A 47,766-nucleotide genomic window follows, 5' to 3' on the forward strand; every position below is an offset into this window, starting at 1 on the left:
GGACGACGACGGTGCCCGCGGTGTCGTACCCGGCCCGCCCGGCCCGCCCGGCGATCTGGTGGAACTCCCGGGCGTTGAGCAGCCGGGTGCGGGTGCCGTCGTACTTGGACAGCGCGGAGAACACGACGGTGCGGATCGGCACGTTGATGCCCACGCCGAGGGTGTCGGTGCCGCAGATGACCTTGAGCAGCCCGGCCTGCGCCAGCTGCTCCACCAGCCGCCGGTACTTGGGCAGCATCCCGGCGTGGTGGACGCCGATGCCGTGGCGGACCAGCCGCGACAGCGTCGTCCCGAACGAGGAGGTGAACCGGAAGCCGCCGATCATGTCGGCGATCGCGGCCTTCTCCTCCTTGCTGCACACGTTGACGCTCATCAGCGCCTGCGCCCGCTCCAGCGCGGAGGCCTGGGTGAAGTGGACGACGTAGACCGGCGCCTGCCGGGTGTCCAGCAGCTCCTGGATCGTCTCGTGCATGGGCGTCGTCGCGTAGTAGTGGTGCAACGGCACCGGGCGCTCGGCGCCGGCCACCAGCGCGGTGGGCCGGCTGGTGCGGCGGGTGAGGTCCTCGCGCAGCGCCGTGGTGTCGCCGAGGGTGGCGCTCATGAGGAGGAACTGCGCCCTCGGCAGCTCCAGCAGCGGCACCTGCCAGGCCCAGCCGCGGTCGGGGTCGCCGTAGAAGTGGAACTCGTCCATGACGACCAGGCCGACGTCGGCGTCCGCGCCCTCGCGCAGCGCGACGTTGGCCAGCACCTCGGCGGTGCAGGCGATGATCGGCGCGTCGCGGTTCACCGCGGCGTCGCCGGTGAGCATGCCGACGTTCTCCGCACCGAACACCCCGCACAGCGCGAAGAACTTCTCGCTGACCAGCGCCTTGATCGGCGCGGTGTACCAGCTGCGCCGCCCGGCGGCCAGGGCCGCGTACTGCGCGCCGGTGGCCACCAGCGACTTGCCGGAGCCGGTCGGCGTCGCCAGGACGACGTTGGCGCCGCTGACCAGCTCGATCAGCGCCTCCTCCTGCGCGGGGTAGAGCACGGTGCCGTTCCCCTCCGCCCACGCGGCGAAGGAGGTGAACAGCTCGTCGGGGTCGGCACCCCGCGCGCGGAGGGCGGCGAGGTCGCCCGGGTCGTCGAGGAGGGGAGGGGCGGTGGCGGTCATCGTGGGGGACAGCGTGCCCGACGCGGGTTCCCTTCCCGGGCAGGCGGTCCGGTTCCGGGGCGGACGACGGGGGTAGGCGGGGGCCGACCCACCCACGAACCTGGAGGACGACGACGTGTCTTCGCCCCGCCCCGAGTCCCAGCCCGCCCAGCAGCAGGACGTCCCCGGCACGCTGGGGGAGATGGACCCCAAGCCCGACCACGGGGAGGACAGCTACCGCGGCTCCGGCCGGCTGACCGGCAAGGCGGCGGTCATCACCGGCGGCGACAGCGGCATCGGCCGCGCGGTCGCCATCGCCTTCGCCCGCGAGGGCGCCGACGTCCTGATCTCCTACCTGAACGAGCACGAGGACGCCGAGGACACCAAGCGGTACGTCGAGGAGGCCGGCCGGAAGTGCGTGCTCGTGCCCGGCGACCTCGCCGACCGGGCGCACGCCAAGACGATCATCCCCAAGGCGGTCGAGGCGTTCGGGAAGATCGACGTCCTGGTCAACAACGCCGCGTTCCAGATGAGCCACCCGACGCTGGAGGAGATCTCCGACGACGAGTGGGACCACACCGTCGCGCTGAACCTGTCGGCGATGTTCACCCTGTGCAAGGACGCGATCCCGCACATGCAGCCGGGTGCGTCGATCATCAACTCCTCGTCGGTCAACTCCGACAACCCGAGCCCGCACCTCATCGCCTACGCGATGACCAAGGCCGGCATCGCCAACTTCACCGCGTCGCTGGCGCAGATGTACGCGGAGAAGGGGATCCGGGCCAACAGCGTGGCGCCCGGCCCCATCTGGACGCCGCTGATCCCGGCCACCATGGACGAGGACAAGGTGGAGAGCTTCGGCCAGCAGGTGCCGATGGGCCGCCCCGGCCAGCCCGCCGAGCTCGCGCCGGTCTACGTGCTGCTGGCCAGCGACGAGGCCTCCTACGTGTCCGGCGCCCGGGTGGCGGTCACCGGCGGCAAGCCGATCCTCTGAGCCCCGCAGGTCGGCCTTTGTGGCCACTTCGGCCACCGGGGAACGGGCCTTCGTGGCCACGAAGGCCGGTCAGCGGACGGCGGCGGCGATGGCGGCGACGTCCGCGGGGGTGACCCGGCAGCAGCCGCCGACCAGCCGCGCGCCGGCCCCCAGCCAGCCCGCCACCTCGCCGGTCGGGACGCCCGGTGACCCGGTCCAGCGCCGGGCGCCGGCATCCCAGCCCTCGCCGCTGTTGGGGTAGGCGACCCGGGGCCTGCCGGCGACGGCCGCAGCGGCCAGCGACGGGCCGACCGCGGCCGGCGCGGTGCAGTTGACCCCCACCGCGACCACCGCGTCGACGCCCGCGGCCAGCGCGAACACCGTCTCGGCCCGCTCACCGCGGCGGGTCCGGACGACGCCGGCGCCGTCGACCACCGTGGTGAGGGAGAGCCACACCGGGACGCCGAGCGCGTCGGCCTCGGCCACCAGCGCCTCGGCCTCCGCGGCCGCGGGCACCGTCTCGCAGGCCAGGACGTCGGCGCCGGCCTCGGCCAGCACCGTCATCCGCGGCCGGTGGAACGCGCGCAGCTGCGCGACGGTCGTCCGGTCGCAGTAGGCGCCGGTGTACTCCGACCCGTCGGCCAGCACCGCCCCGTACGGGCCCACCGACCCGGCGACCCACGCCCCGGGCGCGCCACGGCGGGCCAGCGCCACGGAGGAGGCGATGAGCCGGCGGGCCTCGGCGGCGTCCACCCCGGCCGCGGCGAACCCCTCGACCGAGGCCTGGTAGCTCGCCGTGGTCGCCACCTGCGCACCGGCCGCGGCGAAGGCGGCGTGCGCGGCCACCACCGCGTCGGGGTCGTCGCGCAGCAGCCGCGCCGACCACAGCGCCGAGGACAGGTCGGCGCCCTGCGCCTCCAGCCGGGTGGCCAGCCCGCCGTCGAGCACGACCGGACCGGTGGCCAGGGCCTCGGCCAGCGAGAGCTCAGGCATGGTCCTGATCCTCCCGCGGTACTGGGGGACCATGGTGTTCATCTGGAGCAGCGGCTGGGGTCCGCGACGGCGCCCGCGGGGCGGGTACCGCGGCATGGGCCCGGGCTACGGCCCCAGGTACGGCCCGGGCTACGGGCCCGGCTACCGGCGGGGCTACGGCCCGCCGGCCGGCTACGGGCGCGGGTACCGCGGCGGCAACGACTCCTGCCTGCGCGACCTGCTGTTCCTCAACACCGGCTGCTGCCTGGCCAACGCCATCGGCTGCGGCATCGACGGGCTGTTCCTGGTGCCCACCACCGTGCGGCACGTGCACACGGCCGGCACCGGACGGCGCGGCACCCGGATGCGGGACCGCCTGGTCGCCGCCGTCCGCGTCTACCAGCGCGAGGTGAGCCCGAGGCGGCCGCCGTCCTGCCGGTTCGAGCCGACCTGCTCGGCCTACGCCGTCGAGGCGCTGGAGCAGCACGGTGCCGGCCGCGGCACCTGGCTCACGGTGCGCCGGCTGCTGCGCTGCCGGCCCGGCGTGCCCGGGGGTGCCGACCCGGTCCCGGCCGCCTGACCTCACTCCTCCCGACCGACGCCGGGAGCGGCGGCGCGGGTGACCGCGAGGGCCACGACCACCGGCAGCACGCCGAAGACGGTCGCCGAGTAGACGCCTCCGCTCAGCGCGGGGAGCAGGCCCGTCGTCCCGTCGGTCAGCGACCAGCCCAGCCCCACCAGCGGGAGGGTCGCGACGGCGGTGGCCAGGACCGCGCGCGTCTGCACCGCCCGCCCGTGCCGGCGGGTCCCCAGGCCCACGACGAACGCCGGCACGGAGGTGAGCAGTCCGTCGAACACCGGGATGACCGGCCCGTCCCCGGTGTCGACGAGGGCGGCGAGGAACAGCGCGTGCCACACCAGCGCGCCCGCCGTCGCCACCACCAGCGCCAGCCACGCTCCCGCGGCCAGCGGCGAGCCGAACGCCCGGAGGTGCACCAGGCCGGCCGCGAGGGCCAGGCAGAGGACCGCGCCGCCGACCACCACGGCCAGCAGCGGCGCGGGGACGTCGGTGACCTGCCAGCCGGACGGCGTGCGGTCCGGCAGCGGCCAGCCCAGGGCGCCGACCGCGCAGGCGAGGAGGGTGAGCGCGGTCGCCACGCCGGCTAGCACCGTCGGTGACCGCGCCCCCGGTGCCGGGTCTGCTGCCGCCGCCACCGGCGCAGCGTGCCAGACCGGCGGACGGGTGGGTGCCCTCCGTCGCGCGCCCCGTCGGCCAGACTGGCCCCGTGCCCACCGTCGACGACGCCTCCGGTGACCTGCCCGTCACCGGGTCCCTCGTCGTGCCCGCAGCCGCGCTCGGCTGGCGCTTCTCCCGCTCCTCGGGCCCCGGCGGCCAGGGGGTCAACACAGCCGACTCCCGCGTGGAGCTGTCGGTGGCCCCGCTCGAGCTGCCCGGGCTGGGCGACGTCCAGCGGCAGCGGCTGGCCGCTCGGCTGGGCCCGCGCCTGGTGGACGGCGTCCTGACCGTGGTCGCCAGCGAGCACCGCCAGCAGCTGCGCAACCGGCAGGCCGCCCGCGAGCGGCTGGCCGCGGTGCTCCGCGCCGCGCTCGCCCCACCGGCACCGGCCCGGCGGCGTACCAAGCCCACGCGGGGCTCCCAGGAGCGGCGGATCGAGGCCAAGAAGCAGCGCGGCGCGCTCAAGAAGCAGCGCCGCTCCTGGGACTGACCGCCCGGGCCGGCCGGGCGCCGCGCGTCAGCTGAACCGCTGCTGCAGGTGCACGGTCACCTGCTCACCGGCGGCGTCCTTGCCGATGGCGCGGCAGATGGCCGCCCGCAGCGGCAGCCAGTGCGGCCCGCTGCCCGACGGCATCAGCGTCGCGGCGAACGGGTGGCCGTCGGTGGTGCCGGCGACCTTGACCGCCCGGCGCGTCCCCAGCAGCTCCGGTGACCCCGGCACGGTCAGGTAGGTCGGGAACGCCCCGTCCTTCTCGATCGGCGCGGTGAAGGTGACGTCGAGCGGCTGGGGCAAGGGTGCGGTCACGGTGCGGTGCTCCTCGGGTCGGGGTCGTCGTCGGTTGGACCGGCGAGCGGCCCCGGACTCATCGCCGGGGGAGCGTGGCGCGCCGCCGCTCCAGGAACGCCCGCTCGCGGGCGTTGCCGGCCAGCGCGATCGCCTCGGTGTAGGCCGCGGCCGCCTCCCGCGTGCGGCCCAGCCGCCGGAGCAGGTCGGCCCGGACGGCGGGCAGCAGGTGGTGCGGCAGCTGCAGCGCCTCCACCTCGGCCAGGGCCGCCGCCGGCCCCTCCACCTCGGCCACCGCCACCGCCCGGTTGAGCGTCACGACCGGCGAGGGCGCGATGGCCCGCAGCTGGTCGTACAGCGCCAGCACCTGCCGCCAGTCGGTGTCCGCGGCGGTGGGTGCGTCGCTGTGCACCGCCTGGATCGCCGCCTGCAGCTGGTAGGGGCCGGGTGAGTTGCGCCGCAGACAGCGCCGCACCAGCTCCTGGCCCTCGGCGACCATCGCGGCGTCCCAGAGCCCGCGGTCCTGCTCCGGGAGGGGGACGAGGTCGCCGTCCGGCGACACCCGGGCGGCGCGCCGGGACTCCACCAGCAGCACCAGGGCCAGCAACCCGAGCACCTCCGGCTCGTCGGGCACCAGCTCGGCCAGCTCGCGGGCCAGCCGGATCGCCTCGGCGGCGAGGTCGGGACGGGCCAGGCGGTCCCCGGAGGTCGCCGTGTGGCCCTCCGTGGCGATCAGGGCGACCACGGCCAGGACGCCGCGCAGCCGATCCGGGAGGTCGGCGTCGGTCGGCACCCGGTAGGGGATGCGGGCGGCCCGGATCTTGCGCTTGGCCCGCACCAGCCGCTGGGCCATGGTGGCCTCGGGCACCAGGAAGGCGTGTGCGATCTCCGCCGTGGTGAGCCCGCCGACCAGCCGCAGCGTGAGGGCCACCCGCGCGGCGGGGGCCAGGGCGGGGTGGCAGCAGGTGAACAGCATGCGCAGCCGGTCGTCGCGCACGGCGCCCTCCTCGGGCGGTGGGCCGGGGTCGTGCAGCAGCGCCGCGGCGCGGTGCCGGTCCTCCCGGGTCGACTCCCGGCGCAGCCGGTCGATCGCCCGGTTGCGGGCCGTGGTGACGATCCAGCCGGCGGGGCTGGGCGGCACCCCGTCGGCCGGCCAGCGCGCCACCGCGGTGGTGAAGGCGTCCTGCACCGCCTCCTCGGCGGCGTCGATGTCGCCGAGGAGGCGGGTGAGGACGGCGACCGCGCGGCCGTGGGACTCGCGGAAGACCCGCTCGACCTGCGCGGCGGTCGGCTCGGTCAGCAGCCCGGCCCGCCCTGCAGCGGCCGCACCTCGATCGGCAGGGTGATCGCCCGGGCGAGCTTGCGGCCCCACTCGAGCGCGGCGTCGAGGTCCGGCGCCTCGACGACGGTGAACCCGCCGACGTGCTCCTTGGCCTCCACGTAGGGGCCGTCGGTGAGCAGCACGTCGTCGCCCTCGGCCCGGAGCACCGTCGCGGTCTCCGGCGGGTGCAGGCCGCCGGCGAAGACCCACGCGCCCGCCTCCCGCATCTCGCGGTTGACCGCGTCGAGGTCGCGCATGATCGGCTCCAGGAACTCCGGAGGGGGCACCTCGCCGTCGGGCTGGTAGATCGTCAGCAGGTACTGCGCCATCGTCGTCCTCCTCGGGTCCGCGGCCGGCCCCTCGCCGCCCGCTCACCCCCAGTACGAACGGGGTGGCCGCCGATCGACACTCAGCCGGGCTGCCGGACCAGCAGCCACAGCGGCAGCTCGTCGTCCGCGGTGTGCATGGCGCGGTCCACCTCGAAGCCGGAGCCGCGCAGGAAGCGGGCGGCGGCCCAGGTGTACACGGCCGCGGCGGCGAGCACGCCCTCGGCGTCGCAGCGGTCGAGCACCGGACGCAGCAGCGCGGTGGCCATGCCGTGGCGGCGGCTGCTGGGGCGGGTGCCGAGGTGGGCCAGCCACCAGTGCGGCTGCGCCGGGCGGGCGGCGTCCACCAGCTCCCGGGTGCGGGCCACGCGCCCGGCGTGCGGCCCGGCCAGGTACGGCAGCTCGCGGGCCAGCGCGGCGGAGACGTCGGCCGGCAGGGGAGCCGTGCCCGGGGCGCCGGGCGGGGCCTCCCAGGTCGCGACCGCGGAGACGTCCTCGGTGACCCAGCCGGTGCCCGTGGCCACCGAGCGGTGCCCGGCGTCCAGTTCGTGCAGCCGGGTCAGCCGCTGCATGCGGCCGTCCTCCGGCAGCGCCCAGCGGGTCCAGCGCGAGTCGGCCAGCGCCACGGTCAGGGTGGCGGCGATCCGGGGGACGTCGCGCTGCTCGGCGGGCCGCACCGACGGGGCCCCGATCCGGACGGTCGGCTCACTCACCCGCCCATCCCACCACCCCGCGGTGCGCGCCCCGCCGGCCGGGCACGCAGCCGCGGCCGGCGGGGCCCGCGGTCACCCCAGGGCGCCCTTGACCGCCGTGGCGAGGTCGGCCAGCAGCGGCTGGAAGCCCTCGCTGCACGCCTCGCACAGCCAGAAGATGCCGTGGATCTGGCCGTCGTAGCGCTTCAGCGTGGCCGGGACGCCGGCCTCCTCCAGGAGCTTGGCGTAGCGGACGCCGTCGTCGCGCAGCGGATCGAACTCGGCGACCGCGATGAACGCCGGCGGCAGCCCGGAGTGGTCGTCGGCCAGGGCGGGCGAGGCGTAGGGCTCCTTGGCCTGGGCCTCGTCGAGGATGTAGTGCTCGCGGAACCAGCGCATGGAGCTCGCCGTCAGCAGGTAGCCCTCGGCGTTCTGCCGGTAGGACTCGGTCTCGAAGCTGTTGAGGTCGGTCGCCGGGTAGATCAGCGCCTGGAAGGCGATCTCGGGGCCGCCCCGGTCGCGCGCCATGAGGGCGACGGCCGCGGCCAGGTTCCCGCCGGCGCTGTCGCCGGCCACCACGATGCCGGCCGGCTCGGCGACGAGCTCGGCCTGGTGCTCGGCCACCCACTGGGTGACCGCGTAGCAGTCCTCGGGTGCCGCGGGGTAGGCCGACTCGGGCGCCAGCCGGTACTGCGCGGACACCACGACGCACCCGGCGGCGTCGGCCAGCGCCCGGCAGGGCGCGTCGGCGATCTCGATGTTGCCGATCACCCAGCCGCCGCCGTGGAAGTAGACCAGCACGCCGCGGGGGGAGCCGTTGGGCGTGTAGATGCGGATCGGCAGCGCGCCGGCCGGTCCGGGGACCGTGCGGTCGCGGACGGAGGCGACCTGCACCAGCGGGCCCTGCAGTGCCTTGAACGTGCCCGCGACCTCGCGGGCCTGGGACACCGAGAGCTCGGCGAAGTCCGGGGCGCCCTGCGCCTCCATCGCGGCGAGCAGTCCAGCGGTCTGTGAGTGCAGCGGCACGGTTCCTCCACGGTCTCGGACGGCGGCGCCCGGGCCGGCGGCGCCGGGTCCGTAACCTAGGTCACATCCGGGACCGGCCGGAAGGTGTCGTCGCACAACCGTCCGGGGCCGGTGGTGAGGCCGCCGGAACGCAGGCTTGACGTCGCTGCCGCGGTCGGGAAACCGGCGCCGACGACGCTCGGGGCCGTGACCGCCACCGCCCTCCCCGGAGTCCTCGCCGGGGCCGGCCCGCGCACCCGGACCACCGCCACCCACTGCCCGTACTGCTCGCTGCAGTGCGGCGTGACCATGACCGCCGGGGACCGGCCGGCCACCCTCCAGCCGGCCGACTTCCCGACCAACCGGGGCGGGCTGTGCTCCAAGGGCTGGTCGGCGACCGAGCTGCTCGACCACCCCGAGCGGCTCACCCGGCCCCTGGTGCGCGCCGTGCCCGGCGACCGCACCAGCCCCCTGGTCGAGGCTCCCTGGGACGAGGCCCTGGACCGGGTCGTGGCCGCCATCGGGCGCACCCAGGCGCGGTACGGCCCCGACGCGGTCGGCTGCTTCGGCGGTGGCGGGCTGACCAACGAGCAGGCCTACCAGTTCGGCAAGTTCGCGCGGGTCGCGCTGCGCACCTCCGCGATCGACTACAACGGCCGGTTCTGCATGTCGTCGGCGGCCGGTGCGGCCAACCGGGCGTTCGGCCTGGACCGCGGCATGCCCTTCCCGCTGTCCGACGTCGCCGCGGCCGACGTCGTCGTCCTGGTCGGCGCCAACCCGGCCGACACCATGCCGCCGGCGATGCAGTACCTCGAGGAGGGCCGCGCCCGCGGCGCGCAGCACGTCGTCGTCGACCCGCGGCGGACGGCGACCGCCCGCACCGCCGCCCTCCACCTGCAGCCGCTGCCCGGCACCGACCTGGCGCTGGCCAACGGCCTGCTGCACATCGCGATCGCCGAGGGCCTGGTCGACGAGGCGTACGTCGCCGCGCGCACCACGGGGTTCGAGGAGGTCCGGGACGGGGTCACGGCGTACTGGCCGGACCGCGTGGAACGGCTGACCGGTGTCCCGGTCGCCGACCAGCGGCGCACCGTCTCCGCCCTGGCCCGCGCGGGGAGGGCGATCGTGCTGACCGCCCGCGGCGCCGAGCAGCACCGCAGCGGCACCGACACCGCGCAGGCGTGGATCAACCTCGCCCTGGCCCTCGGCCTGCCCGGCCGGGAGGGCAGCGGCTGGGCCACGGTCACCGGCCAGGGCAACGGGCAGGGCGGCCGCGAGCACGGCCAGAAGGCCGACCAGCTGCCCGGTTACCGCAGCATCTCCGACCCCGCCGCACGCCGGCACGTGGCCGCCGTGTGGGGCGTCGACCCCGAGGACCTGCCCGGCCCCGGCCGCAGCGCGTTCGAGCTGCTCGACGCGCTCGGCACCGACGGCGGCGTCCGGACCCTGCTGGTGCTCGCCTCCAACGTCGCGGTCTCCGCGCCCGACGCCCGCCGGGTCGTGCGCCGGCTGGGCGACCTGGACTTCCTCGCGGTCAGCGACTTCTTCCTCTCCGAGACCGCCGAGCTCGCCGACGTCGTCCTGCCCAGCGCGATGTGGGCCGAGGAGGACGGCACGATGACCAACGTCGAGGGCCGGGTGATCCGCCGCCGTCGGGCGCTGGACCCGCCCGACGGGGTCCGCGACGACCTGCAGCTGCTGGCCGAGCTCGCCGCCCGGCTCGGGGTGGGGGAGCGGTTCTCCGCCGACCCGGAGACCGTCTTCGCCGAGCTCGGCCGGGCCAGCGCCGGGGGAGCGGCGGACTACTCGGGCATCAGCTACCGGCGCATCGACGAGGAGCAGGGCGTGTTCTGGCCCTGCCCGGCACCGGGGCACCCCGGCACGCCCCGGCTGTTCACCGAGCGGTTCGCCACCCCCGACGGCCGCGCCCGCTTCCTGCGGGTGGAGCACGTCGAGGCCCACGAGCGCCCCGACGCCGAGTACCCGTACGTGCTCACCACCGGCCGGGTGCTGGCCCAGTACCAGTCGGGCACCCAGACCCGGCGCTCCCGCAGCCTCCGGCTCCTCGCGCCCCTCCCGCGGGCCGAGCTGCACCCCGACCTCGCCCGCGGCCTCGGCATCGGCCCGGACGACGTCGTCGAGCTGGCCACCCGCCGCGGCCGGGCCCGGTTCTCCGCGCACCTGACCGAGGACATCCGGCCCGACGTCGTCTTCGCGCCCTTCCACTGGGGCGGCGCCTCGTCGGCCAACGCGCTCACCGACGCCGACGCCCTCGACCCCACCAGCCGGATGCCCGCCTTCAAGGTCTGCGCGGTCGCCGTCAGCCGGGTCGAGGGCCCCGGCGAGCGGCTGCCCGCCCCCGATGCCGCCACCCAGCCCGAGCCACGCCCCCACCAGCTGCCCCCGACCCCCCAGCCACGGACCCCGTCCCGGAGGAGGACCCCCCGCGTGAAGAGCACCCCACGCTTCCTGCAAGGCGTCTACCCGATCACCGGGGAGGGCCTGGACAAGCCCGGCCCGGTCGACCCCGCCCTGCGCTACACCGTGCCCAGCGGGGCCAGCGCCCAGGCGCTCTACTTCCGCGGCGGCAACTCCACCGAGCACCTGGTCTACGCGCTGCTCATGCGTGACGGCGTCCCGATGCGCTGGTTCCCCATCGGCGCCAAGGGCGACGTGCACGTGCCGCTGCGAGTGGTCGAGGACCTGCCCGGCGGCACGCTGGTCGAGGTGCACGCGGCCGCGCCGATGGGCGTCACCGGCGAGCTGGTCGTCGACCTCGGGCTGGTGGAGGTCTGATGACGGCGATCCTGGGGGGCCGGCCCGCCGGTCTGACCACGCTGCGGTTCGACGACCTCGACGAGCGGGCCCGGCTGGTCGTCGTCGGCAACGGCATGGCCGGCGCCCGGTTCGTCGAGGAGGTGCTCGAGCGCGGCGGCGGGGAGCAGTTCCGGATCACCGTCTTCGGCGACGAGCCGCACGGCAACTACAACCGGATCATGCTCTCGCCGGTGCTGGCCGGGGAGTCGCACGAGGACGACATCGTCCTCAACAGCCACGACTGGTACGCCGACAACGGCGTCACCCTGCGCGCCGGGGTCCGGGTGGAGCGGATCGACGTCGCCGCCAAGGCCGTGCACGGCTCCGACGGCTCGGTCACCCCCTACGACCACCTGGTGCTGGCCACCGGCAGCAGCTCGTTCATCCCGCCGATGGCCGGCGTCCGCACCGGCGACGGCGGTCTGCTGCCCGGGGTGTACGGCTTCCGCACCATCGACGAGACCCGCGCGATGCTCGCGGCGACCCGTTCCTGCACGCGGGCGGTCGTGATGGGTGGCGGTCTGCTCGGGCTGGAGGCCGCCCGGGCGCTGCAGGGGCACGGGCTGCACGTCGAGCTGGTGCACGCCGCACCGTGGCTGATGAACGCCCAGCTCGACGCGGAGGCCGGCGCGATCCTCAAGCGGAGCGTGGAGTCGCTCGGCATCACCGTGCACCTCGACGTGCTGGCCACCGAGGTGCTCGGGGACGGGCACGTCGAGGGCGTCGTGCTGGCCGACGGCCGCCGCCTGGACTGCGACCTGCTCGTGGTCGCCGCAGGGGTCCGCCCCAACACCGACCTCGCCGTCCGGTCGGGCCTGGAGGTCCAGCGGGCGGTCGTCGTCGACGACCAGCTGCGCACCGAGGAGCCCGACGTCTACGCCATCGGCGAGTGCGCCCAGCACCGCGGCGAGGTCTACGGCCTGGTCGCTCCCGCGTGGGAGCACGCGACGGTGCTGGCCGACGTCCTGACCGGCACCGACCCGGACGCCGAGTACCACGGTAGCCGGACGGCGACCAAGCTCAAGGTGGCCGGGGTCGACGTCGCCACGATGGGCATCAACACCCCGGAGCGGGACGACGACGAGTTCCTGGTCATCTCCGAGCCCAAGCGCGGCGTGCACCTGTCGGTGGTCATCCGCGACGACCGGCTGGTCGGCGCCACGCTGCTCGGCGACACCCGCAAGGTCGCGTTCCTCACCCAGGCCTTCGACCGGGGGGCGCCGCTGCCGGAGGAGCGGATCCGGCTGCTGGTCGACCTCTCCGACGGCGCCGCGGAGGTGGGCATCGCGGAGATGCCGGCCGACTCGCAGGTGTGCAACTGCAACGGGGTGTCCAAGGGCGACATCTGCGGCGCCGTGAGCGGGGGCTGCAGCAGCGTCGGCGAGGTCATGGACCGCACCCGCGCCGGCAAGGGCTGCGGCTCGTGCAAGTCCCTGGTGAAGCAGGTCGTCGAGTGGGCCGCCGACGGCGACCTGGCCGAGGACCCGGCGGCCTCCTACTACGTCCCCGGCATCCCGATGGCCAAGCCCGAGCTGATGGCCGCGATCCGCGAGCGGGACCTGCGCAGCGTCTCCGCCGTCTTCGCCGCGCTCGCCCCCGGCGGCAAGGAGGACGCGAAGTCGAAGATGGGCCTGACCTCGCTGCTCAAGATGCTCTGGGGCGCGGACTTCCTCCCGGAGAAGGACGGCGAGTTCATCAACGACCGCGTCCACGCCAACATCCAGCGCGACGGCACCTTCTCCGTCGTCCCGCAGATGAAGGGCGGGGTGACCACCCCGGCCCAGCTGCGCCGCATCGCCGACGTCGCCGAGAAGTACGAGGTGCCGATGGTCAAGGTGACCGGCGGGCAGCGGATCGACCTGCTCGGCGTGCGCAAGGAGGACCTGCCGGCGGTGTGGGCCGACCTCGGCATGCCGTCGGGGTACGCCTACGGCAAGAGCTTCCGCACCGTGAAGACCTGCGTGGGCAGCGACTTCTGCCGCTTCGGCCTGGGCGACTCCACCCAGCTGGGGATCGACCTGGAGACCCGCTTCCAGGGCATCGAGGGCCCGGCGAAGATGAAGCTCGCCGTCGTCGGGTGCCCGCGCAACTGCGCCGAGGCCTACGTGAAGGACCTCGGCGTCGTCGCGATCGGCAACGGCAGGTGGGAGGTCCACGTCGGCGGCGCCGCCGGGGCCACCGTGCGCAAGGGCGACCTGCTGGCCACGGTCGACTCCCCGGAGGCCGTGCTGACCCTCGCCGGCCGGTTCCTGCAGTACTACCGGGAGAACGCCAACTGGCTGGAGCGCACCTACGACTTCGTGCCGCGCATCGGCCTCGAGCGGCTCCGGGCGGTGCTGCTGGAGGACAGCGAGGGCATCGTCGCCGACCTCGACGCCGCCATGCAGCGCTCGGTCGACGCCTACCGCGACCCGTGGGGCCAGGACGGCGGGGAGCCCGCCACGCCCGGGCAGTTCCGCCCCGCCCTCCCGCTGGTCCCGCTGCCGAAGGTGCCGGTCCGATGAGCGCGCCGCACCTGGAGGTCGCCCGGCCCACCACGCCGGGCACCGACACCGGGAGCCCGGCCACCGAGGTGACCAGCCCCGGCCGGGCCGCGCCGTCCCGCGGGGCCGCGCACACCGTGGGGCGGGTGTCCGACGTCCCCCTGGGGGAGGGGCGGGCGTTCGTCGCCGGCGGCGTGCAGGTCGCCGTCTTCCGGCTGCGCGACGGCTCGCTGCACGCCACCCAGGCGGCCTGCCCGCACGCCGGCGGTCCGCTGGCCGACGGGCAGACCGACGTCGACGTGCTCGTCTGCCCGCTGCACCTGTACGCCTACCGGTGGTCCGACGGCGCCTCGACGTCGGGGACGGCGCCGCTGCGCGTGTACCCGGTGCGCGACGTCGACGGCGACCTGGTCGTCGAGGTCTGACGGAGGCACCGTGCCGGGCCCGGTCAGGGCGCCGGCACGGTCACCTCGGCGCGCACCGGCCCGCCGCACTCGTCGTCGCCGCCCACCCGCCGCCATCGCAGGCCCGCCTCGACCCCGCCCTCCGGCCCGCCGGGACCGAGCACGGTGACCACGACGGAGCCCGGCAGACCCATCGGGGACAGGCGCGCGGTCGCGCCCTCCAGCGGGGCGGTGAGCTCGCGCGCCGGGTCGTCACCGTCCACCGTGGGCAGCCCGCAGGGGGCGTCGCAGGCGACCTGCACCGAGCGACCGGTGCCGGGGGGCCAGTCCGGCGCCAGCGTCACCAGCAGGGTGCGCCCCCAGTCGATCGCCGGGCAGACCCGGCCGGCCCCCGGGTCGCACGCGCCGGCCAGCAGGACGGCGGCGACCGCGACCGCTCGCGGGATCACCGGCCGGGCTCCGAGGGCGACGGGCCCGGCGGTGCCAGGGCGACGGGCCGGCGGCGTCGCCGCGGACGTCCGCCGGGGAGCCGGAGCCGCGCCTCCTCGGCCAGCTGGCGCGCCGCGACCACCGACGCGGGCTCGGGCGCCATCAGCCGTCCAAGTCCGTGACGCCGAGCAGACGCACCCGCGCCACCGTCGCACCCGCGGCGTCGCGGGTCTCGACCTCCGCCACCCGCTCGGGCGCCTCGACCTGCCCGACGCCGTCGACCAGCGCGACCTCGCCGAGCTCGTCCCCGTCCGTGGCGACCAGGTGTGCGCTGACCGCCGCGGACGGCCCGACGACCACCACCGTGCCGGGCCCGGCCGGGAACGCGTTCGCCGACGGCAGGTCGCAGCGGAGGGCCAGCGTGGTCTCCGCCGGCGAGGTGCCGCTGGGCAGCAGCGCCGAGCCGCAGGTCGTCCCGCCCAGCGAGCCGTCGCCGAAGGCGATCCCGGCGACCGCCGAGACGTACACCGCGCCCGACGGCAGGGTGGCCGACAGCAGCGTCACCCGCCCGGTCCGCTCCTCGGCGGCCGGGACGTCCCCGGCCCACAGGACCTCGAAGCGGACCTCGCCGGCGCCCAGGCCGGTGCGGGCGAGGACCTGGTGCACCTCCATGTCCACGAGCTGGTCGACCGGCGAGGGCGCGGGGGGCTCGCGCAGCTGGCCGACGTCCACCTCCGGCGGGGTGGCGGCCGGGTCGGCGTACCCGTTGGGGCCCCGCACCTCCGACTGCCCGTCGCGGGTGACGCGGTAGCGCAGCGCCTGGTCGTGGGTCGCGTCGCGCCGTCCGACGTCGAGGACGGCGACGCCGTCGGCTGCCGGCACCGGCTCCCACGTGCGGGTCACCGCGCCGTCCGCGGCGACCTCCGGGCGCAGGGAGACCGAGATCGCGTCCCCCGGTGCGGCCACGACGACCAGCGCGCCGGTCGCGGTGTCCGACAGCGCCGATGCCGTCCCTGGGTCGACGCCGTAGGGCACGCCCGTGAGCGTCAGCTGCTCGGGGGTGGCGCCGGGCGGACCGACGAACCAGGCGATGGCCACGTCGCTGAGCCCGCCGAGGTCGGTCTGCAGCTCCGGGTCCCGGACCGCCGGGACGGCGGTGTCGGTGCCCGCCACCAGGGCCCACCGCCCGCCGGGCACGTCGCCGACGAAGACGACGTGCCGCTGCTCCGGGGCCGGGTCGGGGACGTCGCCGGTGACGGCCGGGCCCGTCCACGGCAGCTGCCGGACGGCCTCGACGAAGGCCGGGTCCCCGGCCAGCGAGCCCCGGGTCGGCGCCGAGTAGACCGCCGCGGCCGGGGGGGCCGCCGCCGGCGCGGGCTCCTCGACGCCCACCGCCGGCGTCGCGACCGAGCCACCGCCGGACCCGCGCAGCAGCCCCGGCACGACCACCACGACCGCCGCGACCAGCGCTGCCGCGGCGGCCATCGCGACGTGCTGCCGGCGCCGGGCCCGGTGCCGCCGGGCCACGACGTCGGCGAGGTCGGCGCGCGGCGGGGGCACGGTCGCCTCGGCCAGGCGGTGCAGCCCCTCACGCAGGTCGGTCTCCTCGCCGGTCACCGTTCCCCCTCGCGCGCCGGGGTCAGGGGCGCCAGGGCGGTGCGCAGCCGGGCCAGGCCGCGGGCGGTCTGGGTGTTCACCGTGCTGGGCGAGCAGCCCATCAGCTCGGCGGTCTGCTGCTCCGAGAGGTCCTCGAAGTAGCGCAGCACCACCGCCGTCCGCATGCGGACCGGCAGCGCGCGCAGCGCCGTGCCCAGCTCCTCGTCGCGGTCGGCCGCCGTGGGTGCGGGCCGGTCGGGCACCGCCTCGACGACCTGCTCGGTGGTCGACAGCCGGCGCCGCCAGCTGCTGTGGGCGTTCACCAGCACCCGGCGCACGTAGGCCGACGGGGTGCCGGCGCGGGCGACGCGGGGCCAGTGCCGGTAGGTGTTGAGCAGCGCCGTCTGCACGAGGTCCTCCGCATGTCCGCGGTCACCGGTCAGGAGGACGGCCAGCCGCAACAGGGCAGCCTGCTCCCGGGTCACGAACTCCGCGAACCCGCGGCCGTCCTCGTCGCGCACGCCCACCCCCTCCGACCGTCCTGCCCCTTCCACGCGCCGACGCCCGCCGCAGCCCCACACCCGCGGGTCACGGTCGCGTAACGGCTACTGCCGGGGCCGGGCGCGGACGTGCATGCGCTCGCCCTGCGGCCCGAACAGCGAGAGCACCTCGGCCGGCTCCGGGAACGGGTTGCCGAACGCGTGCGGCACGCGGGTGTCGAACTCGACCACCTCGCCGGCGGAGAGCACGAAGTCGCGCGCACCGAGGAGCAGCCGCAGTCGGCCGGACAGCACGTAGAGCCACTCGTACCCCTCGTGCGTCTTCTGCTCCATGGCCTGGGCCCCCGAGCGCGCGGGGAACGTCTGCTTGTAGGCCTGCAGCCCCCCGCTCTGGCGGGTCAGCGGCACCATCGTCACGCCCTCGTGCTCGAACGCACTCTGCTGCACGCGAGGGTCGCCCGTGGGCGGGGCGTCCACCAGGTCGTCGAGCGCCACCTGGTAGGCCCGGGCCAGGGGGAGCAGCAGTTCCAGCGTCGGCCGGCGCTGCCCGGACTCCAGCCGGGACAGCGTGCTCACCGACACCCCGGTCGTGGCGGACACCGCGGCCAGGGTCAGGTCGCGGGCGGTGCGCAGAGCGCGCAGCCGCGGACCGACCGACTCGAGGACGTCGTCGACCGCGGGCTCCTCCGAGTTTGCCATGTCAGCAACCATACTTGCCGGACCGGCGCGGAGGGGAGACCGTGGCGGCATGAGCGGATACGACGTGGTGGTGATCGGTGGTGGCGCCGCGGGGCTGAGCGGGGCCGTGGCCCTGGCGCGGTCGCGGCGCAGGGTCCTGGTGGTCGACGGGGGGCAGCCGCGGAACGCACCGGCGTCCGGGGTGCACAACTACCTCGGGCGGGAGGGCGCCCGCCCCGCCGACCTGGTCGCCGACGGGCGGGCCGAGCTGGCCGGCTACGGAGGGGAGGTCGTCGACGGCGTGGTCACCGCCGCGCGGCGGGAGGACGACGGGACGTTCCGCGTGGCCCTCGACGGCGGGCGCGAGGTGTCGGCACGTCGGCTGCTGGTCGCCACCGGCCTCGTCGACGAGTTGCCCGACCTGCCCGGGCTGGCGCAGCGGTGGGGACGCGACGTGCTGCACTGCCCGTACTGCCACGGCTGGGAGGTGCGCGACCAGGCGGTCGGCGTCCTCGCCACCGGCCCGAACGCGGTGCACCAGGCGTTGCTGTTCCGGCAGCTCAGCGAGGACGTCGTGTTCTTCCGGCACACCGGGCCCGGGCTCGCACCGGAGCAGGCCGAGCAGTTGGCCGCCCTGGACGTCCGCGTGGTCGACGGCGAGGTGACGGGGATCGAGGTGACCGACGACCGGCTCACCGGCGTCCGGCTGGTCACCGGGGAGGTGGTCCCGCGGTCGGCTCTGGTCGTCGCCCCGCGCTTCACCGCACGCGCCGGCGTCCTGGAGTCGCTGGGTGCCCCGGCGGTGGACCAGGAGATGGCCGGCTCGGTCATCGGCAGCGTCGTGCCGGCCGACCCGACCGGGGCGACCGCCGTGCCCGGCGTGTGGGTGGCGGGCAACGTCGCCGACCTCAGCGCGCAGGTGGTGGTCTCCGCCGCCGCCGGGCTGCGGGCCGGGGCCGTGATCAACGCCGATCTCGTGGCCGAGGACGCCCGGGCGGCCGTCGCGGCGCGCCGGGGCGTGGCCGCATGAGGGCGGTCGACCGCGGGTCCTACGACGAGCTGTACCGGTCGGCCCCGGCGGTGTGGAGCGGCCGCCCCAACCGGCAGCTCGTCGTCGAGGGGAGCGTCCTGCCGCCCGGCACGGCGCTGGACGCCGGGTGCGGTGAGGGCGCCGATGCCCTGTGGCTCGCGGAGCGGGGCTGGCGCGTCACCGCGGTGGACTTCTCCGCCGTCGCGCTGGACCGCGCCGCCGCGCACGCCCGCGCCCGCGGGCTCGACGGCCGCATCACGTGGGTGCACGCCGACCTGGACGGGTGGACCCCGCCGGAGGGCGGCTTCGACCTGGTCGCCGCGCACTACCTGCACTCGCGCGGAGCCGACCGCCCGGCGCTGTTCGCGCGGCTGGCCGGGGCGGTCGCGCCGGGGGGCACCCTGCTCGTCGTCGGCCACCTGCTCGGCGAGGAAGCCGGCGACCACCACGGCCACCACGGCCACGACCCCGACCTGCTGTACACCGCGGAGGACGTCGCGGCGGTCCTGGACCCCGCGCAGTGGCGGGACGTCGTCGCCGAGCGCCGGGACCGCGACCCGGCGGCGGCCGCGCGGACGGGCAACCCGGCGCCGGACACGGTGCTCGTGGCGCGCCGGCGGTAGGCGCGGGCCGGCCGGGTCACCCCCGCGGCCGCGCCTCCAGCACGTGGACGCCGGCCGGGGTGGGGACGTCGGCGACCAGGCGCAGGCCGGCCTCCTCCAGCAGGGCGGCGTACTCGGCGGCGGTCCGCTCCCGGCCGTGCAGGAGGACGAGCATGTGCAGGTCCATCCGCACCGCCGCCGGGTCGTCGACCGCGCGGTCGGGCAGCACCGCCTCGACGACGAGCAGCACCGAGTCCGACCGCATCGCCGCCCGGCAGCTGCGCAGCACCCGCACGGCGTCGGCGTCGTCCCAGTCGTGGAGGACCCGGGACAGCAGGTAGGCGTCCGCCCCCGCGGGCACCCCCGTGAAGAAGTCGCCACCGACCGCGGGCAGCTCCGAGCCGGCCACGACGTCGGGCTGGTCGAACAGGACGACCTCGGCCGACGGCACCCGGTCGAGGACCGCGCGCAACAGGGTCCCGCTGCCGCCGCCGACGTCGACCACCGAGGTGAACCGGGTCGGGTCGTAGGCGTCGACCACCGCCCCCGCCTCGCGGGCGGAGCGGTCGGCCATCGACGCCCGGAAGGCCGCCAGCCGCTCCGGCGCCGCGGCGAGGTGGTCGAAGAACGGCCGGCCGTGGACGACGTCGAAGGGGGTGGCGCCCGAGCGGACGGCGTCGAGCAGACCGGCCGCGGCCCGGTAGTACAGCTCGGCGCGCGCCGTCACGGCCCCGCGCAGGGACTCCGGCACCCCGGCTCGCAGCAGCTCGCCGGTCGCCGTGAGGGCGAACCGGCCGGCGGGCAGCTCGTCGAGCACCTCCTCGGCGGCCAGCCCGCGCAGCACCCGGTGCAGCGCCGCGGGCGCCGCGCCGAGCTCGGCGGCCAGGTCGTCGGCGGTACGCGGGCCGGCGGCCAGCGCCTCCGGCACACCCAGGGCGATGCAGACGTGCAGCAGCTGGGTGACCAGGTAGCCGTCGGCCAGCCGGGCCAGCCGCGCGGCCGCGGAGCCGGGCACGGGGACCATGCTGGCACCCGGCCCGGGCGGCCGACAACGAGCGCGGGCGGCCGTCGCGCCGGGACTACAGGTCGGCGAGGGCGGCGGCCACGTCGTCGTCACGCACGAAGCCCAGTGCCAGCAGCCGGTGCACCAGCACGCCGCGCCGGGTGAGCCGGAGGTCGGCCGGGCGCAGCCGGGGCAGGGCCGCGCCCCCCGGGCGCGGCTGGGCCGGCGGCGGGTCCAGCAGGCCGGCGCGCTGCAGGTCGGCGAGGTCCTCCCGGGCGCCCCACGCGCTCCACGCGCGCGGCTCGTCGGGCAGGGGTGTCATCGGCAGGGGCACGCGGTCCCGGCGGCCCACACCGGCCAGCACCGCCAGCTGCCGCCACGACAGCCCGGCCGCGATCCGCAGTGCGCGGTCCACCAGCGGCGGGTCGAGGTCGGGGGAGGCGGCCACCTCGGCCAGCAGGTAGCCCAGGTGGCGGACCCGCCGCTCCTCGCCCGACACGCGGGCGGCGGCGACGACGGCCTCGGTCACCTCGTCGGCGGCCGAGCGTCCGCCGGCGCGGGGGGTGAAGAACCCGTCGTCCCGGACCGGGCGGCCGGTGCGGGTCAGGGACGCCGCGTGCTCGACGGCGAAGGCCAGGACGGCGCCGGCCCGCGCGCGCTCGCGGGGCAGCGGCAGCGCGACGGCGTCCTCGGCCGCCGCCCGCAGGCAGCCGGCCAGCCGGTCGTCCAGGCGCACGGCCGGGGCCGGCCCGCCCCCGGGGTACACCACCGCGGCGGCGGCCCGGCTCATCGAGCCGGCCACCACGGCGCCGGCCTCGAGCAGCGCGCGGCCGGTGGCGGGGGAGTCCTCGGTGGCGGTCACCCGGTGATCTTCTCCGGTCCGGGGCCGCTCGTGCACCCGCTGCACCGCGTCCTCACCACAGCGGGTCAGCGACGGTGAGCACAACGGAACACGGGTTCATCCCGGCGGCAACGGCCGGGGAACGCCGGACCGTCAGCGTTCGGTGTCATGGCCGCCCCCACGCGCTCCGCCCCGCAGACGACCGCGCCGGTCGCCGCCCCGTCCCGCCCGCCGGGGCGCTGGATCGACGACTGGCGCCCCGAGGACCCCGTCTTCTGGGAGTCCACCGGCAAGCGGGTCGCCCGCCGCAACCTGTTCTTCTCCGTGTTCTCCGAGCACGTGGGCTTCTCGGTGTGGAGCCTGTGGTCGGTGCTGGTCCTGTTCCTCCCCGAGTCCGTCTACGGCATCGACCCGGCCGGGAAGTTCCTGCTCACCACGCTGCCCACGGCGCTGGGGGCGTTCGTCCGGCTGCCCTACACCTTCGCCGTCGCGACGTTCGGCGGGCGCAACTGGACGATCGTCAGCGCCTCGCTGCTGCTGGTCCCGACGATCGCCACCGCCGTCGTCCTCGAGCCGGGCGTCTCCTACTCGACGCTGCTGGTCGTCAGCTGCCTGGCCGGGGTCGGGGGCGGCAACTTCGCCAGCTCGATGGCCAACATCAACGCGTTCTACCCCGACCGGCTCAAGGGCTGGGCGCTGGGCCTCAACGCCGGCGGCGGCAACCTCGGCGTGCCGGTGATCCAGCTCGTCGGGCTGCTCGTGCTGGCCACCGCCGGGGTGGGGCACCCGCGGCTGGTCCTGCTGGTCTACGTCCCGCTGGTCGTCGCCGCCGCCGTGGGCGCGGCGCTGGTCATGGACAACCTGACGACGGCGCGCAACCAGCCGCGGGCCATGCGCGAGGCGACCCGCGAGCGGCACACCTGGATCATGGCGTTCCTCTACATCGGCACCTTCGGCTCGTTCATCGGCTTCGGCTTCGCCTTCGGCCAGGTGCTGCAGAACCAGTTCACCGGCTCCTTCGCCACCCCGCTGGCGGCGGCGTCGCTGACCTGGCTGGGCCCGTTGCTCGGCTCGCTGATCCGCCCCCTCGGCGGGTCGCTGGCCGACCGCTTCGGCGGCGCGCGCATCACGTTCTGGACCTTCGCGGCCATGGCGGTCGGCGCCGCGACCGTGTGGACGGCGAGCCAGTGGGGGTCGCTGCCGCTGTTCGTCGTCGGCTTCGTGGCGCTGTTCGTGCTCAGCGGGATCGGCAACGGGTCGACCTACAAGATGATCCCGGCGATCTTCCGCACCCAGGCCCAGCAGCAGGTCGCCGCCGGCGGGGACCCGGCGGCCGCGGACCGGCACGCGCTGCGGATGTCCGGCGCGCTGATCGGCATCGCCGGCGCGGTGGGCGCCTTCGGCGGGGTCCTGGTGAACCTGGCCTTCCGCCAGTCCTTCCTCACCACCGGCACCGGCGACTCGGCCTACCTGGTGTTCATCGCCTTCTACGTCGCCTGCCTGGCCGTCACCTGGGTGGTCTACCTGCGCCCCCGCGCCCCCATGGCCGGCGTCTGAGCCGGCGGGGTGGGTGGGCGCGGCAGACGCGCCCCTCCCACCCCGCCGGTGCTGCCACGATCACGGCATGGGGATCGACGTGCGCCCGGCGCGGGACTTCGACGACGTCGCGACCATGGTCGGGCCGAAGCGGCCGGACGCGAACGTGTGCTGGTGCCTGAGCTACCGGATCCCGTCGAAGGAGAACCAGGCGCTGCACGGGCCCGAGCGGGCCGAGCGGGTCCGGCAGCTGGTGGCCGAGGACCCGCCGCCGGGCGTGCTGGCCTACGACGGGGACGAGGTGGTGGGGTGGGCGGCCGTCCACCCGCGCGCCGACACGACCTTCGCGCGCAACCGGAGGATCCCGCGCGTCGACGACCTCGACGTGTGGTCGCTGTGGTGCATCCGCGTGCGCCCCGGGCACCGCGGGACGGGGATCAGCCACGCCCTGGTCGAGGGCGCCGTGGCGTTCGCGCGCGACCACGGCGCTCCGGCGATCGAGGGGTACCCGGTCGACAACGACGGCCGGAAGGTCGACCTGACCATGGCCTACGTCGGCACGCGCCGGCTGTTCGAGCGGGCCGGGTTCACCAAGGCGGCCGACACCGACTCGGTGCTCAACGGCTTCCCCCGCGTGCTGATGCGCCTGGACCTGCGCGTCAGACCCGGAGGCGGTAGCCGCGCTTGACGACGGTCTCCACCAGCGGGACGCCGAGCGCGGCCCGCAGCCGGGTCACCGCCATCTCCACCGCGTGCCCGTCCCCGCCACCGGGCAGGCCCTGCACCAGCTCGGGCCGGGACAGCACCGTCCCCGGCCGTGCGGCCAGCGCCCGCAGCACCGCCATCGGGCCGGGCGCCAGCTCCACCACCCGCCCGTCGACGACCGCCGCGTGGCCGCGCACCTGGAGCTCGTGCCCGGCGACCCGCAGCACGGGGTCGCGCTCGGGCAGCCGGGCCACCACCTCCCGGGCGAGGGCGCCCAGCCGGGACCGCTCCGGCTGCAGCGAGGGGATGCCCGCGGCGTCCAGCGGCCCGGCGGTCACCGGCCCCACCGCGACCGGCAGGACGCCGCCGGTGAGCGCGGCCACGAGCTCCGCCCGCTGCCCCAGCTCCTCGGCCACCTCCAGCAGACTGGCCGCCGCCGGTGCGCTGGTGAAGGTCACCGCGTCCACCCCCCGGGCGACGACGGCGGCGACCAGCCGGCGCACCGGGCCGACGTCCTCGGGCAGCACCCAGCGGTAGACCGGCACGGGCAGCACCTCGGCCCCGGCGGCCCGCAGCGCGTCGACGAAGTCCGGCAGCGGGTCGCCGTGCAGCTGGACGGCGACCCGGCGGCCGGCCAGCGGCCCCTCCGCTCCCGACAGCAGGTGCTCGAGCACCTCCGCCGAGGACTCCGAGGCCGGTGACCAGGCGTCGACCAGCCCACCGCCGCGGATGGCGCCCCGGGCCTTGGGGCCGCGGGCGAGCACCCGGCTGCCGCGCAGGTGGTCGACCAGCGGGAGGTCCCACGCGTCGGCGGCCTCCAGCCACCCGCGGAACCCCACCCCGGTCGTGGCGACGACGAGGTCGACCGGGCGCTCCAGCACCCGCCGGGTGGCCGCGACCAGCTCGGTGTCGTCGGCCAGCGGGACGATCCGGATCGCCGGTGCGTACAGGACGCGCGCTCCCCGGCGGGCCAGCAGGGCGCCGAGCTCCTCGCGGCGACGGGCCGCGGTGACCGCGACGGTGTAGCCGGCCAGCGGCAGGGGCTCGCCGGGGGCCTCGGGGGCGGTCGGGCTGTCCGTCACGACCCCATGGTGCGGCGTGGGCGTTGCGGGCGTGTGACGGCCCTGGTCAGAGGACCGGCCGGTCGGCGGGGGCGTGCATCCACCGGGCCAGCAGCACGGTGGCGTCGTCCTGGAGGAGCCCGTGCTGGTGGTCCAGGACCGCGTGCACCAGCCGCCGGGCGGTCTCCGGCGGTGACTGGTCGGCGGCCACCTCGCGGGTGAGGAAGTCCACCAGGCGCTCCTCGCCGAACCAGTCGCCGGCCGGGTCCCGCGCCTCGGTGACCCCGTCGGTGTGCAGGGCCAGCCAGTCGCCGGGCTGCAGCGGCTCGTCGGCCACGGTGAGGACCCCCGTCCCCAGGCCGAAGGGCACCCGCCGGCCCGCGGACAGCTTCTTGACCACCTTGCCCGAGCGCAGCAGCAGCGGCGGCGGGTGACCGGCGTTGACGTAGCGCAGCCGGCCGCTGCCGACGTCCAGCTCCGCGAGCACCCCGGTGACGAACGCGCTGCCCGGGAAGGTGCCGGCCACCACCTCGTCGATGGCCTGGGCCTGCTCGTAGACGCCGCGGCCGTCCCGGCGCGCGCTGCGGTAGGCCGCCAGCGCCGCGCCGGCGAGCAGCCCGGCGGGCAGGCCGTGGCCCATGGCGTCGAGGATCGCCATCGAGATCGTCGTCTCGGAGATGGAGTAGTCGAACGCGTCCCCGCCGGCCTCGTACGCCGGTTCCACGAGCCCGGCGAGCACGAAGGTGTCACTCGCGGCGGTGAGCGGGGGCAGCTGCTGCCACAGCAGCTCGGCCGACGGCGTCCGCGGCCGCGTCCGGCGCGCCTGCTCGAGGGCGTCGCCGTACTGGCCCATCGCGGCGACCAGGTGCCCGACCATGCCGGCCAGCCACCGGCACTCCTGCCGCAGCCCGGGGTCGTAGAGGTCCGCCTCGGTGCCGATCCGCACCTCCAGCACCCCCACCCGCTCGGCGCCGTCGAGGAGCGGCACCCACAGCCGCGGCGTCCCCTCCGCCTCCGAGGGCAGCGTGCGGAGGGTCTGGAACGCCCGCCCCGGGAGCGTGCCGTCGACCGCGACCGGCTTCCCCTCCGGCGTCCCCGCGGGCAGCAGGGGCCACAGCCGGCGCTGCTCGTGGTCGGCCACGTGCACCGTCACCGCCACGCCCATGGCGGCACCGGCCTCCACCACCAGGGCGGCCAGCCGGTCCGGCGGCGCGGCGTGGGCGGCCTCCACCAGGTGCAGCAGCGCGGCGAACGGCCCGCTCGCCGGACGCCGCGCCCGCAGGGGAGTGCTGTACGGCACCCGCCGCTGGGTGAACAGCTCGTCCAGGCGCTCGTTGAGCGCGTGGGCCAGCACCGTGCGCTGTGCGGGCGGCATCGGTGCCAGGTCCTGCAGCTGGGCCTCCAACTCGAACAGGTCGGCGGTGCCACCGAGGGCGAAGTACCGGGTCCACAGCTGCTCGAGCGTGAGGTCGGCGATCTCGAACGCCGAGCGCAGCGCCCGGTGCTGCTCCTCGGGGGAGGCCGGCGCCGGGCCGGTCATCAGCGCCGCCGGCGGACCGCGGAGCCGACGACGGTGCGGGCGACCTCCGGCAGGCTGCCGGTCTCCTCCCCGGAGCGGGCCAGCAGCATCCCGAAGGCGACCTCCTCGGTCACCCCGTGCCGGGCCATGAGCACGCCCTTGGCCATGCTCACCGTGTCGCGGGTGCCGATCGCGGCGCGCAGCCCGTCGCTGAGCCGCCGGGCGCGCTCGTGGGTCTGCACGTTGGCGACGAGGATCGCCGCCTGCGCGGCGAACCGCGACAGCAGCACCCCGCTGTGGCCGTCGAAGCCACCGGGGACGTCGGCGTAGACCTTCAGCGCCCCCAACGCGGTGTCGCCGGCGACCATCGGCGCGCTCATCGCCGCGCGGAGCCCCAGCTGCGCCGCGGCGGCCGTCCAGCGCGGCCAGCGCCGGTCGGTGGCGAGGTCGTCGACGAGGACCAGGTGCCGGGCGCCCGTGGCGGCCAGGCACGGGCCCTCGTCCAGCTCGTACTGCAGGGCGTCGGCGCGCTGGACCCGGGCGTCGGTCGACCCGGAGCTGCGGCGTCCGCGCTCGTCGATGACCGAGACGCCGGCACCGGTCGCCCCGGGGACGGTGTCCAGCGCCAGCGAGCTGACCAGCCCCAGCGCCGTCGACACGGTCTCCTCGGAGAGCAGCAGGCCGGACATGCGGGCGAAGACGGCCGACAACTCGTCGGCGAGAGGGAGGTCGGGGGAGGGATCGAGGACCACGTGCACCTGCCTGTGCGCGAGCCGCCCGCTCCGCCGGCGCTTGGACGGGAGGACGACGCGGGGTCAGCCTAGCCGCCGGCACCGTTCCCGGCGGTGCCGTCGACGCGGACGTCGGCGCGTCCCCGGGTGCACTCGGCGGCGAAGACCGCGGCCTCGGTGACCTGCCAGCGGCGCCACTGCGGCTCCAGGGCGGCGCCGTCCCGGGCCAGGCCCCGCGCCAGCCGCACCTCCTGCGGCGCCTCCACCCAGATGCGCAGCGACGCCCAGGGATCGACCGCGCGTGGGCAGCTGCCACAGCCCTCCACCACCAGCACGCCCCCGGCCGGCACGGGGGTCGGCAGCGGGGCGAACCGTCCCGCCGTCCAGTCGTAGCGGTGGTAGGCGCCGGCGCGACCCCCGGCGAGGGGGCGCAGCACGCCGGCGGCGAGGCGGGCGAAGGCGCCGGTGAGCGTCCAGCCGGCGTACAGGTCGTCCATGTGGACCACCGTGGCGTCCAGCTCCGCGGCCAGCCCGGCGGCGAGGGTGGTCTTGCCCGACCCCGCGGGGCCGTCGACGCAGACCAGGTGGGTGCCCCCGAGCCGCGGCGCCGCGGCGCGCACCCGCGCGGCGAGGGCGGCCCGGTCCACGGCGGGGCACTCTGCCATCAGCACCTGGGACGATGGGCCCGTGCCCCCGACCGCCGTCTCCGCCGTGCCCACCCGCTGGCGCCTGCTGTGCGCCGTCGTCGCCGTCGTGGTGGCCGCCGTCCTCGCCTACGTCGGCCTCACCCTGCACACAGACGACTCCGGCGTCGTCACCTACACGACCGCCGACCAGGTCGCGGTGGTGCTGCTGGGGCTGGTCCTGGGCGCGGGTGTCCTGGCGCTGGGCCGGCCGCGGGTGGACGCCGACGCCGACGGCATCCGGGTGCGCAACCTGTTCGGCCGGCGGGAGCTGCCCTGGACGGCGGTGCAGGCCATCCGGTTCGACCGGAGGTTCAAGTGGGCGACCCTGCTGCTGACCAACGACGACGAGTTCGCCGTCCTCGCGGTGCAGGGTGCCGACGGCGAGCGGGCCGCGGCCGCGGTCGAGGGCCTGCGGGCGCTGCACGCCGCGGCACGGGCCGCGCAGCCGGCGCCCCCGCCGCTGCTGCACGACCCCCGCGAACGGCCGCAGACCCCGCGCGGCTGACCCGGGAATGACCTGCGGTCCCGCGACGCTGTAGCATGGGCGCGCCTCCCCGCTACACCGAGGCGCGCGAACCACCCAGCGGCCCCGCCCCGGGCCGCTGACCAAGAGGAGCCCGCTCCCACCTGGCGCCGTCGAGGCGCCCAGGTCCCCGGATCGCGGCAGACCGGCCCCCCGGCCGGTCGGCCGCGGCGCGCGCGAGCCGCACGGCTCGTGCACCCCGGAGAGTGGGCCCCGTGAGCTGTCGCTCACGGGGCCTTCATCGTCTCCGGCATCCGGCCGGGTGCGACTCCTCCCGTGCAACAGCAGAGGAGAGGCCATCACCGAGCCCCGCATCAACGACCGTATCCGCGTCCCCGAGGTCCGCCTGGTCGGCCCCGAGGGCGAGCAGGTCGGCATCGTGCCGATCGGCGAGGCGCTGCGCCTGGCCCAGGACTCCGAGCTCGACCTCGTCGAGGTCGCGCCCATGGCCCGGCCGCCGGTCGCCAAGCTCATGGACTACGGCAAGTTCAAGTACGAGTCCGCCCAGAAGGCCCGCGAGGCCCGGCGGAACCAGGCGCTCACCGTCATCAAGGAGATGCGGCTGCGCCTCAAGATCGACCCGCACGACTACGAGACCAAGAAGGGCCACGTCGAGCGCTTCCTCAAGAGCGGCGACAAGGTCAAGATCACCGTGATGTTCCGCGGCCGTGAGCAGTCCCGGCCGGAGATGGGCTACCGGCTGCTGCAGCGGCTGGCCGCCGACGTCGCCGAGCTCGGCGTCGTCGAGTCCAACCCCAAGCAGGACGGCCGGAACATGGTCATGGTGATCGCCCCGCACCGGAACCAGGCGGCCACCGACGCCTCGCGGCGCAACGCGAAGGCGGAGAAGCAGGCCACCGAGGAGCAGGCCCCCCCGGCCTGAGACGGCGCACCGCAGGACCGCACCACCGAGACGGCCGGCGCCGTCGCGGCAGCTCCGTGCTGCCGCGCGGCGCCGACAACCACGAACGAGGACCGAGGACATGCCGAAGCAGAAGACCCACAAGGGCACGGCGAAGCGCGTGCGCGTGACGGGCTCCGGGAAGCTCGTGCGCGAGCACACGAACAACCAGCACAAGTTCGAGGTGAAGTCGTCCGGGCGCAAGCGGCGGGTGAGCGGCATCGGTGTCCTCTCCCCGGCCGACTCCCCCCGGATGAAGAAGCTGCTGGGCCGCTGAGCGCCCTCCGCAACGAGAAGACAGGAGCACTCACGTGGCACGCGTGAAGCGGGCGGTCAACGCCCAGAAGAAGCGCCGGACAACCCTCGAGGCCGCCAGCGGCTACCGGGGCCAGCGGTCCCGGCTCTACCGCAAGGCCAAGGAGCAGATCCTCCACTCGGCCACCTACAACTACCGCGACCGCAAGGTGCGCAAGGGTGACTTCCGCAAGCTGTGGATCACCCGCATCAATGCCGCGGCGCGCCAGAACGACATGACCTACAACCGGTTCATGCAGGGCCTGAAGCTGGCCGGCATCGAGCTGGACCGTCGTGTCCTGGCCGAGCTGGCCGTCAACGAGCCGGCTGCCTTCGCCGCCCTGGTGGAGACCGCGCGCGCCGCGGTCGCCGCCGCCCCGGCCGGCGACGCGACCGGCACCGCTGCCGCCTGAGCTCGACGCAGCACGTCCCGACGCCGTCGGTGACCGGCCCCTCCGGGCCGGCGCCGGCGGCGTCGCCGTGTGTACGGGCCCCCACCGGACGGCGAGATCGCGGGATCTCGACCCGTCCGGACCCTGGAGCGTGCGAGATCACGGGATCTCGACCCGAGGAAGGAGGACGACGGTGACCGCACCCCTGACCGAGCGCTCGGCCCGCATCGTGGCCGCGCGCAAGCTCACCCGGCGGGCCGGCCGGGACGCCGCCGGCCTGTTCCTCGCCGAGGGGCGGCAGGCCGTCGCCGAGGCCCTCGCCGACCCGGCCGGGGTGCGCGAGGTGTTCGTCACCGCCGCCGCGGCCGAGGCGGCCGCCGACCTGCTCGCCGGGACCGCGGTGCCGGTGCGGCCGGTCACGGAGAAGGCGGCGGCCGCGCTGTCGGAGACCGTCACCCCCCAGGGGCTGGTCGCCGTCTGCGCGCTGCGCGACGTGCCGGCCGACGCCCTGGTCACCGCGCCCCCGCGGCTGTCGGTCGCGCTGGCCGAGCTGGCCGACCCCGGCAACGCCGGGACCGTGCTGCGCACCGCCGACGCGTCCGGCGCCGGGGCGGTCGTCTTCGGCGCGGGCTCGGCCGACCCCTACGGCGGCAAGGCGGTGCGCTCCAGCGCCGGCAGCCTCTTCCACGTCGACGTCGTCCGCGGCGCGCCGCTGCCGGAGCTGCTGCCGCGGCTGCGGGCCGCCGGGGCGACCGTGCTGGCCGCCGACGGCGGGGGCGAGGTGGCGCTGCCCGAGCTGGGCGACCGGCTCGCCGGCCCGGTGGTGTGGGTGTTCGGCAACGAGGCGCGGGGGGTGCCCGCCGAGCTGGCCGAGCTGGCCGACGCCCGGGTGCGCATCCCGATGCGCGGGCGGGCCGAGAGCCTCAACCTCGCCGCGGCCGCGGCGATCTGCCTCTACACCACCCAGCTCGCGCAGTAGGGGGACGGCGGACCGCAGCGGGTCGGGGTCAGCGCTCGGCGGCCGACGGGGCCGGCCGCTCGTACCGGCGCAGGGCGGCGGTCCGGAGCAGCTCGGCGAAGTCCGCGCCGTCCTCGGGGAAGACGCTCACGCTGACCCGGACCCCGGCGGGCAGCTCCGCGCCGTCGAGCCGGACCGGCCCGCGCAGTGCGTCGAGCAGCTCCCCGGCGATGCGGTGCGCCTCGGCGGCGGCGGTCCGCGGGTCCAGGTCCCGCAGCGCCACCACCAACTCGTGCCCGCCGAGCCGGCCGACCAGGTCGCGGCGGCGCAGCACGGCCCGCACCCGCTCCGCGACGCGGCACAGCAGGTCGTCACCGGTGCCGTGACCCCACACGTTGGTGGCCGCGATGACGCCGTCGACGTCGACGAGCAGCAGGGCCAGCGCGTCGTCGCCCGCGCGGGCGCTCCAGATCGCCGTCTCGACCTCGTCGGCCAGCCGCCGCCGGTCGGGCAGCCCGGTCAGCGGGTCGGTGCCGGCCAGCTCCTCGAGCCGGGCGCGGTAGCCCGAGGCGCGGTCGCGCTCCCGGGCCAGTGCCCGCTCCGCCTCGACCCGGGCGGTGACGTCGACCTGGACCCCGATGTAGCGGGCCACCGTGCCGTCCGGGCCGTGCACGGGGGCCAGGTGCAGCTCGTTCCACCACGGCGTCCGCTCCGGGCCGCGGTGGTTGAGCAGCGTCACCCGCACCTCCTCGCCGGCCGTCACGGCCCGGCGGACGGCGGCGACCGCGGCGGGGTCGGTGTCCGGACCCTGCAGGAACCGGCAGTTGCGGCCCAGCAGCTGCTCGCGGGGCAGGCCGGCCAGCCGCTCGAAGGCGGGGTTCACGTAGACCAGCGGCTGGTCGGGCCGCTGCACGTCGACGATGGTGACGCCGCTCGGCGTGGCGTCCAGCGCACGGCGCAGCAGCGCCTCGCCGGCCGGGGGCGCGGCCGGCGGCGCCGGGCGGACCGCGGACGGCGCCGGTGCGGCCGCCGGGGCGGCGGGGGCCGGCCCGACCCGCGGGGCGACCCGGGCCAGCAGCGCCGCGGCGGCGCGGACGACGGTGTCCCGGTCGTAGGTGAGCGCGTAGGCGAACCGGCGCTGCTCGTCGGGACCGTCGTCCCCCAGGTCGCGGGCCAGCAGCGCCGCGGCGAAGTGCGGGCCGAGGACGGCGACGTCCCACTCGCCGCGGACCGGGTCGGCCGGGTCGAGCGCCGCGCCGCGCAGGCCGGGCAGCGGCTCCACCGGCAGGTCCTCGCCGAGGGCGCAGACGAAGCCGGTCCGCTCGACCAGGTCGCGGTAGCGCAGCGCGGTCGACGGGGTGAGGTGCCGCGCCTCCTGGAACGTGGCGGCCACCACCGACGCGGGCCCGAGCCGCAGCGCCTCGCGCTCCAGCTGCTTGGACAGCTCGATCAGCAGCGCCTTGGGGGCCTCCCGCAGCGGCACGGTCACCGGCAGGCAGGCGAAGGGGGAGACGGCGGCGTCCTCGGTGAGGGTGTCGGGGCGCTGCGAGGGCAGCACGAGCGAGCCGGTCGGCGCGCCCTCGACCGGGCCGGGGCCGGGACGGCCGAACAGCCATCCCTGGCCCAGCGTCGCGCCCAGCGCGCGGGCCATGTCCAGGTGCGCGGCGTCCTCGATGCCCTCGGCGAGCACCACCGCGCCGGTGCGCTCGGCGTGCGCGTTGACGGCGTTCATGATCTCGGCGATCGCCGGGCCGGGCCGCTCCTGCACCAGCCGCAGGTCCAGCTTGACCACGTCTGGGCGCAGCAGCGGCATGAACGCCAGCGACAGCGGGTCGGCGCCCACGTCGTCCACCGCGACGCCCCAGCCGACGGCGCGCACCCGCTCGACGGTGCGCAGCAGCTCGGCCGGCCGGGTGGCCAGCGCCCGCTCGGTGATCTCCAGGACCACCCGCAGGCCGCCGGGTGCGGCCGAGGCGATCGCGAGCAGCTCCTCCATCGGCGCGTGGTCGAGCACCTCGGGCTCGACGTTGACGAACAGGGTCAGCGGTGCGCGCAGGCCCTGCTGGAGGGCGCCGGAGAGGGCCGCGGTGCGGCAGGCGGCGTCCAGCTCGGCGAGCCGGCCGGCGGCGCGGGCGGCGGCGAAGAGCGCGTCGGGGCGCTCCAGCGGGCCCTCGGGTCCGCGGGCGAGCGCCTCGTAGGCGACCACCCGGCCGGTGTCGAGCTCGACGATCGGCTGGAAGACGCTGCGGACGCCGCGGTCGCGCAGCACCTCGTCGAGGGCGGTCGCGGGGAGAGGGGGAGCCACGACGGCAGCATCGGCGGCGACCGGGCCGGGCCGCAGCCCAACCGCCGTCCCCCGCCCCCATCGGGGGAGGTCAGGCGGGCATCGCGATGAGGACGACGGCGGCGCCGGCCGCGGCGAGCCCGGCCACCTGGGTGCCGACCAGCCGCTCGCGGAGCACCAGCTGGGCCAGGAGGACGGTGCTCACCGGGTACAGCGAGGCGAGGACGCCGGTGACCGCCAGCTGGCCCTGCTGCGTGGCCAGCAGGAACAGCGCGTTGGCCGCCATGTCGCCGGCCCCGCCGAGCACCACCACCGGCAGCGTGGCCCGGGGCACCCGCAGCGACTGACCCACACCGAGTGCCAGGACCACGACCAGCGACACCGACACCACCCGGGCGCCGACCGGCGGCGGCCTCGGCGGTGCGGTCCAGCAACGCGAAGAACAGGCCGAACCCGGCCCCGGCCGTCAGCGCCGGCACCAGGGTGGCCGGGCGCGCCGCGCGCAGCGAGGACAGCCCGTCCTCGGCGGCCACCAGGACGACGGCGACCAGCGCCAGCCCGATGCCCACCACGGCCCACCAGGCCAGGCGCTCCCCGAAGCCGACGCCGACGAGGAGCGGGACGGCCGCGGCCGACACCGCCGTCACCGGTGCGACGACGCTCATCACGCCCCCGGCCAGGGCGCGGTAGAAGAGGACCAGCCCCGCCGCCCCCGCCACGCCCGCGGTCGCGCCCCACAGCAGGTCCGCGACCGTCGGGTCCCCGCCCAGCCAGGGCAGCAGGAGCAGCAGCCCGAGCAGGCCCGCGGTCTGGGAGAGCGCGACGACGGCGAACGCGGTCGCCCGCCGGCTGGCCAGACCGCCGCAGAAGTCGGCCATCCCGTAGACCACCGCGCTGGCCAGGGCCAGCAGGACCGCCACGCCGACCTCCGAACCGGGCCCGCCCGGCGCGCGCCCCGGCCCCGTGTCTAGCACCGGCGGGGCGCCCGTCCCCGGCCCGACGGGCAGGTCGGCAGTCGCGCTGCGGGATCTGGCACCCCTCCGGCGAGATCCCGCGATCTCGGCACCCTGCGGCGCCCCGACGGCCGAGATCGCGGGATCTCGACGGGGACCGGCAAACCCGTGCGCGGCCGGACGCGGGCGCCGGGCAGAATGGCCTCCCGTGTCTGGCGCCAACGACCCCTACGACCCCAAGCAGGTCGCCGCCCTCTCCGCCGAGGCCCTCGACGTCGCGGTCGCCGAGGCCCAGAAGGCCTTCGCCGGGGCCGGCGACCTCGAGGCGCTGGCCGCCGTCCGCCCGGCGCACCTGGGTGACCGCGCGTCGGTGCTGCTGGCCCGCCGCGAGCTCGGTGCCCTGCCCCCGGCCGCCCGGTCCGACGCCGGCAAGCGGGTCAACGCCGCCCGCGTCGCGGTGACCGAGGCCTACGAGGCCCGCCGGGCGGAGCTGGAGGCCGAGCGCGACGCGCGGGTGCTGGCCGAGGAGCGGGTCGACGTCACCCTGCCCTGGGACCGCACCCCCCGCGGCGCGCGGCACCCGCTGACCACGCTCACCGAGCGGATCGCCGACGTCTTCGTGGGCATGGGGTACGAGGTCGCCGACGGCCCCGAGCTCGAGGCCGAGTGGCTGAACTTCGACGCGCTCAACATCGGCCGCGACCACCCCGCGCGCACGATGATGGACACCTTCTTCGTGGCCCCCGAGGACTCCGGCCTGGTGCTGCGCACGCACACCAGCCCGGTGCAGGCGCGCACGATGCTGTCCCGGACGCCGCCGATCTACGTCGTCGCGCCCGGCCGCGTGTACCGCACCGACGAGCTCGACGCGACGCACACCCCGGTCTTCCACCAGATCGAGGGCCTGGCCGTCGACCGCGGGCTGTCCATGGCGCACCTGCGCGGCACGCTGGACCACGTGGCCCGGGTGCTCTTCGGCGCCGAGGCGGTCACCCGATGGCGGCCGTCGTACTTCCCGTTCACCGAGCCGTCGGCGGAGGTCGACGTCTGGTTCCCCGAGCACCGCAGCGGCCCACGCTGGGTGGAGTGGGGCGGGTGCGGGATGGTCAACCCGCGGGTGCTGGTCGCCTGCGGCATCGACCCGGACGAGTACAGCGGCTTCGCCTTCGGTCTGGGGATCGAGCGGGCGCTGCAGTTCCGCTCGGGTGTCGGCGACATGCGGGACATCGTCGAGGGCGACGTCCGGTTCACGAGTGCGTTCGGAGTGGAGCAGTGAGGGTCCCCATCGGCTGGCTGGCCGAGCACGTCGACCTCCCCGGTGACACCACGGTCGAGGACCTCGACACCGCCTTCGTGCGCCTGGGCCTGGAGGTGGAGGCGGTCCACCGCCCCGAGGAGGTCACCGGCCCGCTGGTCGTCGGCCGCGTCCTGGAGATCGAGGAGCTGACCGGCTTCAAGAAGCCGATCCGCTACTGCCAGGTGGACACCGGTGAGGGACAACCGCGGGGCATCGTCTGCGGCGCCCGCAACTTCTCCGCCGGCGACGCCGTGGTCGTCGCGCTCCCGGGGGCGGTGCTGCCCGGCGGGTTCGAGATCGCCTCGCGGAAGACCTACGACCGGCTCTCCGACGGGATGATCTGCTCGGTCCGCGAGCTCGGCATCGGCGAGGACCACGCCGGCATCCTCGTGCTGGGCGACGGCGCCCCCGAGCCGGGCACGCCGGCCGGCCCCGTCGTCGGCCTGGACGACGTCGTCATCGAGCTGGCCGTCACGCCCGACCGCGGCTACTGCCTGTCCATGCGCGGCATCGCCCGCGAGATGGGCACCGGCCTCGGCGTCGACTGGCGCGACCCCGGCGCGCTCACCCCGCCGGCCTGGTCCGGCGAGCCGGCCTGGCAGGTCACCGTCGAGGACGCCGACCGCTGCGACCGGTTCTCGATGATCGCGCTGGAGGGCCTGGACCCGACCGCGCCGACGCCGTGGGAGATCCGGCGGCGACTGGCGCAGTCCGGCGTCCGCAGCATCTCGCTGGCCGTCGACGTCACCAACTACGTGATGCTCGAGCTCGGCCAGCCGATGCACGCCTTCGACCGCGACGCGGTCACCGGCCCGGTCGCCGTCCGCCGGGCGCGGGCGGGGGAGCGGCTGATCACCCTGGACGGCGCCGACCGCGCGCTGGACGCCGACGACCTGCTGATCACCGACGACACCGGCCCGATCGGGCTGGCCGCGGTGATGGGCGGGGCGTCGACCGAGATCGGCGACGGCACCACGAACGTGCTGCTGGAGGCGGCGCACTGGGAGCCGACGGGGGTGGCCCGCACCGCCCGCCGGCACCGGCTGCCCAGCGAGGCGGCCAAGCGCTTCGAGCGCGGCGTCGACCCGGAGATGACGATGGTGGCGCTGGCCCGCGCCGCGGCACTGCTGGCCGAGCACGGCGGCGCCTGCGTCGTCGGCACGCCGGTGGACGTCGACACCCGCGGCCCGCGCCCGACGATCCTGCTGGACGCCGAGCGGCCGGGCCGGGTGGCCGGCGTGCCCTACCCGCCGGCCCAGGTCGTCGAGCTGCTGGCGAAGGTCGGCTGCACGGTCGACGGCGACGGCGCCCCGCTGACGGTCACCCCGCCGTCCTGGCGCCCGGACCTCACCGACCCGGCCGACCTGGTCGAGGAGGTCGTGCGGCTGGCCGGCTACGACGACGTCCCCTCGGTGCTGCCCACCGCCCCGCCCGGGCGCGGGCTGACCGACACCCAGCGCCGCCGCCGCGCGATCGGCCGCACCCTCGCCGAGGCCGGGTACGTCGAGGCGCCGTCCTACCCGTTCGTCGGGGAGGCCGCCCTCGACGCCCTCGGCCTGGAGGCCGGCGACCCGCGCCGCGCGGTGGTGCTGGTGCGCAACCCGCTGTCGGAGGAGGAGCCGGCGCTGCGCACCACGCTGCTGCCCGGCCTGCTGGCCACCCTCGCCCGCAACCTCTCCCGTGGCCAGCGCGACGTCGCGCTGTTCGAGCACGGCGCTGTCTTCCCCGGCGGCCAGCGCACACCGGCGCCGCTGCCCGGGGTGGACCGGCGTCCGGACGACGAGACGCTCGCCGCGCTGCTCGGGGCCGTCCCCGCCCAGCCCTGGCACGTGGCCGTGGCGCTGGCCGGCAACCGCGAGCCGCGCGGCTGGTGGGGGCCGGGCCGCCCGGCCGTGTGGGCCGACGCGGTGCAGGCCGCCCGCCGGGTCGCCGCGGCCGCCGGCGTGGAGCTGACCGTCCGGGCCGGGGAGCGCGCGCCCTGGCACCCGGGCCGCTGTGCCGAGCTGCTGGTCGGCGGGCGGGTGGTCGGCCACGCCGGTGAGCTGCACCCGCGGGTGTGCGCGGCCCTGGACCTCCCCGCCCGATCCTCGGTGATGGAGCTCGACGTGGACGCGCTGCCGGCCGCGCCGGTGCCGGTCGGGCCCGCCGTGTCGGCCTTCCCGCCGGTGCTGCTGGACCTGGCGCTCGTCGTCGGCGACGACGTGCCCGCCGCCGAGGTGGACGCCGCCCTGCGTGCCGGCGCCGGGGAGCTGCTGGAGTCGCTGCGGCTGTTCGACGTCTACACCGGGTCCCCCGTCGCGGAGGGGCACAAGTCGCTGGCGTACGCGCTGACCCTGCGGGCCCCGGACCGGACGCTGACCAGCGAGGAGGCCACGGCTGTGCGCGACGCGGCGGTGGCCGCGGCCGCGGCCGCGACGGGCGCCGAGCTCCGTGGCTGAGGCCGCCGGCCCGCTGGCGGGCTCGGTCGCGCTGGTCACCGGCGCCTCGACGGGCATCGGCCGCCACCTGGTGCAGGGGCTGGCCGAGCGGGGCGCCGCGGTGGCCGGGCTGGCGCGCGGCGGCGAGCGGCTGGCCGCGACGATGGCCGAGGTGGCCGCCGCCACCGGCGCCCGCACCCTGGCCGTCGCCGCCGACGTCACCGACCGCGCGGCCGTGGACGACGCCGTCGCGCGGGTCCGGGAGGAGCTCGGCCCGGTAGACCTCCTGGTCAACAACGCCGGCCTGGTCGACGCCGCGGAGGAGCCGCTCTGGGAGGCCGACCCCGACCAGTGGTGGGACGTCGTGTCCAGCCACGTCCGTGGCGGGTTCCTCCTGTGCCGCACCGTCGTCCCGTGGATGGTGCTGCGCAACCGCGGCCGCGTGGTGAACCTCGCCAGCGGCATGAGCCTGCGCGCCCGCCCGGAGTACTCGGCCTACTCGGTGGCCAAGACGGGTCTGATGCGCATGACCGAGGCCCTCGCCGGCGCGCTGGAGGGCACCGACGTCCGGGCCTTCGACGTCGCGCCCGGCGTGGTCCGGACCGACATGACCGCCGGCATGCCGATGCACCGTGGCCGCACCGACTGGACCGAGCCGGCCGACGTCGTCGCCGTGGTGACCGCGATCGCGGCCGGTGAGCTGGACGCGTGGTCGGGCCGGTTCCTGCGGGTGGGCGGCGACGACCTGGACACCCTGCGCGGGCTCCGGCCGGACGGCGACGCCCGCCAGCTGCGGCTGCGCCCGTACGGGGACGACGACCCGCTGGCCTGACCCACCCCACGCCCGGGTGCTCGCTGGCCTGACCCACCCCACGCCCGGGTGCTCATGCTCTCCCCACCCCGCTGGGCAGAGCACGAGCACGGCCGGAACACCGTCCCCGGCGGCGCAGCGCGATACTCGGATGAACGGTCATGCATGGCCGTGTATGGTCATGCATCGTGAGTACAGGGCAGACGTGGACGGTCGGGGTCACCGGCGCCACCGGCTACGCAGGGGGTGAGGTGTGCCGGCTGCTGGCCGGGCACCCGGCCCTGCGGCTGGCCGGGGTGCACGCCAATTCCAGTGCCGGGCGACGCCTGGGTGAGCTGCAGCCCCACCTGCTCCCGTACGCCGACCTCGAGGTGCAGCCCAGCGACGCCGAGTCGCTCAGCGGCTACGACGTCGTCGTCCTGGCCCTGCCGCACGGGGAGTCGGCCGCGATCGCCGCGCAGCTGTCCGACGACACCCTCGTCGTCGACTGCGGCGCCGACCACCGGCTCAACGACCCGGCGGCGTGGGCGCGGTGGTACGGCGGCGAGCACGCCGGCTCCTGGCCCTACGGGCTGCCGGAGCTGCCGGGCCAGCGGGAGCAGCTGGCCGGCGCCCGGCGGATCGCGGTCCCCGGCTGCTACCCCACCTCGGTCACCCTGGCGGTCGCCCCGGCGCTGGCCGCCGGGCTGGTCGAGCCCGACGTCGTCGTGGTCGCCGCCAGCGGCACCTCCGGCGCGGGGAAGAAGGCCGCGCCGCACCTGCTGGGCAGCGAGGTCATGGGCTCGGTGAGCGCCTACGGCGTGGGCGGGGTGCACCGGCACACCCCGGAGATGGTGCAGAACCTCAGCCAGGCGGCGGGGCAGGCCGTCAGCGTCAGCTTCACCCCGACGCTGGTGCCGATGAGCCGGGGCATCCTCGCCACCTGCTCGGCACCGCTCACCCCGGGCACCGACGCCGCCACCGCACGGGCCGCCTACGAGAAGGCCTACGCCGACGAGCCGTTCGTCCACCTGCTCCCCGAGGGGCAGTGGCCGACGACGGCGCAGGTGCTCGGCGCCAACACCGTCGCGCTGCAGATCGCGGTCGACCCCGACGCCGGCCGGCTGGTCGTCGTCGCCGCGGTCGACAACCTGACCAAGGGCACCGGCGGAGCGGCGATCCAGTGCGCCAACCTCGCCCTCGGCCTGCCCGAGACCACGGGCCTGCCGCTCGTGGGGGTCGCGCCGTGAACGCCCCCCACGACGACGCCCCGCCGGCGCTCCACGGCTCCGCGGGGGCCCCGGAATGACCACCACCGCCCCGAAGGGCTTCCGGGCCGCCGGCGTCGCGGCCGGGGTCAAGAGCACCGGCGCCCACGACGTCGCCCTGGTCGTCAACGACGGCCCGCACGACGCCGCGGCCGCGGTCTTCACCACCAACCGCTTCCCGGCCGCGCCGGTGCAGTGGAGCCGTCAGGTGCTCGGCACCGGCCGGGTCAAGGCGGTCGTCCTCAACTCCGGCGGGGCCAACGCCTGCACCGGCGCCGAGGGCTTCCAGGACACCCACGCCACCGCCGAGCACGTGGCCGGCGAGCTGGGCATCGGCGCGATCGACGTCGCGGTCGCCTCGACCGGGCTGATCGGCGTCCGGCTGCCCATGGCGGAGCTCACCGCCGGGGTCACCGCCGCGGCCGGGGCGCTGTCCGAGGACGGCGGGGACGACGCCGCGCGGGCGATCATGACCACCGACAGCGTGCCCAAGACGACGGTGCAGGCCCGCGACGGGTGGACCGTCGGCGGCATGGCCAAGGGCGCCGGGATGCTGGCACCGAGCCTGGCCACGATGCTCGTCGTCCTCACCACCGACGCGGTGGTCGACGCCGCCACCCTCCAGTCGGCGCTGAAGCAGGCGACCAGCGTCAGCTTCGAGCGCGTCGACTCCGACGGCTGCCTGTCGACCAACGACACGGTCATCGTCATGGCGTCCGGCGCCAGCGGGGTCACGCCGTCGGCCGCGGAGGTCGCCGAGGCGCTCACCGCGGCGGCCACCGACCTCGCGATGCAGCTGCTCGCCGACGCCGAGGGCTCCACCAAGGACATCGCGATCACCGTCCGCAACGCCGCCAGCGTCGACGACGCCCTCACCGCCGGGCGGGCCTGCGCCCGCAACAACCTGCTCAAGACCGCGCTGTTCGGCAACGACCCCAACTGGGGCCGGGTGCTGGCCGCGATCGGCACCACCGACGCGGCGTTCGAGGCCGACCAGGTGGACGTGACCATCAACGGCGTCACCGTCTGCCGCGGCGGCGCGATCGGCGACCCGCGGGAGCTGGTCGACCTCACCGGGCGCGAGATCACCATCGACGTCGACCTGAGGGCGGGGACGGAGCAGGCCACCATCTGGACCAACGACCTGTCCATCGCCTACGTCCACGAGAACTCGGCCTACTCCACATGAGCGAGCCAGGACCCCACGTGACCACCACCCACGACCCGGCCGCGCAGGACCCCACGCCGCCCGACGTCCGCGTCGACGACCTCCCGCCGCCGCCGCCCAAGGTCGGCACCCGCCGGGTCATGCGCACCTACGACCCCGAGGGCGACCGGCAGAAGGTCGCCGTCCTCACCGGCGCGCTGCCCTGGCTCAAGGAGTTCCACGGCAACGTCGTCGTCGTGAAGTACGGCGGGCACGCCATGGTCGACGAGGAGTGCCGGCGCGCCTTCGCCGAGGACATGGTCTTCCTGCGCACCTGCGGCATCCACCCGGTCGTGGTGCACGGCGGCGGCCCGCAGATCACCGAGATGCTGGGCCGGCTGGGCATCGCCAGCGAGTTCCGCGGCGGCCTGCGGGTCACCACGGCCGAGACGATCGACGTCGTCCGCATGGTGCTGACCGGCCAGGTCACCCCGGAGGTGGTCGGGCTGATCAACCAGCACGGCCCGCTGGCCGTGGGCCTGTCCGGGGAGGACGGCGGCCTGTTCACCGCCGCCCGCACGCACGCCCTCGTCGACGGCCGCCCGGTGGACGTCGGCCTGGTCGGCGACGTGGTCGCCGTCGACCCCACCCCGGTCACGGCGCTGCTGGAGTCCGGGCACATCCCGGTCGTCGCGACGGTGGCGCCGGACGCCGACGGCGTGGTGCACAACGTCAACGCCGACACCGCCGCGGCGGCGCTGGCCGTGGCGCTCGGCGCGGTCAAGCTCGTCGTCCTCACCGACGTCGAGGGGCTCTACGCCGACTGGCCCGACCGCGACTCGCTGGTGCAGCAGATCGACGCCGCCGAGCTCGCCGAGATCCTGCCCACCCTCGACGCCGGGATGGTGCCGAAGATGACCGCCTGCCTGCGGGCGGTGAACGGCGGGGTGAAGCGGGCGACGGTCGTCGACGGCCGCGCGCCACACGCCCTGCTGCTGGAGATGTTCACGACGGAAGGGACCGGGACCATGGTGGTCCCGGCCGAGACCGGGAGGGAGCCGGCATGACCCACACGGAGGAGCTGGCCACCCGCTGGTCGGCCGTGATGATGGGCAACTACAAGACCCCGCCGGTCGCGCTGGCGCGCGGCGCCGGGGCGACGGTGTGGGACGTCGACGGCCGCGAGTACACCGACCTGCTCGGCGGCATCGCCACCACGATCCTCGGGCACGCCCACCCGAGGGTCGTCGAGGCGATCACCCGGCAGGCGCAGACCCTCGGGCACGTCTCCAACCTGGCCATGCACGAGCCCGGCGTCCTGCTGGCCGAGCGGCTGCTGGAGCTGGCCGGCCGGCCCGGGCGGGTCTTCTTCTGCAACTCCGGCGCCGAGGCCAACGAGGCCGCCTTCAAGATCAGCCGGCTCACCGGGCGGCCCGAGGTGATCACCGCCGAGGGCGCCTTCCACGGCCGCACCATGGGCGCGCTGGCCCTCACCGGGCAGCCCTCGAAGGCCGCGGCCTTCGCCCCGCTGCCCGGCGGCGTCCGGTACGTGCCCTACGGCGACCCCGGCGCGCTGGCCGGCACGGTCACCGACCGGACGGCGATGGTGCTGCTCGAGCCGATGCTCGGGGAGGGCGGCGTGCTGCCCGCCCCCGCCGGCTACCTGACCGCGGCGGCACGGACCGCGCAGGACGCCGGTGCGCTGTTCGCCGTCGACGAGGTGCAGACCGGCACCGGCCGCACCGGGCACTGGTTCGCGCACCAGGCCGACGGGCTGCAGCCCGACGTCATCACCCTGGCCAAGGCCCTCGGCGGCGGCCTGCCGCTCGGCGCGACCCTGGCCTTCGGGCCGGCCGCCGACCTGCTGACGGCCGGCTCGCACGGCTCCACCTTCGGCGGCAACCCGATCGCCGCCGCCGCCGCGCTGGCGGTCCTCGACACGATCCGCGACGAGGGGCTGCTGGAGCGGGCCAAGGAGCTCGAGCACCGGTTCACCGCCGGGATCGAGGGCCTCGGGCACGCCGGGGTCAGCGGGGTGCGGGGGCGGGGTGCGCTGCTCGGCGTCGTCCTCACCGCACCGGTCGCCGCCGCGCTGGAGGCGGCGCTGCGGGACGCCGGCTTCCTCGCCAACGCCGTCGCCCCCGACGTGCTGCGGCTGGCGCCGTCCCTGGTGCTGAGCGACGCCCAGGTCGACGCCTTCGTCGCCGCGCTGCCCGCGGCCCTCGACACCGCACTCCAGGAGACCGGACAGTGAGCCCCCGGCACTTCCTGCGGGACGACGACCTGACCCCCGCCGAGCAGGCCGAGGTGCTCGCGCTGGCCGCCGAGCTCAAGCGCACCCGGCACACCGCGCAGGCGCCCACGCCGCTGGCCGCGCCGAACGGCGTGCCGCGGGCGGTGGCGGTGCTGTTCGACAAGCCGTCGACCCGCACCCGGGTGTCGTTCTCCGTCGGCGTCGCCGAGCTCGGCGGCTACCCCCTGGTCATCGACGCCGGCTCCAGCCAGCTCGGGCGCGGCGAGCCGATCGAGGACACCACCCGCGTGCTCGACCGGCAGGCCGCCGCGATCGTCTGGCGCACCTTCGGCCAGGACCGCATCGAGGCGATGGCCTCGGTCAGCCGGGTGCCGGTGGTCAACGCCCTGACCGACGAGTTCCACCCCTGCCAGATCCTCGCCGACCTGCAGACGGTCGCCGAGCGGCGCGGCCGGCTGGCCGGCCTCACCCTGACCTACCTCGGCGACGGCGCCAACAACATGGCGCACTCGTACCTGCTCGGCGGGGCCACCGCCGGCATGCACGTGCGGATCGGCTCACCCGAGTCCTTCCGGCCGTCCAAGGCGGTGCTGGAACGGGCCGAGGAGATCGCCGCGCAGACCGGCGGCTCGGTGGCCTGGACCGCGGACGCCGCGGCCGCCGCCGACGGCGCCGACGTCCTGGTCACCGACACCTGGGTGTCCATGGGCCAGGAGGGCGAGTACGAGTCGCGGATCGCGCCGTTCCTGCCCTACGCGGTGGACGGCGCCGCGCTGGCCCGGGCCGCCGACGACGCCGTCGTCCTGCACTGCCTGCCGGCCTACCGCGGCAAGGAGATCGCCGCCGAGGTGATCGACGGTCCGCAGAGCGCGGTGTGGGACGAGGCGGAGAACCGGCTGCACGCCCAGAAGGCGCTGCTGGTCTGGCTGCTGGAGCGATCGGGGTGACCGGCGCGCTGACCCGCTCGGCGCGGCAGGCCCGGATCCGCGAGCTGATCGACACCCGCCCGGTCACCTCGCAGACCCAGCTCGCCGCGCTGCTGGCCGGCTCCGGCATCGAGGTCACCCAGGCCACGCTGTCGCGGGACCTGGAGGAGCTCGGCGCGGTCAAGATGCGCGGGTCCGACGGCGCCCCGGCGTCCTACGTGCTGCCGCCGGAGAACGCCCCGCTGCGGCCGGCGCAGGCCGCTCCGGCCCGGCTGACCCGGCTGCTGGCCGACCTGCTGACCAGCGCGGAGGGCAGCGCCAACCTGGCCGTCCTGCGCACGCCGCCGGGCGCCGCGCAGTTCCTGGCCTCCGCCCTGGACAAGGTCGGCCTCCCCGACGTCCTGGGCACGATCGCGGGGGACGACACTCTCCTGGTCGTCTCCCGCGCACCCGACGGTGGTCCGGCGCTCGCCGACCGCCTGCGGGCGCTCGCCGCGCGCACGCCGGCGGTCTACCCCGAACTGACGTCGGACCTGGAAGAGAGCTGATCGTGACCTCCGCACCTTCGGAGACCCGTCTGTGGGGCGGCCGCTTCGGCGGCGGCCCCTCCCCGGCGCTGGCGGCGCTGTCCAAGTCGACCCACTTCGACTGGAAGCTGGCGCCGTTCGACCTGGCCGGCTCGCGGGCCCACGCGCGGGTGCTGCACCGGGCCGGGCTGCTCACCGACGACGAGCTCGCCCTCATGCTCGGGGCGCTGACCGAGCTGTCCAACGAGGTCGAGGCCGGCACCTTCGTCGCGCTGGAGTCCGACGAGGACGTGCACGAGGCGCTCGAGCGCGGGCTGTCGGGCAAGCTCGGCGCGCTCGGGGGCAAGCTGCGGGCCGGGCGCAGCCGCAACGACCAGATCGCCACCGACCTGCGGCTCTACCTGCGCCACCACGTGCGCTCGCTGGTCGGGGAGCTGTCGTCGCTGGAGTACGCGCTGCTGGGCCTGGCGCAGCGGTACCAGGACGTCGCCGCCCCGGGCATGACCCACCTGCAGCACGCCCAGCCGGTGCTCATCGCCCACCAGCTGCTCGCCCACGTGCACGCGTTCGCCCGCGACGTGGACCGGCTGCGGGACTGGGACCGGCGGACCGCGGTCAGCCCCTACGGCTCCGGCGCCCTGGCCGGCTCCTCGCTCCCGCTGGACCCCGACGCGGTCGCCGCCGAGCTCGGCTTCGACCGCGCCTCCGACAACTCGATGGACGGCGTCAGCGACCGCGACTTCGCCGCGGAGTTCTGCTTCGCCGCCGCCCTGATCGGCGTGCACCTCTCCCGGCTGGGGGAGGAGGTCGTGCTCTGGACGTCGACGGAGTTCGGCTGGGCCCGGCTCGACGACTCCTGGGCGACCGGGTCCTCGATCATGCCGCAGAAGAAGAACCCCGACATCGCCGAGCTCGCCCGCGGCAAGTCCGGTCGCTTCGTCGGCAACCTGACCGGGCTGCTGACGATGCTCAAGGGGCTCCCGCTGGCCTACGACCGCGACCTGCAGGAGGACAAGGAGCCGGTCTTCGACTCCATGGAGCAGCTGCTCCTCCTCCTGCCGGCGGTCACCGGGATGGTCGCCACGCTGACGCTGCGCCCGGAGGTCATGGAGGCCGCGGCGCCGCAGGGCTTCGCGCTGGCCACCGACGTCGCCGAGTGGCTGGTGCGCGAGGGCGTGCCGTTCCGCTCGGCGCACGAGATCAGCGGGGCGATGGTCGCCTTCTGCGAGGAGGCCGGTCTCGAGCTCGACGAGCTCGACGACGACCAGCTGGCCGGCATCGACGAGCGGCTGACCCCCGGCGTGCGCTCGGTCCTCACCGTGCGCGGCGCGCTGGCAGCCCGCAGCGCCCGCGGGGGGACGGCGCCGGAGCGGGTCGCCGAGCAGCTGACCGGGCTGGCCGAGCTCACCCGGCAGCACGCCGACTGGGCGTCGTCCTCACCCGTGGCGGCCGCGCTCTGAGCTCGCCGTCGCCCGGGCCGCTGCTGACGGCGGCGGAGCTGCTCGGGCCGCCGGACGTCGTGGCCCCGGCGCTGCTGGGGTGCTGGCTGGTCACCGACCGGCCCGAGGGGCAGGTGGCGCTGCGGCTGACCGAGGTCGAGGCCTACGCCGGCGACGGCACCGACCCCGCGGCCCACTCCCACCGGGGGCCGACGCCGCGGGCGGCGATCATGTTCGGCCCGCCCGGGCGGCTCTACGTGTACTTCAGCTACGGGGTGCACTGGTGCGCCAACGTCGTCGTCGGCCCGGAGGGGCAGGGGTCGGCGGTGCTGCTGCGCGCCGGGGACGTCGTGGTGGGGGAGGAGCTGGCCCGCGCCCGCCGGCCGGCCGCACGGACGGCGCGGGACCTCGCCCGCGGTCCCGCGCGGCTCACCCAGGCCCTGGCGATCGGCCCGGACGACAAGGCCGCCGACCTGCTGTCCCCGGCCAGCCCGGTCCGGCTGCACCACGGCGAACCGCCGGCGGCGGTCTCGACCGGGCCGCGGGTCGGCATCACGCTCGCCACCGAGCTGCCGTGGCGGTTCTGGGAGACCGGCGCGGACTCGGTCAGCGTGTTCCGGCCGGGGGGTCGGCCCCGCCGGAGGAGCGCAGGGGAGGATCAGTAGCCGTGACCGACGTGATCGACGAGCTGCACCGGCGTGGGCTGATCGCCCAGAGCACCGACGAGGAGGCGCTGCGCGCGCACCTCGCCGAGGGGCCGGTCGCCTACTACGCCGGCTTCGACCCGACGGCGCCCAGCCTGCACGTGGGTCACCTGCTGCAGTTCATGGTGCTGCGGGCCCTCCAGCGGGCCGGGCACCAGCCCGTCGTCCTGGTGGGTGGGGCGACCGGCCTGATCGGGGACCCGCGGCCGACGGCCGAGCGGCAGCTCAACGACCGCGAGACCGTCGCCGGCTGGGTGGACAGCATCCGCACCCAGGTGGCGCCGTTCCTCGAGGTGCCGGCCGAGCGGGACGGCCTCGCCCCGCCGGTCTACGTGAACAACCTCGAGTGGACCGCGCCCCTGTCGGCGATCGACTTCCTGCGGGAGATCGGCAAGCACTTCCGCGTCAGCCAGATGCTGGCCAAGGAGGCGGTCTCCGCGCGGCTGAACTCCGAGGCCGGCATCAGCTACACGGAGTTCAGCTACCAGATCCTGCAGGCCAACGACTACCGGGAACTGCACCGGCGCAACGGGGTGACGCTGCAGACCGGCGGCTCGGACCAGTGGGGCAACCTGACCGCCGGCATCGACCTGGTGCGGCGCACCGAGGGCGCGCGGGTGCACGCGCTGTCGACCCCGCTGGTGACCAAGTCCGACGGCACCAAGTTCGGCAAGACCGAGGGCGGCGCCGTCTGGCTCGACCCGGCGCTCACCTCGCCCTACGCCTTCTTCCAGTTCTGGCTCAACGCCGACGACGCCGACGCCCGCGCCTGGCTGCCGCTGTACTCGGAGCGGCCGGCCGAGGAGGTGGCGGCGCTCGTCGCGGAGTCCCTGGAGCGCCCCGCCTCGCGCGCGCCCCAGCGGGCGCTCGCCCAGGAGCTGACCCTGCTCGTGCACGGCCCCGAGGAGCTGCGGCAGGCGGAGGCCGCCGGGCGGGCGCTGTTCGGCCGGGACGACCTCTCCGCGCTGGGCCCCGAGACCCTCGGCGCGGCCCTCCGGGAGGCCGGCAGCGTCACCGTGGACGGCGGGACGCCCACCGTCGCGCAGCTCCTCCAGCTCACCGGTCTGGTCGGCAGCCTCTCCGAGGCGCGGCGGACGGTGAAGGAGGGCGGCGCCTACCTCAACAACGAGCGGGTGACCGACGCCGAGGCCGTGCCCCGCGACGACGCCTGGCTCCCCGGCGGCTGGCTGGTGCTCCGCCGGGGCAAGCGCGCCGTCGCCGGGGTGCAGCGGGGGGCCTGACCTGGGGTGTGAACGGCGTGTGACGGAGCCGTTGCCAGGGGGTGTCCGGCGTCACCGCGTACCGGTTTGACACGGCCTCCGGGCCCACGTAACTTTCTCTGTGCGCCGGGAACGACCGCGAGGCCGGGCCCGGGCGCCAGAGTGAGACAACAAGCCGAAGACGACGGCCGCGAGGCCTGGTTCTCCGCGCGTCCGCTCCTTGAGAACTCAACAGCGTGCCGAAAGTCAGTGCCAAGTTTTATACCCCCGCACTGCGCACTTTGTGTGTGGTGAGGGATTCCTTTGGTTGATTGACATCGAGAGTGCTAGCTCTCGGTTCTCGGCTGGGGATGCAAATTCATCTACGGAGAGTTTGATCCTGGCTCAGGACGAACGCTGGCGGCGTGCT

The 47,766-nt window shown here is 76.2% G+C and carries 47 protein-coding genes and 1 pseudogene (1 of these 48 only partly in view); 27 read left to right on the forward strand and 21 right to left on the reverse strand.

Annotation, left to right across the window (positions count from 1 at the left end; translation table 11 throughout):
- Window positions 1–1,153 carry the start of a DEAD/DEAH box helicase gene (locus ACI79E_RS07935; RefSeq protein WP_456931982.1) on the reverse strand. 1,394 nt of this gene lie to the left of the window's left edge, so the window shows 1,153 of its 2,547 coding nt (coding positions 1–1,153); it begins with the start codon at window positions 1,151–1,153; its stop codon lies off the left edge, out of view.
- A gap of 115 nt (window positions 1,154–1,268) precedes the next feature.
- Between ACI79E_RS07935 and ACI79E_RS07940 the strand changes: the two genes are divergently transcribed.
- Window positions 1,269–2,126 carry an SDR family oxidoreductase gene (locus ACI79E_RS07940; RefSeq protein WP_456931983.1) on the forward strand — a complete coding sequence of 286 codons (858 nt, stop codon included), beginning with the start codon at window positions 1,269–1,271 and terminating at the stop codon, window positions 2,124–2,126.
- 69 nt (window positions 2,127–2,195) lie between these two features.
- On the opposite strand, the gene mmuM is transcribed toward ACI79E_RS07940, so the two are convergent.
- On the reverse strand, window positions 2,196–3,098 hold the full coding sequence (mmuM, locus tag ACI79E_RS07945; RefSeq protein WP_456931984.1) for a homocysteine S-methyltransferase: 903 nt from the start codon (window positions 3,096–3,098) through the stop codon (window positions 2,196–2,198).
- Here mmuM and yidD point away from each other — a divergent pair.
- On the forward strand, window positions 3,097–3,657 hold the full coding sequence (gene yidD, locus ACI79E_RS07950; protein WP_456931985.1) for a membrane protein insertion efficiency factor YidD: 561 nt from the start codon (window positions 3,097–3,099) through the stop codon (window positions 3,655–3,657). The two genes, mmuM and yidD, sit on opposite strands and share 2 nt — an antisense overlap.
- A gap of 2 nt (window positions 3,658–3,659) precedes the next feature.
- Here yidD and ACI79E_RS07955 read toward each other — a convergent pair whose 3' ends face one another.
- A complete protein-coding gene (locus ACI79E_RS07955) occupies window positions 3,660–4,235 on the reverse strand; it encodes a hypothetical protein (RefSeq protein WP_456931986.1) in 576 nt (191 codons plus the stop codon).
- Between the two features lie 128 nt (window positions 4,236–4,363).
- Here ACI79E_RS07955 and arfB point away from each other — a divergent pair, with 128 nt between their 5' ends.
- Complete coding sequence (arfB, locus tag ACI79E_RS07960) at window positions 4,364–4,804, forward strand: alternative ribosome rescue aminoacyl-tRNA hydrolase ArfB (RefSeq protein ID WP_456931987.1); 441 nt, start codon at window positions 4,364–4,366, stop codon at window positions 4,802–4,804.
- 27 nt (window positions 4,805–4,831) lie between these two features.
- On the opposite strand, the gene ACI79E_RS07965 is transcribed toward arfB, so the two are convergent.
- The 5 genes from ACI79E_RS07965 to ACI79E_RS07985 form a co-directional block, all read right to left on the reverse strand.
- A complete protein-coding gene (locus ACI79E_RS07965) occupies window positions 4,832–5,119 on the reverse strand; it encodes a DUF1905 domain-containing protein (protein ID WP_456931988.1) in 288 nt (95 codons plus the stop codon).
- Window positions 5,120–5,177: 58 nt separating this feature from the next.
- Window positions 5,178–6,470 (reverse strand): RNA polymerase sigma factor, encoded by a 1,293-nt coding sequence (locus ACI79E_RS07970; protein ID WP_456931989.1) that lies wholly within the window; start codon window positions 6,468–6,470, stop codon window positions 5,178–5,180.
- Window positions 6,395–6,748: a YciI family protein gene (locus ACI79E_RS07975; protein ID WP_456931990.1), complete on the reverse strand. Its 354-nt coding sequence runs from the start codon at window positions 6,746–6,748 to the stop codon at window positions 6,395–6,397. Before ACI79E_RS07975 ends, ACI79E_RS07970 begins: the two co-directional genes overlap by 76 nt.
- Window positions 6,749–6,828: 80 nt before the next feature.
- Window positions 6,829–7,458 carry a GNAT family N-acetyltransferase gene (locus ACI79E_RS07980; RefSeq protein ID WP_456931991.1) on the reverse strand — a complete coding sequence of 210 codons (630 nt, stop codon included), beginning with the start codon at window positions 7,456–7,458 and terminating at the stop codon, window positions 6,829–6,831.
- Between the two features lie 72 nt (window positions 7,459–7,530).
- Window positions 7,531–8,463 carry an alpha/beta hydrolase gene (locus ACI79E_RS07985; RefSeq protein ID WP_456931992.1) on the reverse strand — a complete coding sequence of 311 codons (933 nt, stop codon included), beginning with the start codon at window positions 8,461–8,463 and terminating at the stop codon, window positions 7,531–7,533.
- Window positions 8,464–8,649: 186 nt separating this feature from the next.
- On the opposite strand from ACI79E_RS07985, the gene ACI79E_RS07990 reads away from it, so the two are divergent.
- The 3 genes from ACI79E_RS07990 to ACI79E_RS08000 are packed head-to-tail and all read left to right on the forward strand — an operon-like array spanning window position 8,650 to window position 14,167.
- Complete coding sequence (locus tag ACI79E_RS07990; protein ID WP_456931993.1) at window positions 8,650–11,238, forward strand: molybdopterin oxidoreductase family protein; 2,589 nt, start codon at window positions 8,650–8,652, stop codon at window positions 11,236–11,238.
- A complete protein-coding gene (gene nirB, locus ACI79E_RS07995; protein WP_456931994.1) occupies window positions 11,238–13,763 on the forward strand; it encodes a nitrite reductase large subunit NirB in 2,526 nt (841 codons plus the stop codon). Before ACI79E_RS07990 ends, nirB begins: the two co-directional genes overlap by 1 nt.
- Window positions 13,760–14,167, forward strand: a complete 408-nt coding sequence (locus ACI79E_RS08000) for a Rieske (2Fe-2S) protein (protein ID WP_456931995.1) — start codon at window positions 13,760–13,762, stop codon at window positions 14,165–14,167. Before nirB ends, ACI79E_RS08000 begins: the two co-directional genes overlap by 4 nt.
- 23 nt (window positions 14,168–14,190) lie before the next feature.
- Here ACI79E_RS08000 and ACI79E_RS08005 read toward each other — a convergent pair whose 3' ends face one another.
- The 4 genes from ACI79E_RS08005 to ACI79E_RS08020 all read right to left on the reverse strand — a co-directional run bounded on the left by ACI79E_RS08005 (window position 14,191) and on the right by ACI79E_RS08020 (window position 17,370).
- Entirely contained in the window at window positions 14,191–14,595 is a 405-nt protein-coding gene (locus ACI79E_RS08005) for a hypothetical protein (protein WP_456931996.1), read from the reverse strand.
- A gap of 142 nt (window positions 14,596–14,737) precedes the next feature.
- Window positions 14,738–16,192 (reverse strand): hypothetical protein, encoded by a 1,455-nt coding sequence (locus tag ACI79E_RS08010; RefSeq protein WP_456931997.1) that lies wholly within the window; start codon window positions 16,190–16,192, stop codon window positions 14,738–14,740.
- The gene (locus ACI79E_RS08015; protein WP_456931998.1) at window positions 16,189–16,692 is read right to left on the reverse strand and encodes a SigE family RNA polymerase sigma factor; all 504 of its coding nucleotides are present in this window, start codon (window positions 16,690–16,692) and stop codon (window positions 16,189–16,191) included. The genes ACI79E_RS08010 and ACI79E_RS08015 overlap by 4 nt, the downstream gene beginning before the upstream one ends.
- A gap of 84 nt (window positions 16,693–16,776) precedes the next feature.
- Entirely contained in the window at window positions 16,777–17,370 is a 594-nt protein-coding gene (locus ACI79E_RS08020; protein WP_456931999.1) for a helix-turn-helix domain-containing protein, read from the reverse strand.
- Between the two features lie 49 nt (window positions 17,371–17,419).
- Between ACI79E_RS08020 and ACI79E_RS08025 the strand changes: the two genes are divergently transcribed.
- Complete coding sequence (locus ACI79E_RS08025) at window positions 17,420–18,379, forward strand: NAD(P)/FAD-dependent oxidoreductase (RefSeq protein ID WP_456932000.1); 960 nt, start codon at window positions 17,420–17,422, stop codon at window positions 18,377–18,379.
- Complete coding sequence (locus tag ACI79E_RS08030; RefSeq protein WP_456932001.1) at window positions 18,376–19,002, forward strand: class I SAM-dependent methyltransferase; 627 nt, start codon at window positions 18,376–18,378, stop codon at window positions 19,000–19,002. Before ACI79E_RS08025 ends, ACI79E_RS08030 begins: the two co-directional genes overlap by 4 nt.
- 16 nt (window positions 19,003–19,018) lie before the next feature.
- On the opposite strand, the gene ACI79E_RS08035 is transcribed toward ACI79E_RS08030, so the two are convergent.
- Complete coding sequence (locus ACI79E_RS08035; protein ID WP_456932002.1) at window positions 19,019–19,996, reverse strand: methyltransferase; 978 nt, start codon at window positions 19,994–19,996, stop codon at window positions 19,019–19,021.
- Between the two features lie 64 nt (window positions 19,997–20,060).
- Window positions 20,061–20,846, reverse strand: coding sequence for a hypothetical protein (locus ACI79E_RS08040; protein WP_456932003.1), 786 nt, complete (start codon window positions 20,844–20,846; stop codon window positions 20,061–20,063).
- A gap of 147 nt (window positions 20,847–20,993) precedes the next feature.
- Between ACI79E_RS08040 and ACI79E_RS08045 the strand changes: the two genes are divergently transcribed.
- Entirely contained in the window at window positions 20,994–22,382 is a 1,389-nt protein-coding gene (locus tag ACI79E_RS08045; RefSeq protein WP_456932004.1) for a nitrate/nitrite transporter, read from the forward strand.
- A gap of 67 nt (window positions 22,383–22,449) precedes the next feature.
- Window positions 22,450–23,049: a GNAT family N-acetyltransferase gene (locus ACI79E_RS08050; RefSeq protein WP_456932005.1), complete on the forward strand. Its 600-nt coding sequence runs from the start codon at window positions 22,450–22,452 to the stop codon at window positions 23,047–23,049.
- Here the strand turns inward: ACI79E_RS08050 and ACI79E_RS08055 are convergent.
- From ACI79E_RS08055 to ACI79E_RS08070, 4 genes are all read right to left on the reverse strand, one after another.
- Window positions 23,021–24,148: a uroporphyrinogen-III synthase gene (locus tag ACI79E_RS08055; RefSeq protein ID WP_456932006.1), complete on the reverse strand. Its 1,128-nt coding sequence runs from the start codon at window positions 24,146–24,148 to the stop codon at window positions 23,021–23,023. The genes ACI79E_RS08050 and ACI79E_RS08055 overlap by 29 nt on opposite strands.
- Window positions 24,149–24,194: 46 nt before the next feature.
- Entirely contained in the window at window positions 24,195–25,667 is a 1,473-nt protein-coding gene (locus ACI79E_RS08060; RefSeq protein ID WP_456932007.1) for a PP2C family protein-serine/threonine phosphatase, read from the reverse strand.
- Window positions 25,667–26,398 (reverse strand): GAF domain-containing protein, encoded by a 732-nt coding sequence (locus ACI79E_RS08065; RefSeq protein ID WP_456932008.1) that lies wholly within the window; start codon window positions 26,396–26,398, stop codon window positions 25,667–25,669. The genes ACI79E_RS08060 and ACI79E_RS08065 overlap by 1 nt, the downstream gene beginning before the upstream one ends.
- A gap of 68 nt (window positions 26,399–26,466) precedes the next feature.
- Window positions 26,467–27,042: a uridine kinase family protein gene (locus tag ACI79E_RS08070; protein ID WP_456932009.1), complete on the reverse strand. Its 576-nt coding sequence runs from the start codon at window positions 27,040–27,042 to the stop codon at window positions 26,467–26,469.
- Window positions 27,043–27,064: 22 nt separating this feature from the next.
- On the opposite strand from ACI79E_RS08070, the gene ACI79E_RS08075 reads away from it, so the two are divergent.
- The 5 genes from ACI79E_RS08075 to ACI79E_RS08095 all read left to right on the forward strand — a co-directional run bounded on the left by ACI79E_RS08075 (window position 27,065) and on the right by ACI79E_RS08095 (window position 30,152).
- Complete coding sequence (locus tag ACI79E_RS08075; RefSeq protein ID WP_456932010.1) at window positions 27,065–27,568, forward strand: PH domain-containing protein; 504 nt, start codon at window positions 27,065–27,067, stop codon at window positions 27,566–27,568.
- Window positions 27,569–27,848: 280 nt separating this feature from the next.
- On the forward strand, window positions 27,849–28,469 hold the full coding sequence (gene infC, locus ACI79E_RS08080; protein ID WP_456932011.1) for a translation initiation factor IF-3: 621 nt from the start codon (window positions 27,849–27,851) through the stop codon (window positions 28,467–28,469).
- 100 nt (window positions 28,470–28,569) lie between these two features.
- Complete coding sequence (gene rpmI / locus ACI79E_RS08085) at window positions 28,570–28,764, forward strand: 50S ribosomal protein L35 (RefSeq protein ID WP_097204960.1); 195 nt, start codon at window positions 28,570–28,572, stop codon at window positions 28,762–28,764.
- A gap of 34 nt (window positions 28,765–28,798) precedes the next feature.
- On the forward strand, window positions 28,799–29,194 hold the full coding sequence (rplT, locus tag ACI79E_RS08090) for a 50S ribosomal protein L20 (protein WP_097204962.1): 396 nt from the start codon (window positions 28,799–28,801) through the stop codon (window positions 29,192–29,194).
- Between the two features lie 172 nt (window positions 29,195–29,366).
- On the forward strand, window positions 29,367–30,152 hold the full coding sequence (locus ACI79E_RS08095; protein ID WP_456932012.1) for a TrmH family RNA methyltransferase: 786 nt from the start codon (window positions 29,367–29,369) through the stop codon (window positions 30,150–30,152).
- Window positions 30,153–30,180: 28 nt separating this feature from the next.
- Here the strand turns inward: ACI79E_RS08095 and ACI79E_RS08100 are convergent, their stop codons facing one another.
- The 3 genes and pseudogenes from ACI79E_RS08100 to ACI79E_RS08110 form a co-directional block, all read right to left on the reverse strand.
- On the reverse strand, window positions 30,181–32,436 hold the full coding sequence (locus ACI79E_RS08100; RefSeq protein WP_456932013.1) for an EAL domain-containing protein: 2,256 nt from the start codon (window positions 32,434–32,436) through the stop codon (window positions 30,181–30,183).
- 70 nt (window positions 32,437–32,506) lie between these two features.
- A complete protein-coding gene (locus ACI79E_RS08105; RefSeq protein ID WP_456932014.1) occupies window positions 32,507–32,797 on the reverse strand; it encodes an EamA family transporter in 291 nt (96 codons plus the stop codon).
- A 208-nt stretch (window positions 32,798–33,005) separates the two neighbouring features.
- Window positions 33,006–33,293 (reverse strand): annotated as a pseudogene (locus ACI79E_RS08110) (EamA family transporter); the annotation flags it as partial.
- Window positions 33,294–33,576: 283 nt separating this feature from the next.
- On the opposite strand from ACI79E_RS08110, the gene pheS reads away from it, so the two are divergent.
- The 12 genes from pheS (at window position 33,577) to tyrS (ending at window position 47,378) form a co-directional block, all read left to right on the forward strand.
- Window positions 33,577–34,644, forward strand: coding sequence for a phenylalanine--tRNA ligase subunit alpha (gene pheS / locus ACI79E_RS08115; RefSeq protein WP_456932015.1), 1,068 nt, complete (start codon window positions 33,577–33,579; stop codon window positions 34,642–34,644).
- A complete protein-coding gene (gene pheT / locus ACI79E_RS08120) occupies window positions 34,641–37,103 on the forward strand; it encodes a phenylalanine--tRNA ligase subunit beta (RefSeq protein WP_456932016.1) in 2,463 nt (820 codons plus the stop codon). Before pheS ends, pheT begins: the two co-directional genes overlap by 4 nt.
- The gene (locus tag ACI79E_RS08125; protein WP_456932017.1) at window positions 37,096–37,914 is read left to right on the forward strand and encodes an SDR family NAD(P)-dependent oxidoreductase; all 819 of its coding nucleotides are present in this window, start codon (window positions 37,096–37,098) and stop codon (window positions 37,912–37,914) included. Before pheT ends, ACI79E_RS08125 begins: the two co-directional genes overlap by 8 nt.
- A gap of 167 nt (window positions 37,915–38,081) precedes the next feature.
- Window positions 38,082–39,122: an N-acetyl-gamma-glutamyl-phosphate reductase gene (argC, locus tag ACI79E_RS08130; protein WP_456932018.1), complete on the forward strand. Its 1,041-nt coding sequence runs from the start codon at window positions 38,082–38,084 to the stop codon at window positions 39,120–39,122.
- Between the two features lie 55 nt (window positions 39,123–39,177).
- The gene (gene argJ / locus ACI79E_RS08135) at window positions 39,178–40,329 is read left to right on the forward strand and encodes a bifunctional glutamate N-acetyltransferase/amino-acid acetyltransferase ArgJ (protein ID WP_456932019.1); all 1,152 of its coding nucleotides are present in this window, start codon (window positions 39,178–39,180) and stop codon (window positions 40,327–40,329) included.
- 17 nt (window positions 40,330–40,346) lie between these two features.
- Entirely contained in the window at window positions 40,347–41,354 is a 1,008-nt protein-coding gene (gene argB / locus ACI79E_RS08140) for an acetylglutamate kinase (protein ID WP_456932020.1), read from the forward strand.
- Window positions 41,351–42,541 carry an acetylornithine transaminase gene (locus ACI79E_RS08145; protein WP_456932021.1) on the forward strand — a complete coding sequence of 397 codons (1,191 nt, stop codon included), beginning with the start codon at window positions 41,351–41,353 and terminating at the stop codon, window positions 42,539–42,541. Before argB ends, ACI79E_RS08145 begins: the two co-directional genes overlap by 4 nt.
- Window positions 42,538–43,488 carry an ornithine carbamoyltransferase gene (gene argF, locus ACI79E_RS08150; protein ID WP_456932022.1) on the forward strand — a complete coding sequence of 317 codons (951 nt, stop codon included), beginning with the start codon at window positions 42,538–42,540 and terminating at the stop codon, window positions 43,486–43,488. The genes ACI79E_RS08145 and argF overlap by 4 nt, the downstream gene beginning before the upstream one ends.
- Entirely contained in the window at window positions 43,485–44,015 is a 531-nt protein-coding gene (locus ACI79E_RS08155; protein WP_456932023.1) for an arginine repressor, read from the forward strand. Before argF ends, ACI79E_RS08155 begins: the two co-directional genes overlap by 4 nt.
- A gap of 2 nt (window positions 44,016–44,017) precedes the next feature.
- Entirely contained in the window at window positions 44,018–45,454 is a 1,437-nt protein-coding gene (argH, locus tag ACI79E_RS08160; RefSeq protein WP_456932024.1) for an argininosuccinate lyase, read from the forward strand.
- 23 nt (window positions 45,455–45,477) lie between these two features.
- Window positions 45,478–46,098, forward strand: a complete 621-nt coding sequence (locus ACI79E_RS08165; RefSeq protein ID WP_456932026.1) for a DNA-3-methyladenine glycosylase — start codon at window positions 45,478–45,480, stop codon at window positions 46,096–46,098.
- Between the two features lie 2 nt (window positions 46,099–46,100).
- Window positions 46,101–47,378, forward strand: a complete 1,278-nt coding sequence (gene tyrS / locus ACI79E_RS08170; protein WP_456932025.1) for a tyrosine--tRNA ligase — start codon at window positions 46,101–46,103, stop codon at window positions 47,376–47,378.
- The last annotated feature ends 388 nt before the right edge of the window (window positions 47,379–47,766 follow it).

This window comes from Geodermatophilus sp. SYSU D00079 (assembly GCF_054050635.1).

Bases quoted from the DNA above. Each gene is read 5' to 3' on its own strand.
- nirB (WP_456931994.1), top strand. From the start codon at position 11,238: ATGACGGCGATCCTGGGGGGCCGGCCCGCCGGTCTGACCACGCTGCGG.
- ACI79E_RS08145 (WP_456932021.1), top strand. From the start codon at position 41,351: ATGACCCACACGGAGGAGCTGGCCACCCGCTGGTCGGCCGTGATGATG.
- mmuM (WP_456931984.1), bottom strand. From the start codon at position 3,098: ATGCCTGAGCTCTCGCTGGCCGAGGCCCTGGCCACCGGTCCGGTCGTG.
- ACI79E_RS07975 (WP_456931990.1), bottom strand. From the start codon at position 6,748: ATGGCGCAGTACCTGCTGACGATCTACCAGCCCGACGGCGAGGTGCCC.
- ACI79E_RS08025 (WP_456932000.1), top strand. From the start codon at position 17,420: ATGAGCGGATACGACGTGGTGGTGATCGGTGGTGGCGCCGCGGGGCTG.
- ACI79E_RS08050 (WP_456932005.1), top strand. From the start codon at position 22,450: ATGGGGATCGACGTGCGCCCGGCGCGGGACTTCGACGACGTCGCGACC.
- ACI79E_RS08070 (WP_456932009.1), bottom strand. From the start codon at position 27,042: ATGGCAGAGTGCCCCGCCGTGGACCGGGCCGCCCTCGCCGCGCGGGTG.
- rpmI (WP_097204960.1), top strand. From the start codon at position 28,570: ATGCCGAAGCAGAAGACCCACAAGGGCACGGCGAAGCGCGTGCGCGTG.
- yidD (WP_456931985.1), top strand. From the start codon at position 3,097: ATGGTCCTGATCCTCCCGCGGTACTGGGGGACCATGGTGTTCATCTGG.
- ACI79E_RS08030 (WP_456932001.1), top strand. From the start codon at position 18,376: ATGAGGGCGGTCGACCGCGGGTCCTACGACGAGCTGTACCGGTCGGCC.
- ACI79E_RS08000 (WP_456931995.1), top strand. From the start codon at position 13,760: ATGAGCGCGCCGCACCTGGAGGTCGCCCGGCCCACCACGCCGGGCACC.
- ACI79E_RS08020 (WP_456931999.1), bottom strand. From the start codon at position 17,370: ATGGCAAACTCGGAGGAGCCCGCGGTCGACGACGTCCTCGAGTCGGTC.
- argJ (WP_456932019.1), top strand. From the start codon at position 39,178: ATGACCACCACCGCCCCGAAGGGCTTCCGGGCCGCCGGCGTCGCGGCC.
- ACI79E_RS08060 (WP_456932007.1), bottom strand. From the start codon at position 25,667: ATGACCGGCCCGGCGCCGGCCTCCCCCGAGGAGCAGCACCGGGCGCTG.
- ACI79E_RS08045 (WP_456932004.1), top strand. From the start codon at position 20,994: ATGGCCGCCCCCACGCGCTCCGCCCCGCAGACGACCGCGCCGGTCGCC.